The sequence below is a fragment of the Anaerolinea thermophila genome (assembly GCF_020723905.1).
Classification (GTDB): Bacteria; Chloroflexota; Anaerolineae; order Anaerolineales; family Anaerolineaceae; genus Anaerolinea; species Anaerolinea thermophila_A.
Genome location: NZ_DYHZ01000010.1, coordinates 1 through 54,516, shown reverse-complemented (window position 1 = coordinate 54,516; position 54,516 = coordinate 1). Strand labels below are relative to the sequence as shown.

Genomic DNA, 54,516 nt, shown 5'->3' with positions numbered 1-54,516 from the left:
CGCCCCGCCTGGCGGATTTTGGGTCTCATATGGTTGTCAGTGTTATTTGCTTCAATAGCCTGGCTTTGGTTCGGGTGGCTGTTGGGCTTACCTTTCCCCTCTGCTCCGTCCGAACACGACTTTATATTTTTGACTGCATCTGGAATCTGGTTCATTCTGTTTGGTTGTCTCAAAGGTATGCGCGCTGTCCACGAAGGACTGCATGCAATTGCCGCCCACTGGTTCGGGGCAAAAGGCATCTCGGCAAAAGGTACGAATGTATTCGTCCGCTGCTCTTCCAAAAGATCATGGATCGCCAATGCCTTGTTCCCGCTCATACTGCCTTTGTCCCCTCTTCCAGTCTCATAACCTCATTCCCAACCGCCGTGTAATCTCCTCCCACAGTGGATCGTCCGCCGGGAGCAGTTCCAGCCGGTACAGGATGGCAAACTTGCGCTCTTCCTGCTCGCGCCTCTCGGCTTCAAACGCCAGTACCTCGTCCAGTTCCTCCGGGTTCAGGTCGTGTTCCATTCCACCCTCCCAACAAAAAAGGCAGGGACTGCCTGCCTAAAACGGAATCTCTTCTTCAGCGGCGTGACCGCGTTCCTCGCCGCCGCCTTTCACACCCAGAAACTGCACCGTCTGCGCGGTGACTTTCAGCGCGGCGCCCGCTTCGCCGTTTTTGCGGGTGAAGGCTTCCAGGGTGGGAACGCCCCGCACGAACACCTGGCGTCCCTTCGCCAGAAACTGGTGGCAGCGTTCGCCCAGTTCCCGCCAGGCGCTCACTTCCACCCAGACGGTTTCGTCCTTGCGGGTGGAGACTGCCACCGGGAAGGTGCATACGAACACACCCTCCTGCGTGTAACGTCCTTCCGGGTCTTTGCCCAGGTTGCCAATCAGTTGGAGTTCTAACATGCTCAAGTCCTTTCTTCTCTTTTGGGATCGCATTTATTTGCGCCGTGGTTGCGTGTGTGCGTGGTTTCGAATTCGCACCCCTCGCTCAACCTGCTGACTACACCGGTTGCCCGTGCCGTCCTGCCGCCCGGTCCATCCCCGTACCACCACGGGATCGGATCGGCGCCTTCTCCCGCTTTCGCTGTCGGAGGGTGGTTAGCGCCGCTCGTCGCATTCACGGACAGGACAGTCGGCGGTTTATCCTCATACACCGCCAGGTCTTTGCCCCTGCCCGTCTCTCCGGGCCGTCACCCTGCCTGTTCCCGGCACTGGTTAGGGTGCGCCGGGCTGCACCTGCCTGCTGATGGGGTCAGCAGCCCCGACAGGTTCGGCAGACCAGCCGGGTGGGAGTTGCACCCACCACGGGGGCGGGACAGCGCCCCCGTCTCTGCGCGGCTGGCTGAAAGGAGGTGAGAAAGGAGGATTTACCATGTCGTCGAGTTGGTAAGGTGCTTTGCCGGTCTCTCCCGGCTGTCCATTCAGGCGGGCAGGAATCGAACCTGCCACTACGCGCCAACCGCCTGAACGAGCCAACACCGCTAAACAAACACCCTGCCGGGTTTGGCAGGGTGTCCGTTCTCTCGTGATACAATAATCAGCGAGGTGAGCAGATATGCCCTGCTTGCCTCACCGTGAGCGTGCCACCAACACGGCTCACGGAACGCCCCGGTCGGGCGCACAACGCCCTGTGCCGGGGCGTTGTGTTTGAGGCTGTTGAATGTCGGTTTGGGAAGGTGCTATGCTGAATATAACATACTTATCCATGTTTGTCAACAACAACATGGATAAGTTTTAAGACAAAAAAAACGGGAGAATCTCCCGCCAAATATTTGTTAACAATAATAATTCTCAAAACAACAACCATCTAATAGCCAAAGCTATGATAATCATTGTTAGCCCTCCTATAAGTGGCACTAAAATTCTTTCAAGTCTACCTTGTTTTTCTAATAACATCCAACAATCATCACAATAATTACCAATACTACTTTGTAAAGATCCAAATGCAAGTCTGGGATTTCCATATCTGAGATGTAATTCGCAAAACAATTTGCCGCACTTGGTGCATTTCTTCTTCGGTTTGTTTTTACATTGAGGATATTGGCACTTTAATTCTTCCATAACGATTTTGCTTTATACTAAAGACTTATATTGTTTTTGTAATGGTAACCCATTTGAAGTAAAAATTTTCTTGCCTCGATGTTTGTGAGGACGATAAAAAAATTCGCAAAAAGCTACTTCCTGCTCATTGATGAGAACTTTTTGTCCGTCTCTTCCTATTGTTGAAATGAAACCTCTTTTTAGCCATCTATATAAAGTTGTATATGGAATGTTATATTTTTTTGCAGCCTCGTTTATTCCAATTCCAACACCCGACAGTTGAGAAAATCTTTGATACTCCGGTAAATCTTCTTTTGTTACGCCGGAGATAAGATCTTGCTCTGCCCGCTTTTTTACTTCCTCTTCGCTCACCACCATCTCACCTGCGATCATTGCAGCCTTGATTTTACCTTTCTCAATCAGTTGGCGCAAACAGGCTTCTTCCAGCCCGTATTTGCGGGCGGCTTCGGAAAGTGGTATAAATACAGGTAAGGCAGTCATAATCAACAATCTCAAAACTTACACGGGTCGAATCATCCTGAACCTTGACAAATCTCCATGAGGTATTCCCGACACGGGGCGCAACGACCCTTCCTGCAGGCCAGGGTCACCGGTCGGCGGGTTAGCCACCGGTCTATCTGCGCGCTCGCTCGCCGGGTAGGCGAGCGTGGATCCTGGACAGGTCACGCCCCGTGTCAGGGGTACCTCTTTTTTTTTCTGGTAAAGTACACAAAACGCACCCAGGGATCCATCGGGTGCGCTGTGCGGTACAGGGATGGAATCCCTGTGGAAGTAGCGGGGAGTGGATTCGAACCACTGACCTCCGGGTTATGAGCCCGACGAGCTACCACTGCTCTACCCCGCAGCAACAGTGGTTATTATACCATGTCAAACCTTCTCGTCAAGACAAAATATGACTTTTTTCCCAGATTTCTCATTTTGATTTAACCTTGCACCTCTTCTTTAATCTGGCTATAATCTTATATATCCTGTCAAATTAGGAGGTGATGAGGAATTACATAATCCTTCAGCGTATCTACCCGTTTTTACCCACTTTTTGAAATTTTGTTTGAGGAGAATGCATCTATGAGTAAACAGACTATCAAGCTCCTTCTCGTCACTGGATTGCTTCTGGTTACCCTGGTTGCCCTGACGGCTTGTCAGGCCGCAACGCCTACTCCGGCGCCTACCCAGGCACCGGTTCCAACCTGTCCGGCGCCCGAACCCTGCCCTGTACAGCCTCCTGCCATGGAGGCACCGTTTGAGGCGGAATGGAAGGCATCCCCACATAACGATGCCAATGCACTAGCCTTTGTCTACTGGAACGAAACCGCAGACAAAAAGATCCCTGTAGCCTGCGCTGCCTGCCACAGCACGCCGGGTTATCTGGACTTCCTTGGCGCCGATGGCTCTGAAGCAGGCAAGGTGGATAAGCCAGCCGATATTGGCACTACAGTGACCTGCAATGCCTGCCATAACGATGCCGCGGCGGTGCTCACCAGCGTGAAATTCCCCTCTGGTGTCGAAGTCACCGGACTGGGAGCTGAAGCCCGTTGTATGGTCTGCCACCAAGGTCGCGCCAGTAAGGTTCAGGTGGATGCTCAAATCGAGAAGTTCCAGGCGACCGATCCCGATACGGTTGTCCAACCCATTAAAGAAGGTGACAAAGAGGTTCGCTTTGGCTTCATCAATATCCACTACTACGCTGCAGCGGCAACTTTATATGGCGACGAAGTCAAGGGTGGCTATGAGTATGATGGCAAAGCCTATGACTTCAAGAACGATCATGTAGAAGGCTTCAATACCTGCCTGGGTTGCCACAATCCGCATACCACTGAAGTTAAGGTGGAGCAATGCGCCCTCTGTCACGAAGGGGTCAAGACCGCCGAGGATTTGAAGAGCATCCGCATGATTTCTTCCGCACCCGATTACGACGGCGATGGTGACGTCAAAGAAGGTATGGCGGGAGAAATCGAAGGGCTGCAGGCGGCGCTGTACACTGCCATTCAAGCCTATGCTAAAGAAGTAGCCGGGCTGGCGATTGTGTACGATTCTGCGGCATACCCGTACTTCTTTGCCGATGCAGATGGCGATGGCAAAGGCGATACAAGCGATAAAGGTCCGGTGGCGTATTCCAACTGGACTCCTCGCCTGCTCAAAGCCGCCTACAACTATCAACTGTCTGTCAAAGACCCCGGAGCATATGCTCACGGCAACAAGTACATTGTCCAATTGCTCTACGATTCCATTGAGGATCTCAATACCAAACTGTCCACACCGGTGGATATGAGCAAGATGCACCGCGATGATGCCGGACACTTTGCTGGCAACACCGAGGCGTTCCGTCACTGGGATGCTGAAGAAGGTAATGTTCCAGGCGCATGCGCCAAATGCCATACCGCGACCGGTTTGCCGCAATTCCTCAAGGAAGGGACCAACATCACCAATCATGCCTCGAACGGCTTCCAGTGCTCCACCTGCCACAATGAAGCCAGCTGGCCTGCACGCTACGAGGTGAACTCGGTTACCTTCCCCAGCGGCGCCAAACTCACCTTTGGCGAAAAAGTGGATGCGAATCTGTGCTTGCTTTGCCACCAGGGACGCGAATCCACAGTCAGCGTGAACAATGCCCTCAAGGGACTCGATGAAGACACCCCCAGCGATAAGATTCGCTTCCGCAACATCCATTACTTCGCCGCAGGCGCTACGCTGTTCGGCAAGGATGCACAGGGCATCTATCAATACGAGGGTAAAGAGTATGCCGGTCAGTTCATGCACGAAGGCAACCTGAACAAGTGCACCGACTGCCACGACTCTCATACTCTGGAAGTCAAAGTAGCAGCCTGCACTGGGTGCCACGGCGTGGATGATCCTGAAAAGATTCGCCTCTCGCTCAAAGAAGATTACGATGGTGACGGCGATGCTACCGAAGGGCTGGCTGGCGAGATTGAAACTTACCAGGAGAAACTCTACGCTGCCATCCAGGCTTATGCCAGAGATGTGGCGGGAGTGGGTATTGTCTACAACCCGGTGGCTTACCCTTATTTCTTCGCCGATGCTGATGGCGATGGCAAAGCCGATACTTCCGACAAGGGACTTGTGGCTTACGCTTCCTGGACTCCACGCTTGCTCAAAGCCGCCTATAACTATCAATACGCTATGAAAGACCCAGGTGGTTACACCCACAATCCCCGCTATGTCTTGCAGGCGATGTACGATTCCATCCTGGACCTGAAAGCCAAAGTGCCGTCCATCGATACCACAGGACTGGTTCGGCCATAAATCTTTCAGCATAACCTGTTTGAAAACACCCCGACGAAAAATCGGGGTGTTTTTCTACTTTCTTTCTATACAGATTAAAGTAAAATGAGTTTTAATATCAGATTACACATGCCAGAACAAGGAGAATCGTCATGCCAAAACTGAAACAGGCTCTGAACCGGTTTTTCTTTCCACCTGCCACGGCATCATTATGGATTCGCCTTGTACCCTTTATCGTGGTTGCCTTTCTCGTAATAGTACTGATGGGATTTGCCAGTTTTGCATGGGAGGAAAGCAACTCGCCCTCCTTTTGTGGGCTGACCTGCCATACCATGCCCCCTGAGTACATCACCTATCAGGCATCGCCACATACAAATGTAACCTGCGAAGACTGCCACATGGGACGAGATCGCCTTCCGGTAATGATCGGAAGGAAAATTTCTTATTCCTGGCAAACCGGTACTGCCATGCTTACTGGAAGGTATGAATATCCGATTGTGGCTAAAAATATGCGCCCTGCAAGGGATGCCTGTGAGAATTGCCACAAACCTGAGAAATTCTCCACCGATACACTGGTAGAGATCAAACGCTTTGCTGAAGACGAAGCCAATACTCCAACCTCGATTTTCCTGGTTGTTAAAACGGGGGGCGGTTCACAACGAGAGGGATTGGGATATGGAATCCACTGGCACATCGAAAACCCGGTATATTTTTACGCCGTCGATCGGGAACGCCAGAATATCCCTTATGTGATGGTTCAAAACCCCGATGGAAGCAAGACCGAATACGTTGATATTGAGTCCGGATTTAATCCTTCTTCCATCCAGCCAGAGCAGTTGCAAAAGATGGACTGCATCACCTGTCATAACCGTACTGCCCATGCAATTCCCGAACCATCCAGAGTTATTGATCAATTACTCGCTCGTGGAATGATTTCCGCAGAAATTCCTGCCATCAAGAGAAATGCCACGGCGATTTTAAGCGCCAGTTACACCAGCCAGGAAGAAGCCCTTCAAGCCATTGAAGGTCTTAAAGCCCAATATCAAACTCAATATGCCGACTTTATGGCGCAGAACGCAAATCTTCTGGACCAGGCTGTTGAAGTTTTAAAAGCAACCTACCAGCAAACCAACTTTCCCGAGCAAAAAGTCAACTGGCAAACTCATCCGGACAACGCCGGACACGTCACCTCACCAGGATGTTTCCGATGCCACGATGGCAAGCATCTGACAGCCCAACAGGAAGCCATTCGCCTGGAATGCAATCTGTGCCATTCCATCCCTGTAGTCTCTTCATCCAATCAGATCACCGCCAATCTGCAACTCAACAAAGGATTTGAACCCGAATCGCACAAAAATCCGAACTGGATCACCCTTCACCGCAACGTCTTTGATCAGACCTGCGCCGGATGCCACACCGTAGAAGATGCCGGGGGCACAAGCGATACCTCGTTCTGTTCCAATAGCGCCTGTCATGGAGCCTCATGGACGTTTGCCGGTTTTGATGCCCCTAAATTGCGCGCTGTGCTGGAAGAACAGGTCAAACTGTTTGCCACTCCAACCCCCAAACCGGAAGAAGAACCAGCCAGTTACGGCACCGGTATAGAGACCAATATCACCCCAACCCCGGTACCGTCATCTGGGAAAACGCAGGACACCTACCAGACTTTACAGGACCTCTTCAAAGCCAAATGCAACGCCTGCCATGGGAGCAACGCCATGAAAGGACTCAATGTGCTGGATTACAACAACCTGATGAAGGGAAGCACGAGCGGCGCAGTGATTTTGCCAGGTGATCCTGATAACAGTCTCCTGGTGAAAGTGCAAAAGGGGCAACATCCCGGCAAATTTACCATGGATGAACTGACACGAATTGAACGCTGGATTTTGAACGGCGCGCCAGAAAAATAACCCAACCCTTTTCTGAGACCCGTTCACCGGATCAAACTGGATGTTAACCTGCGTTAACATCCAGTTATGTTATACTGTTAACCGTTGTTAAATTTTTTGGGGAGGCAAGCCCTTATGAAGACCTTACTCATCATGCGGCACGGGAAATCTTCCTGGAAAGATCCTGCTCTGCCAGACCGCGAAAGACCACTTGCCAAAAAAGGAATCAAAGCCTCACGCAGAATGGGATTGTTTATTCAGGAAAAGGAACTGATTCCTCAACGAATTCTCTGTTCTTCAGCCAGACGGTCTGTTCAAACTGCACAACTGTTTTGTGAAACCTGCGGATGTCCGGACACCGTTGAAGTCCTGGATGAACTGTACATGGCTGAAGCCGAGACCTATATTCGCGCCTTGCAAAATCTGCCCGACGAACTGGAACGGGTGATGATTATTGGACACAATCCCGGGCTGGAATTCCTGCTGCAAATGCTTAGCGGTGAACTGGTTTCTCTGCCCACCTCAGTCATTGCGCATCTGACCCTGCCAATCCAGCACTGGTCTGAATTGAATGAGCATACCGAAGGGTCCCTGATCGAGGTCTGGAAACCCAAAGAATTACCGGAAGATATTATCGAACAGGAAAAAGAACTGCGCAAAGAAACCAAAGTCGCAGACCAGGAAGAGAAGAAAGAGAAAGAAAAAAAGAAAGATAAAAAGAAGAAGGAAAAGAAAGAGTAAGATTGGATCTTTCCATGCATCATCCGGGGCTTTACCGGGTGATGTTTTTTCTCAAGGGAGGGTAAAATGGCAAAAATCAAACAGGCATTTGGGCTTTGGGAAAGCCCAATCACCCCACAGTTACTCAGCCGGCGGATTCGTTTTGAGGATGTGCAGTGGTCCCCTGATGGAAACGCTCTGGTATGGACCGAATCGCGATCCGGACAATCTGTTCCGGTGCTGTGTACACCTACCGGCGTTCGTCGTGATTTAAATTCCATCCATTCGTTGCGCGGAGGGGTCGGCTACGGTGGCGGAGAATTCAGTCTGGCAGATCATACCCTTGTATTCGTCGAAAAAGATGGACGCATTTACACCCAACCATTTCAGCACGGAATCCCCCGCCCTATCACCCCGCCTTTTGGAGCCTGTGCCTCTCCCGTTGTATCTCCTGATGGAAAATGGGTGGTTTTTGTCTGGAGCGATGGCAAAGACGATGTGCTGGGAATCGTTGACAGTGAGGGAGAGCAATGGCCCCAAAAACTGGTTCGAGGGGCTGATTTCTACATGCAACCGGCATGGCACCCCCATGGGCAATACCTTGCCTGGGTAGAATGGAATCACCCCAATATGCCCTGGGATGGTACGCGCCTCATGCTGGCAGAACTGGAAGGAACCCCACCCACAATCCGCAAAGTACAGACCATTGGAGGAGATGAACACACACCCTCTTTCCAGCCCGCCTTCTCCCCCGATGGGCAATGGCTTTGCTTTGTTGAAGGCGATGGGGATTGGGAACGGTTGATTCTCTTCCATATTACCAGCGGAGAAAGAAGGGTGCTTTACACCCCACAGCAGGCTCACCTGATGCTTCCAGCCTGGGTGCAGGGACTGCGCACCCTGGCATGGGCACCTGATAGCCAATCCATTTACGTTTTGCAAAATGCGGCAGGGGAAACCCATCTGTATCGAATCGGTTTGAATGGAGATCCGGAGGAGATTCCCATCTCCCCCTACACATGGCTCAGTCAGATCAGCATTTCTCCCATGGATGGAAGGCTGGCATTCATCGCCTCCTCTCCGCAAATCCCCTCTCAAATCGTCCTGCTGGATGGCAACAGGTTTCACGTCCTGGCATATAGCGAGACCGAAATGATCTCGCCGGAATTTTATTCAGTTCCCCAACCCATCCAGTGGAAAACGATGGACGGGACAATGGCTTACGGGTTGTATTATCCACCTACACACCCCAACTGCGAAAGCAAAGGATTACCACCTGCCATTCTCAACATTCATGGAGGTCCAACCAGTCAGGCAACGCTGGCGTACAACCCCGAAGCGGCTTACTTTACCAGCCGGGGATACGCCTACGTGGAAGTCAATTACCGCGGAAGCACAGGCTATGGACGCCGCTATCGGGACGCCCTGCGGGGGAACTGGGGAAAAGCAGATGTTGAGGATGCCGTGACCTGCGCTGAAGCGCTTGGTGAACGCCGCCTAGCCGATCCCGGGCGCCTTATTATCAAAGGCGGAAGCGCCGGCGGATACACCGTGCTCAACGCTCTGGCACATCATCCCGGCACCTTCAAGGCGGGAGTGTGTCTCTATGGAGTCAGCAACCTCTTCACCCTGGACATGGATACCCACAAATTCGAGGCACGCTACACGGCTTCGCTGGTGGGAGAGTTACCTGATGCGGCACAGAAATACCACGACTGGTCTCCTGTTTTCCATGCCCGCAATATTCGCGATCCATTAATCATCTTCCAGGGGAGCGAAGACAGGGTGGTACCACCGAACCAATCTGAATCCATTGTGAAAGCCTTGCAGCAAACCGGAACGCCGCATCGATACATCCTCTATGAAGGCGAGGGGCATGGTTTTCGAAAGTCAGAGAACTTGCTGAATTACTATCAGGAACTGGAGCGGTTTCTGGTGCAATACGTGCTGTTTGCTCCATAACCGCTTTCCTTATGGCTGTACCGGTAAGGATTGATTCAAAAAACGAATCAGGGTTTCTTCATAGGCTTGAGGATCTGCCTCTCTGTATTCTCCGTGATCTGCCCCGGGAACAATCCACAACATTTTAGGTTCTCCGGCGGCATGGTACTGATCCAGAGCGCGGGTTTCGCGGGCTTCTTTTTCTCCAAAGATCAGCAGAACAGGGCGGGGGGTGATTTTCTCCAAATCTTCAACTGGACGAACACGGCTCAAAGGCATTCCAAGGTACAACTCTAGCAAAAGGGCAACCCCCTGCTGGATTTGCCAGCGTAAAGAGAACGGCTCAGCGGCAGGGGTCTCTAAGACCTCTTCCTGCAAGGACGGATAATTTCCCGCGGTGATGACCGCGGCGACTTGAGGATTTCTGACCGCAAGCCTCAGCCCTGCTACACCGCCTGCCGAAAAGCCAAAGACGGCGATTTGCTTGACCCCTGGCTGGTTTTGCAACCAATCTAACGCTGCCTGAGCATCCTCGCTTTCCCGGACGCCCAATGTGGCTGGCATTCCCCGGCACACGCGGCTATCAATTAGAAGCGCGCCAAAGCCATGGCGAGCAAAGACATCGGCTTCCCACATCAGGTTATCTCGACTGGAGCCATGCCCGCCAATTAAAAGAACGGCTAACCCATTTTGAGGAGGATGCCACCATGCCCGCAAACTGTTTCCAGAAGGCAGGGGAATAGATTGATTCAGAAAACGATCCGGCTGGGTAGTGATTTGATCCAGACAGGGCGGGTGGAGCAGGCGTTGGACGTAGCGCTGGCTGAGAAACAAAATCCCCCCTGACCACACCAGCAACAGGGTGAGGGAGAGGAATAATATCCATCGGATTATGCGACGCAAAGGGATCAATCGTAATCTTCGGGTTCTATATGCACATAAGCACGGTCAACTTCCGGGAGCGCCTGGAGGCGTTCAATCACTTCATCCGCAATTTGATGTGCCTCGTTGAGGGTCATCTGCCCATTCACATTGACATGTAAATCCACTACCAGTTGAGGACCGGTATATTCGCTCATCAGGTGATGCACCCTCAACACGCCGGGAACACTTTCAGCAACCTCAACCAGTTTATGGCGCAGTTCTTCATCTGCACCAGCACCGGTCAAAAAGCCAAGGTTTTCCTTTGCTGCGCGGAAAACAGCGCGGAAAATCCATAAGGCAACCGCCATACCGGCAATCGGATCTGCCAGAGGATGAAGCACGGAGGACAATACCACCCCAACAAACGCAGCAACCGAGGTTAGAACATCGCTCAGATGATCAACTGCCGTTGTGGCAAGGGTAGGACTGGCTAAGCGCTTTGCCAGATTGCGAATCATGAAGAACATCCACACCTTCACCCCGGCGCTGAATAATAAAATCAGGGTGGGTAAATCGGGACTGACAGCCAGACCACCAGCCATGAAACGCGTGACAGAGGCTCTCGCCGCCTCAAAACCTGCATACGCCATTGAGGCGGTCACAAAGAGCCCCACCAGCGGCTCGAAGCGGCTATGTCCCTGAGGATGAGACAAATCAGGCGGACGCTGGGCAAACCACAACCCGAATACCATCATTAATGAGTACACCACATCAGAGATGGAATTCGCGGCATCGGAATAGATGGCGACGCTTCCGGTTAAATACGCCACCAGGGCTTTGGTGCTTGCAAGCAAAATATTCCCCGCCAGGGTAATGACCAGAGCCTGACGATACAGCCGTTGATGTTCAGGTTGCGGTTTGTAATCTCGTATCCAGCGCATAAACCACTAATTCCTCAAACACATAGTTTACCATAAGGGTATCACTAGGATAATCTTCCCAGCAGACATTCACCTGTTTTTATTTTTCTACCATTGCCGGTTCAGGATGCACGGTCACATCGGCACCCGGTAGACGCTTTTGAATGACGGCTTCAATTTCATCAGCAAGGTCATGAGTGCGCTGTAACGACCATGTCCCATCCACCATCACATGGCAATCTACAAACGTTTCGGCTCCCGAACTACGCACCCGAATTTGATGGCAATTTACAACTCCCGGAAGTTGTTCCACTGCTTCCCTGATGTCGTTGACCACTCCTTGAGGTGCGGCATCCATCAAGGCTTTAATCGTGCGCCGCCCCAGTTCAAGGCTGATGAAAATGACAATCAGCGCAACCCCCATTGCAGCCACTGCGTCCGCGTGCCGGAGAAAACCCAGTTGAGGGAATTTCTCGCTTAACCAAACCCCGATCAAGCCCAAAATCACCACGCTGGAAGACCAGATATCTGTGGAAAAGTGCAGAGCATCGGCTTCCAATGCCTGACTGTTATGCTTCCGCGCCGCAGCATACAGCATCTTCGAACGATTGATATCCACAACGATAGATACAAACATAACCACAAAAGCCCAGATGGAAACCTCGACCTCGACCGAGCGGAAGAATAAACGCTGAATGGCTTCATACACGATCCAGACGCAGGTTGCCAGCAAGAGCAGGGTTTCAAACAGAGCAGAGAGGTTTTCGATCTTTCCATGTCCGTAAAGATGCTCTTCATCTGCGGGTTTTCCCGAAATTCGCACCGCAAAGAAAGTCACCAGCGCGGCAACCAGATCCAGAGATGAATGGGCGGCTTCGGCTAAAATCCCAAGACTTCCGGTAAAAATTCCCACAACGATTTTGAAACTGGTCAATCCCACTGCCGCAAGCACAGAAGTCAGGGCGGCTTTTTTCTTTTCCTGGTGATGAGAAATGCTCAATTCAGCCATAGGGTATCTTTCAATGAAATCAGAATGGAATAATCCCCCATTTTATGCCAGAACCTTCCGGTGACAATTCATAGAGATCATGAAAGAAAGATTACTTTCTTCTTTGAAGCAAGACAAGCCATTCATCTGCCAGACGATTCAGTGCGCGGCGAACCAGCGGCGAGAGTGGATCGGCAAAATTTAACTGTTGCGGCTGGATGCCCAGCATCAAAACCTCACAATCCAGTTCCCGCATCAAAAATTGCGCCAGGACCGATGGAGGTTGCAAATGGGTAGATGCGCTAAATCCCGTCATTTCATGCCAGCGCAATCCGCAAATGGTGCCGGGCTTTCGATTCATCCAGGCTGCATCAACCAGAATCACCGTCTGTGGGGATATGCGCCTGAGCAAACCGGTAAAATTTTCGGGCGACTGATTTGCGGCGATGAGAATCAGCCTGTGATGGAAAAAAGAGGAGGCATCTCCGCTGATCACCTCCTCTTCAACCCCTGCCTGCCTGAGCGCCTGTGTCAATGTTTTTACGAACTCCGGTCCAACAGCATCGTCACCGTTCAGGGGATTCCCGATGCCCAGTAAAACCAGGCTTCCTCCCTCACTCCTCGCAGGATGCGTTCTCTCCAGCGTTATCGCGAGCCATTTTTTCCAGTAAAAAGGCGATATCCTCTTCTTTTCCATAATACACCGTGAAAGGTTCTTTCCCCGTGGATGCCAGTTCCCATTCTTCATCAGAAAGGTCCAGACACTTAAATCGGCAACTGACCACACACTGCGCGCAGTAAATACACCGATCCGCATGATATCGCATGACAAAGCGTTTATTGACCTTGTCCAGCACAATGAGTTCAATGGCATTTGCAGGACAGTCTTTCACGCAAAGCATACACCCGGCGCACTTTTCCGGTTCCCAGATAAGTTTTCCACGAAACGCAACCGGCGCAGGTTTGCGCTCAAACGGATATAACTGCGTGGCGGGTTTTTTGAAAACCGAGCGCAAAACATCGCTTACCATTGTTCCGAGGCGTTTCCGCATGACAGCCTCCTTAAACCAGATTTATAACAAATAAGATTAACAACTGTGCAATTGCCAGTAATGCGCCAATCCGCCACCATAACCCTACGGTTTGATCAATGCGGAGGCGGGCAAAAAGCGTTTGCAAAACAGCAAGGAACACCAGAAGCCCAAGCGTTTTTACCAGAAATTGCAATGGGTTTGCCAGCCCTCCCAGATAAAAGGTGGCTACCAGAGTGAGAGCAATCACCAGTTCCACATTCTTGCCCAGCCGAAACAAAGCATACCCTCGACCGCTATATTCCGTCAGCGCCCCAGCGACAATCTCGGTTTCGGCTTCCGGCGCATCAAAAGGAGGGAGTTCCAGTTTCCCCATCAACCCCACCAGCGCCACCAGGAAACCAATCGGCTGGGTCACCATGATCCACAGCGGTTGTTGCTGGGTGTAGAAGTTAATTTCAGAAATTCTCCACGAGCCAGCCACAATCGCAGGGCCTAACAACGCCAGCAAGAACGGGGCTTCGTAAGAGAATAACTGCGTGAGCGTTCGGGTTGCTCCAATGAGAGAGAACCGATTGGGCGTATTGGCTCCTGCCACACCCAAACCGATAGTCAGCATGGAGAGCAGGTAAAGAGCAACTATCAAATCCCCACGGAAACTGTATGCCGGCATGAACCCCGCCATTGGAAGATAAAGCGCCGAGGTCATGGCACAGGCAAGGGCAAGAACAGGTAGGAGATAAAACAGGGTGGGGTCACTTCCCTCAGGGACAATTTCTTCTTTGGCAAGCAGTTTCACCAGATCGGCAAGCGGCTGATACCAGCGTGGGCCCACCCGATTCTGCAATCGAGCCACCAGTTTCCGGTCCACCCACTCGTAGAACAACCCCCAGAGGAAGAGAAACAACCCACCCGGGAACAGGAACAGGGCAATCAAGGGAGGTACAGACCAGTTATTCATAGCACCTTTTTATAGTACTCGATTCCGTATTGGCGTAGATCTTCCCAACTCATCCATTGCTGGGAATCTTTTCTTTTGAGTTGAACCATGCGGTCGTTGCAGGAAAAACACGGGTCAATCCCTGCCAGAATCATGGGCATGTCTGCCAGTTTATGTCCTACAGCCACCTGCATGACCGAACCCCAGTTGCACAGACTGGGTGTGCGTACTTTCACCCGTTCAGGCTTTTCTCCACCGTTACTCTTGACAAAGTAAAACAACTCCCCACGAGGCGCTTCTACCCGGCTGATGGTCTCACCCGCAGGAATGCGGCGCGGCATGCGCGCGGTTAACTCTCCCTCAGGGAGATGATCCAAAATTTCACGGATGACCCGAATGGCTTCAAAGAGTTCATTAATGCGAACCACAAACCGCGCCAGCAAATCCCCGCGCTCATCGGTGATTAACCGAACCGGTACCGTTGAATAATAGGCGTAAGGTGCATCTACACGCACATCCCTGGGAACGCCGGAAGCCCGGGCAGTGGGTCCCACTGCTCCAAACAGGTCGGCTTGCTCCCGGGTCATCCTGCCCACACCTTCTGTGCGTGCCAGGAAGGTGCGATCGGTCGTCACCACATTGAGATAATGCTGGATGCGCTTTTCCAGTTGATCCATGCCTCGTAGAATCTGATCCCGCAGGGATTCATTCACGTCACACTTTACCCCGCCCAGCAGATTGACTGAGTAATTCACCCGGTTACCGGTGAAGGCTTCCAGCAAATCCATGACAATTTCCCGATCGCGCCACGAGTACATGAAGAGGGTATCAAATCCCCCTTCGTGCGCCGCCACACCAAGCCAGAGCATGTGACTGTGAATGCGTTCCATTTCTGCTACCAGCGAGCGGATTGCCTGAGCGCGCAGCGGTGCCTCGACCCCCGCAAGCCGCTCAACTCCCAGGGCAAATGCCGTAGCATGAACATGGGAGCAAATGCCACATATCCGCTCAAACAGGTACAAATCCTGGATATAGGAACGCTCTTCCGCCCCTTTCTCAATCCCGCGGTGCACATACCCAAGACGCACGGATGCATCCGTGACGATTTCGCCGTCCACAGTAAACTCAAAATGACCGGGTTCTTTCAATGCCGGATGCTGGGGGCCAATGGGTACAATGAATTTCCGTTCCGAGGTCATAACGACTCCTCCTGTACTTTTCCACTCTGGAAAGATTTTCGTAATGGGTACACCCCTTGGGGCCAGTCATCGGATAACAGAAGGCGGTCTGTGCTGGGGGTTCCTTTGAGGATGAAACCAAACATTTCCATCAATTCCCGTTCGTAAAGCGAAGCCGCCGGATACACCTGACAGACGCTTTCCAATTCTGGACGGGAATAGGGCACTTTCACCCGCACGGTCAACACCGCTCCATCCATCACCAGATGATAGAGGGCTTCCAGATGCCCTTCCTCTCCTTCCGAAGGGGGGTAATCCAGCCCGGTAATGGCAGAGAGATATCCCCAGTGGGCATCCTTGAGGGCTTGCAAAGCAGGGATTAAATTCTGCGGTGAAACAATTCCATCCAACCGTGAGGATTCCGGAGAGCGCATCTCTACGACAAAAGGTTCAATGATTTTTTGTGCCTGCTGAAGGGTTTCTTCGGCGGTCATTGTCTCTCCTCCTTTGCTGTTTTCTGAAGCATCTTTTTAACTTCGGGAGAAGGTTCGCGCCCCCTGAGTCCTTCCAGCAACTGTACCAGCCCATAAATGATGGCTTCAGGGCGCGGCGGGCAACCAGGAATAAACACATCCACCGGTAAAACCTCATCAATTCCTCCGGCAATGTTATATAGCCCGTGAAACACACCTCCCGAAAGCCCGCAAGACCCCACCGCAACAACAAATTTAGGCTCCGGCATTTGATGGTAAATGCGCAACAAGCGGTCTCTGGACTGACGAGTAACCGGACCGGTACAAATCAAAACATCAGCATGGCGAGGACTGCCTTCCAGTTTGACCCCAAACCGTTCCAGGTCATAACGCGGAGTGAGTGTAGCCACAATTTCAATATCACACCCGTTGCAAGAACCACTATTGTAATGGATTGCCCAGGGAGAATTGACCCGCGCCCATACCCGCACTTTTTCAAGAATTTCCTGCCACGGCGACCGCAAGGATTGTTCCATAATACATCCCTCCCATCCCTCATCCAAGTAATAACACCAGCAACGCTATCGCCAGACCGACTCCATAAATTACGGATGCGGTAGAGAACTCACTCAAACCCAGCACCAGCATCCCTAAATGCAACAGAGCAAAAAACAGAGCAACCAGGAAGAAAGGACGATAGCCGGGCGCTGCCAGGAAACTCGGCGCCTCTTCACCCGAAGCGTATAACTGGCTTTTTAATGGATCCCGGCGGTAAATGCCCGCCAGCTGGCGTCCAAACCAGACAATCAGCAAAACAACTCCAATATAAATCAAAAGCGCAACAGGTGGGGTTAAGATCATACCTCAATACCTCCTACCGAAATCCAAATGCCATCAACAAACTGGAAGCCGCTGAGGCGTTTAAGGGCACCATCCATCCCGGGAAAAATCCAATTGCCACAATGGCGAGGGTAAGGATGAGTAATGGCAGGGAGATTAAAACCGCAATAGGCTGTCCCGCCTGCACCACTTCAGATGGCTGATTGCGGTACATGCGATTAATCAGCGGAGCGTAATATCCCAGAGAGAGCACGCTGTTCAATCCCGCAAAAATGATCAGCCATAGCAACGGCGTACTGCGCACTTCAGCACCCGCCACAAAAATTTGCCATTTGGAGACAAAGCCTGCCAGCGGCGGCAAACCTCCCAGCGCCAGCAGGGCGATGCTGAGCGCAAATGCGGTCAGGGGGTACTTCTTGCTGGCGCCATCCAGATCGGAGACCATGAGCGGGGCATGACTGCCTTTTGTAATGTAGAGGGCATACAGAAAAGCCCCGACGGCTAAAAAGGCAAGCCCTTTCATGAGGGCATGGTTGAAGAGGTGATAAAAACCGCCTTCTGCGCCATCGGCAATTCCATAGGACATGGCTACACCAAAACCCAACAGCATGTATCCCACCTGTGCCACGCTGGAATACGCCAGCATACGTTTGACCTCCTCCTGCCGAAGCGCCATGAGGTTACCGATCAATATATTGATCGCGCCAAAGCCCAGAAGCAGCGCTCCCCATGCCGGAGAAGCCTGTGAAAGCGTCCCCAAAGCGCGTAATAATGCCACCAGACCACTTTCAATGACCACCCCGGAGAGCATTGCACTGATTCCGCTGGGAGCGCGGGAGTGAGCATCGGGCAGCCAGGTATGCAAAGGCGCCAGGGCAATCTTGACGCCAAACCCCACCACAAACAGCGCTCCCGCCGCCAGACCAAATAAACCGGAATCTGCCATCAGGGGTGGGATTTCCTGCAAATCGAGGGTCATGGTCCTGGCAAACACCAGCGAGATGCCATGAAGAATCATGATAGAGCCAACGGCAGACTGAACCAGATACTTGACTGTCGCCTCCAAAGCCCCTTTCTGGTGGTGGTAAAAGGCAACCAGCAAGTACGAGGTGATTGCCATGGCTTCAAACCAGACCCACAAATTGAACAAATCGCGAGTGCACCCCAGCCCGATCATCGTAGCGGAAAGGGCGGGTAAAAGCGCGTAGTACTTTTCCTCGTCTTCTTCTCCGCGAATGTAAGGAAAGGAAAAAATGGTCACCAGCGTTGAAAGAAGCCAGACGGTGACCGCAAGGAATAAACCAAGCCCGTCCATTTGAAGGACAATTCTGCCAATTTTCAAATCAACGGGACCCAGTTCCAGGACGTATCTGCCCAGAGTGTAAAGGGGTAAACCCATTCCCAGGTACACGATCAGGGTGAACCAGCGAGCCAACCACAGTCCTGTCCCCTGCCTCAACACACTCAATCTCCCGGTCAAATAAATGACAGGAGAAGCCGCAAAAGGGATTAGAAGGAGCAACAACAGAGCCCGTCCAGCATCCATGATTTACGCTCCCAATGCAAGAATGACCACCACAACCAGCAATGTCAAAGCAATTGCCAGAACATTCCAGTTCAAAACACCTGTATGCAGGTTTCTCAAATCCTCGGCTACCTGAATGGTGGTGCGCACAACAGCCTGGTTCAGCCATTCAAAGCCAAAAGACTGACGAGCCGTCTGTCCAATTCCAGCAAACACTTCCTGCCAAAGTCGCAAAGAGTCGCGGAAAACCCAGGTAAGCACACCCAGTGCCACAACACCCAGTGCAATCCAGGTAGCAGGAGCAAAGATGACTTCCTCAAGAATTTCAACCAGAGAGACTGCGTGGATATCGTGATACGGCAATGTCTTTTCCAGAAGATGAGAAAAACTTCCTGCCAGAAGCCATGAGAAAAGCGTACCAAAAGCCAGCGGCGCCAGAGCCGTTTTCATGGCAGGACCGGCATCATGCAGATGAGCAGGATGGTGAGGTTCGCCCCAGAAGACCATCCAGACACACCGGAAGGTGTAGAGTGCCGTTAACCCGGCTGTAAAGAGCATGACGCCAAACATCCAGGTGGCACCGCCTTGCAAGCCCGCCTCCAGGACCAGTTCTTTGCTCCAGAACCCGTTGAGCACTGGAATTCCCGCCAAAGCCAGAGCCCCAATGACAAAGACGGTGCGCACAAAGGGCATCTGCTTTCCCAGCCCTCCCATCTCACGCATATCCCGCGTTCCTGCCGAATGGATGACAGCCCCTGCCCCGAGGAACAACAGGGCTTTGAAAATGGCATGAGAAAAAAGATGAAACTGACTGGCAAACACTCCTCCGGCTCCCACCGCATAGACCATATAACCTAACTGGCTTACGGTTGAATACGCCAGCACCCGTTTCAGATCCGTAGCAACCAGCGCCATCAATCCAGCCAGTAAAGCAGAAAGCATGCCCACCACCATGACAGCCTCCTGCCAGCCGGGAACCCCGGCAAAGGCAGGGTAAAAACGCGCCAGCAGGTACACCCCTGCATTGACCATTGTGGCGGCATGAATGAGCGCGCTGACCGGCGTAGGCGCTTCCATTGCATCGGGTAACCAGGTCTGGAAGGGGAATTGCGCCGATTTCGCCGCCGCAGCAATCAGGAAGCCAAAAGCCATGATGCCCAACACATTGGACGGCAACAGTTCCGCCTTGTCTAAAAGCACATTGATCTCCACTGTGCCCAGATAACTGTACGAAAGGATCGCCCCAATCAATAACCCGATGCCGCCCAGTTGAGTCATCACCAGGGCTTTAATACCACCCGCTACGGCTTTGGGGTCATCGTTATAAAAGGAAATCAATGCGTAGGAGCAGAGCGCGGTCATTTCCCAGAAGGCAAACATGAGGAAGAGGTTACCCGTCAGCACCAGCCCTGACATGCTCCCGATGAAGAAAAGCACGAGCGCGTAATACCGTCCCAACTGGGCTTCATGACGCATGTAATCTACTGAGAAAATGACCGCCAGCGAGCCAATCACCGTGGCAATGGTCGCCAGGAAGACTCCCAAGCCATCGGGACGGAAGGAGAAGTTTCCAAACGCTCCACCAATCGAAAGGACGACCATCTCGTCTGGAGACCCCAGTGCTAACAAAGCCAGTCCTGCCACCCCGCCTGCCACTGAAAATCCCACTGCGAGACTGTGTTGAAGGCGCGGACGGTCATTGCCCACCAGCCAGACAAAAAGGGCACCAGCCCAGGGCAGGAAAATGGTGAGGAGAAGAATGCCTGCTGTCAACGCTCACCTCCGCAATGACATAAGTGCGTGAACATCCAGCGTGCCAAACTTGCGACGAATCTGCACTGCCAGAGCAAGCGCCACCACCGCCACAATGGTATCGGCGACAATCACCGTCAGCGCAATGCTTTGTCCCACGTCAATCTGGCTGGCAAGTTTTCCAGCCAGCACCAGCGCCAGAAAAGCCCCTTTGACGGCAATCTGCAGACCGACCACAATCTTGATGAGATTACGGCTGATCAGGATACAGTAAATCCCAATTCCCAGCAATGCAAGAACCACTACCAGAACGATATTGGGAAGGTAAAACATTATTCACGCTCCTCCCGAGACTTGTTTGGTTCGCCAATTAACCCCAGCACTGCCAGCGCACCCGCAAAAAAGAGCACCACCTGCATCAGGGTGTCCACCCGGCGATCATTCCACAACACGGAGCGGAACAACCCTGCCAGCACCCCGGTTTGCTCTAAAACGGCTCGCATGCGTTCGCTTTGCAGGGCAGGCATGATCATCCATACCAGCAAGCCCATAGAAAACACTACTGCAAACCACGCCAGAGGGCGAGGGACCAGAGATTGCCTGGTGAGAGACTCATCACCAGCAATGTTGATGGCAAAGACGAAGAGAACCGTAACCAAACCGGCGCCAACGCTGAGTTCTACTACGGCTACCTCTGCCGCTCCCACTCGATACATCATCCATGAGACCAGCGCGCTGGTCAACGCCAGCCAGAGAGCAGAAACCAGCAAGCGATTTTCCTGCATTGCTTTATAGGCACAGAACAGGATTCCTGCACCAATGAACAAATCTACCATGAGGCACGCCTCCGGGGAAAAATTACGCTTCTTCGCTTATACAGCAATCCAATGGGGATTGTCATGTGATAGGTTTCCACAAACAGAGGGTAATATATCACCAAATTACATATACATATCAAAATTAAGTAAAAAGGGCAGAGAAGCATTGCTCTGCCCCTTTTTACTATAGTAAAGTTCTAAATTCGTTCAAACCCTCTACGTACATGGAAATGAAGTCGTTCCGGTACGCTTCCCATATCGCAAAACAACGCTTCACAAGCCTCGGTTTTCTTTTCCTCAACGGCTTTCCTGAAGGCTTTTTCACTTCGCCAAAGAGTCACAATTTCCCACAGATTTGGCTGATCTTCACTCTGGAGCAGAAAAGTCTCCAGCACCTCCTCTGGTTTGGAGAGCAACAGTTTTTCATACTCGGTTTGTAAACGCCCCCAATTTTCACGACCAACCTGTCCCCTCAAAATCGTCGCGTACATACCATTCACCTCCTTTCCATGGAGGACTTCTTCTATAATTATTATAGCGATCTTTGATGGATTTTTCTCTGGTCATTTTGCAAAAACCAACCTGCTAAAAAGCCTATTTGCATGCAACAGAGGGAGTTGAAGTTATGGAAATCAGGACAGAGAAGAATCGTTTTGTGGATGCATATGGACGTACCCTCATGCTCCGCGGGGTCAATCTTGCAGGGAGCAGTAAAGTCCCTTATCCTCACGGCGCCACTTACGTAAAAGAAGGTTTCTTTGACCATCGCAACGTCTCGTTTATAGGACGTCCTTTTCCTTTAGAAGAAGCCCGCGAACACTTCCAGCGCCTCAAGACCTGGGGATTTACTTTTCTGCGTTTTCTCATCACCTGGGAAGCCGTAGAACACGCCGGACCGGGCATATACGACGAAGCCTATCTTGAATATCTTCACGAAGTCCTTCGGATTGCGGCTGAGTTCGATATCCAGGTTTTTATTGACCCGCATCAGGATGTGTGGTCACGGTTTACCGGTGGGGATGGCGCTCCCGGCTGGACTCTGGAAATGGTTGGCTTTGACCTCACCCGCCTGCACGAAACTGGCGCGGCTATTGTCCATGCCGTCCATGGAGATCCTTTCCCGCGCATGATCTGGCCCACCAATGCCCACAAACTGGCTGCAGCCACCATGTATGCCCTCTTTTTTGCGGGGAAGGATCTTGCCCCGCTTACGACCATCGAGGGAGAATCAGCCCAGGAATTTTTGCAACGCCATTACATTGCCGCCATACGTAAGGTGGCAAACACGCTCAAAGATTTGCCCAATGTTGTTGGCTTCGACACCATGAATGAACCTGCCAAAGGATACATCGGGGTCAAAGATTTAAATCACTGTTGTGGACGCCCTCGTCTGGGAGATTTTCCTACACCCCTTCAAGCCATGGTACTGGCTTCAGGCTTGCCTCAGGAAGTGCATATCTGGGATATTGACCTGCGCGGCAACCGTCCGGTAGGAAAACGCCTGCTGAATCCCCAGGGAGTACGCCTGTGGAAAGAAGGCTTTGAGGATATCTGGCGGCAGAACGGCGTCTGGGACATTGGCGCCGACGGAAAACCCCGAATTATTCGTCCTCACCATTTTTACGAAAAAGATGGGCACATTCTGGACTTCAATCAGGACTATTACCGTCCCTTTGCCAATCGCTTTGCACGAGAAATCCGGAAAGAAATGCCCGATGCCATCATTTTTATTGAAACCGAACCCTCCAGTCCTGCTCCGCGCTGGGAACCAGACGACGCTCAAAATATCGTCTATGCCCCACACTGGTATGACGGGTTTACCCTCATTTTGAAAGAATACAATCCCTGGATTTCAGTGGATTTCTTCAGCGGGAAGTTCGTATTTGGCAAGAAAGCCATCCAGCGGTCATTCCGTCAGCAACTTCATCGGTACGTAGAAGAAGCCCGCGAACGCCTGAACGGCTGTCCGGTTTTCATCGGTGAGGTGGGAATCCCCTTTGATCTCTCCAGGAAACGCGCTTACCGTACGGGAGATTACTCTGCCCAAATCCAGGCAATGGACCGCTCGTTAAGGGCACTGGAAGAGAACCTGCTTTCATATACTATCTGGAATTACAGTCCCGATAACGACCACGCCCATGGGGATCAATGGAATGACGAAGACCTTTCCATCTTCAGCCGCGATGACCAGAAGAATCCTGCCGATATCCATTCAGGCGGCAGAGCCCTGGAAGCCATCCTGCGCCCATACCCCATTGCCACCGCAGGCGAACCCATATCCCTCGCCTTTGACATCCGCACGAAAGTTCTGGAATTTATCTTTAAGCCCGATCCTTCCCTTGCCGCTCCCACTGAATTATACGTGCCGCAGTATCAATATCCCAGGGGATTTCTGGTAGAAGCCCCTCACGCAAGGATAGAAAGCATTCCCGAAGCGCAAAAAGTCAAGGTGTGGGTCACACAACCATTGGATACATTCCGCCTGCGAATATTGCCCATCCGTTGAAAGAAAAAAGGGCTGTCCGGAAAGAAGTACCGGGCAGCCCTTAAACCGTACTTCTGTCCGTTATTCAACTTTGCCGGTAATAATGGCTTTCTTCACTTCAGCAATCGCCTGGGTGATATGAATATCCCGTGGACAGGCTTCGGTGCAGTTGAATGCCGTACGACAGCGCCATACCCCGATTTGCTCATTGAGGATATTCAGGCGTTTTTCCGCTCCGCGATCACGGCTATCAAAGATGAAACGGTGGGCATTGACAATTGCCGCCGGTCCAACGTAGCGGTCATCCGCCCAGAAGGAAGGACAGGATGTAGTACACGCCGCACAGAGAATGCACTTTGTGGTTTCTTCAAAGCGCATTTGCTGTTCCGGGGTTTGCAGACGCTCTTTCCCGTCGGCAGGCAAAGGTTCATCGTTAATCAGATAAGGTAGAACCGAGCGATAATTCTCAAAGAACGGTCCCATATCTACAATCAGGTCCTTGATGACCCTCAACCCCAGAAGGGGTTCGACGGTGATGGTATCGGCGTTGAGGTTTTTCACCAGCACCTTACACGCCAGATAATTGCGTCCATTCACACGCATGGCATCTGAACCACATACGCCATGGGCGCAGGAACGGCGCAAAGCCAGCGAGGGATCAAAATCGGCTTTGACATATTCCAGTAAATCCAGGACCCGATCATTGGGATCCACATTCATAATGAAAGTATCATAGCGGGGTTTTTGATCCTTTTCCGGGTCGAAGCGGAAAACACGCAATTTGACCTGCATATGCTCCTCCTAGTAAGTCCGCTCCTTGGGCTGATACCTGGTAATCACGACAGGTTTGTAATCCAGTTTCACCGAATCACCCTCCAGCCAAGCCAGCGTGTGTTTCAGCCAGTTGACGTCATCACGTGCCGGGAAGTCATCCCTTGCGTGAGCGCCGCGGCTCTCGCGGCGTTCCAGCGCCGAACGGGTGGTCACCAGCGCCAGATCCAGCAAATTACCCAGTTCCCAGGTTTGCATCAATTCCATGTTAAACACTTTGCCCGAGTCTGCTACACGCACCTCCCGGAAACGGGCGCGCAGTTCCTGAATTTTCTCCATTGCCTGGGTAAGCCCTTCTTCGGTGCGGAATACGCCTACCAGATCGAACATCGTAGAGCGCAATTCCCGTCCAATCTGAGCAGCACGTTCTTTGCCGCTCCCTGTGCGCAGACGATCAATTTGTTCCCGAACGTAACCGGTGGGATCATCAGGCAGGGGGGTGAAGTCAGCGCCAAGCGCATACTCTGCCGCGCGCAAACCGGAATGTTTTCCAAACACAATCAAATCTACCAGCGAGTTTGTCCCCAGGCGATTTGCTCCATGGACGGAAACGCACGCCACCTCTCCGGCGGCATACAAGCCTGGCAGAACGGTATTTTGAGAGTCAATCACTACCTCGCCGAATTTATTGGTCGGGATACCTCCCATGGCGTAGTGAGCGGTAGGCTGAACCGGAATCGGTTCGCGGGTGGGGTCAATACCCAGATATGTGACACAGAAATCGGTGATATCCGGAATCTTACTGCGGATTTCTTCCGCGGTGACGCGGTAGGGAGTACCGTCCGGGCGGGTGCGACCGTCCAGTTCGGCGTATTTATTCACCGTTTCGGGAGTCACATCCAGATAGAAGAAACGCTGACCGTTGACATCATTGCCGGCACGGGTTTCCAGATACATGGCACGGCTGACCACATCACGCGATGCCAGATCCTTGATGCGGGGAGCGTACTTTTCCATGAAGCGTTCCCCTTTGCCGTTGAATAAAATCCCTCCTTCCCCACGCACAGCTTCGGTGATGAGGATTCCCAACTTATAGATGCCCGTGGGATGGAACTGGAAAAACTCCATATCTTCCAGAGGAATCCCGCGGCGGGCAACAATTGCCGCGCCATCGCCGGTATAAGCGTAGGCATTTGAGGTAATTTCCCACATGCGCCCATGCCCGCCTGTGGCAATGACCACGGCTTTTGCCTGAAACACGTGCAATTCCCCGGTCGCCAGTTCAACGGCAACCACCCCGGCTACCTTACCATCGCGAATCAAGACATCCATGGCTTGAAATTCGTCGTAGAACACAATCTGATTCTTGATGCATTGCTGATAGAGCGTTTGTAAAATCATGTGCCCGGTGCGGTCAGCGGCGTAGCAGGAACGGCGTACTGGTTTACCGGTCACATTATTGGTATGTCCCCCAAACGGGCGCTGAGCGATGCGCCCATCTGCCGTACGGGAAAAGGGCAAGCCCATATGTTCAAGGTCATAAACTGCCTGAACGGCTTCATTACACATGAATTCAATTGCATCCTGATCTCCCAGATAATCCGAGCCTTTGACGGTATCAAAGGTATGCCATTCAGGACGGTCTTCTTCCAGATTGCCCAGCGCGGCACCAATCCCACCCTGCGCCGCACCAGTATGGGAACGAACCGGATACAGTTTGCTGATCACTGCGGTTTTGGCGGTACGCGAAGCATACATCGCCGCCATCAATCCAGCACCACCACCACCAACGACGATCACATCGTACTGATGAAAGTTTTCCATAGGCTTTATTTTCTCCTCATCCTCCCAGGGGTTGGTTAATTGCCAGCAGAGCAATTGCCCCCATCATGGTAATGACGAACCATACCACCAGCAAAATAATGCTGACTACCTGAAACGTCTGCGGGTTGCGGATATAATCCCGGAGTACCTGCCGCACACCGTTCATGCCATGAGCAAAGGCAAATCCCAGCAGGAAAATATCGTAAATTTTCCACCCCAGGTTGGCAATCCGTTGAATGGCATAATCTGCGTTAATGTTGTGCACCCCCACCACCACATCCTGCAGAATCATGTGTCCCCATGCCAGCGGAATGAGGAGGAATGCGCTGTAACGCATCCATAACCAGGCAGTTTGCTCAAATGTCCGTTTAACTTTTACCGGTCGAGTTGTCGTCGTCATGGCATCCTCCTATCCCCCGAATAACCCATAATTGTGGTAAAGCAGTTTGTACAGCATGATGCCCGCAGAAGGCAACCACAATACCAGTGTCACAATGAGGGCGATGTAGGTGGAACGACGCGTCTTTTCAATCGTCCAGTTTTGAGGCGCAAACAGGTCCAGATAGGCTATGCGCAACCCGTTAACCCCGTGGAAGAAAAGGCAAAAAACCAGCGCTATCTCGCCCAAGCCAAAGAGGGTCGAACGATACACATTGAGGACTTCATCGTAGAGTTTGGGCGCAAAATAGACAAACGAGGTATCCACAATGTGAATTGCCAGAAAGAGAACCACCCCCAAACCCGTAATACGATGAAGCAGGAACGACCAATGACCTTCCCGACCCCGGTAACTGGCGTAGCCCTCCAGGGTGGTCTTCATGGATGACATAGGCACACCTCCACTCAAACAGGATGAATTTGGGCTAAATTCTTCACTTCTATTGTAGCAAGAAAAAAGAAAAGCGCCAGTTTGATTGTGGATGAAATTTCGGGTTAACCCGATAAGAGGATAGCGGGCGGAATCGCCGGTTGATAAGGGAGGGCAAAAAATCCGTAAAGGGGTATGGCACGTTCATTGCCGATCCGTTGAAAACAGCGCAGCCCTTCCTTACCCTGTCCAACGGAGACTTTGTGTGCTTCGATATACACATCATCCCGCCCCGGATGATTGGGATCGTACAGAAACAGGTGAATTTCTCCGGTTGTCGGACGGGTGTAATGCAGGGCTAAAACCTGATGATTCTGCCAGACCTGATGGGTATCCCGCCATTTGACATATTGAATTCCCAATGGAACAGGACTGAAGCGATTCAAACGTGTTCGGATTTTCTCAAATTCATCCAGTGTCCTTTTGAGCGTTCCTTTCTCACCCTCATCCGGCAATCCCATCCATTCAATAAAACGCCGAATCACGGCTCCCAACATACCAAAGGAATCTAACTGACGCTGATACAGGTATTGATGAAGGGGCGTTCCGGTAGGAGGCACTTGCGTCTGGGATGGAACGGGCAAATTCATCAAGAAAAAATCCAGCGCGGCAGAGGACATTCCTCCGCATAAGCCATACACGCTACTGCTCTGGGTTTCAGGGAAAAAAGGAATGCTGAAAGGAAGGAAAAAACCCGGGAATGAATTGATAAAACGAAATCCATGGATAGATGGGACAAAACGTTTTTCCTGAATTTCCTGAAGCGCATAAACATAATGTGGAGACTTTAAATCTGCGACCGCTTTGACTTCCCGTCCCTGAAATAAATACGTAAATAGCAGATAAGGTTGAAATGAATCATGCGGATCGGGTTCCAGAACTTCCCTCTCCACAGGTGTCCAGTCCCACGGGGGGTTGCGGGGCTCCACCCGCTGAACCCGATGAACATCACGAGCACGAGATGGATCGTAGCCTACCGTGAAAAAGCCCTGCGCGTCACTCATTCCAGGAGTAATCGTCAGGTCATCATCTTCTCCATCGGGAGCATCCCGATCATACAGGCGCACCTGAACCCCGGATGCAGCAATTCCATTGGCGTACGTCACTCGTGCGGAATAAAACGAGGAAGGCATTATTTTCCTCCAGCAATCGGGTTTTATCCATTATCGCACAAAATCAATCGGATTAAAACAAAATTCCCCCTTGCAGAAAATTTCGCCGCAAGGGGGAAAGAGATAAACCGCTATGGTGTTGGAGTCGGCGGCGTGGTCGGCGTTGGCGTTGGAGGCACATTCAAAATTCGCGGCATCAGCCAGAGAGCACGATCGCCATCAGCAGAGCCATTCGCCAGCACCGTCAGAATGAAACGAACGTCATTTCCTGCCAGTGCGTTCAAGTCCACATCTACGCTGGTGAAATTGCCATCATAACTTTCATTCCAGAATGCCAGCGTTTGAATCGCGCCATCGCCAATTTGATAATCCAGTTGGAAGCGCACATTACAATTACGTGCATTGTATTCGCAACCTATGATAGCCCGGAAACGGTCACCCGATTTGACCTTAATGACAGGGTATTTCCCCCGGATAACCCCATCGTTGATATTTTGCGGCGCGGTTAACAGGGCAGGTTCATTATCCACCTGACCGTTCTCCAGGCGGGGTTTATCCAGATAGATCACAAACCCTCTGGCATCGCCATCTTTGCCGCCGCAAGGCAAAAAGCCCGCACCACTGCTCCATTCGGCATTGCAGAAGTTGTAAACAAAGTTGTAGCCATCGCTGGTAGCAGGAGGAACGACTTTAATTTCCACATAAAAGGAAAACTGTCCATTCGCTCCTGTACCAAACACCATATTATTGGGATTGCGCAACTTGAAATTGCCGCGATACGTACCCGGTTGAGAAGGCGCGGTGAGCGGGATAGTAATATCTACGGTCTGTCCGGGTGCCACTGTGCCCGTTAAAGGTATCGCGGCAGACGCACCCATGGCATTCCCATCCACAAAGACGACAGCATAATCTTTCGTCCACGTACACGAGCCTGTATTCTTGATTCGCCAGGTCTTATTAAATTTCTGACCCGGTACCATTACCGTTCCATCGGGAATATTCACATCCCCAACAAACGCAGCGGCATCACATGGAACAGGAACAGGGGTAGCGGTAGGACTGGGCGTGGGGGTGTTCGTTGGAGCCGGGGTCGCCGTCGGAAGAACCTGTGTGGGCGGAGGCGTACCCTGCCCTCTGGTGGGCGTAACCGCAAGTTGTGTCATCATGGCTTCCAGGGTTTGCGCCGCCAGTGTGCTGGCAAGATTTTCCGGCACACTTGTCTGGGCAACTGGAAGATTGCACGCCGTAAACATTAAAACCAAAGCCAGTAGGACAGGCATTAACCAAAGTTTCTTTTTCATCCTGATTTCCTTTCCAGTTTTCCTTCAAAATTTAAGACGTTCGAAAAAATTGAAAAGTTCCTGAAAACTTTCTCTCTTTGATGATTATAATCATGAATATGACCCTGCATCGCATGATTGTCCCTTCCCTGGGCTGTCCCGCATCCTGTCAGTATTGTTTTGGTCCCCATCAGACAGGGGAGATCATGAGCAGACAGGCCCTGGAATCCACTGCCCGGTGGATAGCAGAGGAAAAAGCCAATGCACTGGAAATCACCTTTCACGGGGGTGAACCCCTAACCGCAGGAACAAAATTTTATCGCACTGCCCTGCCTCTTTTGCGCCAAAGCGCTCCCGATAAAAACATCCGTTTCAATTTGCAATCCAATCTGTGGTTACTCAATGAAACCTTACTGGAAATTTTCGCCGAGCATCAGGTATCTATTGGCACCAGTCTGGATGGACCGGAACTCATCAACGATGCCCAGAGGGGAAAAGGATATTTTCGCCGTACCATGCGGGGAATTGAAAAAGCCCGACAGAAAGGTCTGGCTGTAGGGTGTATTGTCACCTTTACCCGACAGAGCGCCAGACACTGGGAAGAAATCCTCGCTTTTTTCATCCGGGAAGGGTTAAATATTTCCATTCATCCCGCCCAGCCAATGTTGAACGGTACCCCATTCCAACAACCGGACTGGGCTTTACCCCCTCAAGCCTATGGAGATTTGCTTGTGCAAATTCTCCATTATTACCTGCAAAACTTGAGCAAACTGCGCATTGAAACCCTCGACGCCATTGCCCGCTCGATTGCACGGGGAAAGGGCGGTATTTGCACCTTTGGCGACTGTCTGGGAGGATACCTTGCGGTAGGACCGGATGGAAGTGTATATCCCTGTCAGCGATTTACCGGAAATCCCCGCTTTCGCCTTGGATCGATCCAGGAATCCCACGAAGCGATGGAACAATCCCCTGTTTGGCAAGCCTTCCTGCAACGTCAAAATACCATTCAGAATCGGTGCAGGGATTGCGCCTTCCTGGATATTTGCCGGGGGGGTTGCCCTTATAACGTGCTGGCGCAAAACCAGGCAGGCTTTTCCACCGAGATGCGCGATCCCTATTGCACAGCCTATCAACAAATCTTCACCGAAATCACCGAACTGGCAACCCGCCAGGCATTTTCTCCGGAGAATCTCCAGGAAGTGGTTGAATCTCCCGCGCCCAACCTGCTCCGCCGGGGCGCATTGCTGGATTTGATGAGCGGACGCCCTCATCCCACAGAAGCCATTGCCCACGCCCGACAAACCCTGGCGGTGGTGGCGCTGGGAGCCTCCCAAACCGTCGATGAAGCCTTCCAGCGGCTGACCTCGGCAGGGGTGATTGGCAATCCCCGGCAGGCAAGGCAAGCCCTGGAGAACCTGCATCAGCGCCTGACCACACCCAAAAGTATCCGCAATAACCTCTATCTTCATCTCACCTTTGAGTGTCCCCTCCACTGTAATCACTGTTACGCACGGGGAGGACGTTCATCCCCTTCGTTCCCTGCATCAGCAGTCATCCGGCTGGCAAAGCAAGCCTCACAGGCAGGTTTCCGCCATTTCATTCTGACCGGTGGGGAACCACTGGTTCATCCTGAAATTTTCCCCATTTTGGAGAGCCTCGCCCGCATCCGGTCGGAAATACTGCCTATGCGAATTGTTTTACGCACCAGTCTGGTCTCTCCCCTCTCGGATGAAGAACTGCAGGCAGTCGCAAACTATCCCCATGAAGTTGTGGTCAGCCTGGATGGCGACCCGCAAACCCATAACGCCCGCAGAGGAGATCAAGCCTATCAGCGGACGGTAGAAAATCTGCAGCACTTGCTCTCAATGCACGGCAATGCAGAAGTCTCCCTTGCAGCGGTTCTACCGCTCGAGCAGGCAAAAAGCGCCCCCGGCGAACACGTACGCGCGCTGGCACGCACAATGGGCATTCGGCGGGTACGCATTCGTCCTTTACTGCCGTTGGGAAGAGCCGCCCATACCTATCCCGATATCCCCGTTGAAGCGGTCTGGTTCAGTATGAGCCCTGAAGAGCGGATGGCATACGGTTTCACCCCGGCTTCTTCCTGCGGACTGGGGCAAAACCTCTACATTGAACCGGATGGAAGTGTCTATCCCTGCTACGCACTGAGTTTCCCCTCTCTTAAAGTGGGGAATGTCCTGGAAACTGGCGGATTAGAGGAAGTGAGAGCATCCCCTGTCTTTCAAAGCCTGTCCCACCACAGCGTTGATTCCCGCCAGACCTGTAAAGAATGTCCCTACCGTTATCTTTGCGGAGGGGCTTGCCGCGCATGGGATCGCAGAACTTTCCAGAGTTTCACCGAACTGGACCAGTCTCCGATGGATTGCAGCCCGCTCAAAAACCGCGCCGAAGCCCTGCTGTTGACTGCCTTAAAGATTACAGAAGTTTCGCCGGAGCGTTGGGAATCTGCTGGATTACCTCTCCCCCAATCCGTTGCCCTGAATAAACATTAATCCATTTAAATAAAACTTTTGGTCAAGGTCATTTCAGGTCATGATAAAATTATCCAAATTTTTGAAAAAAGTTTTTCCTCTGGGGGAATGACATGGATTCTCGACGAAACTTTCTGAAAGCCCTTCTGGGCATGATGGTCTGGGTATCGCTCCCACCGATCATCCGAAAGAAGGAAACACCCAGACAAAAAATTGTCCTTCTGGAAACCTGCGTTGCCGGTTTTCAGTATCACAGCGGGATGCGCAGAAAGGTCGCTCAAACGCTGAAACCCGGCATTGCATTGAAACTGGAACGCGAACCACAAAATCCTTATGACGAAAACGCCATCGCCGTTCATACGTTGCAGGGGTATCATGTAGGGTACATCCCCCGCACCCTGAACGAAGTCCCCGCCAGAATCGCTGACCAGGGAATTCCTCTTGAAGCCGAAGTGATGGAGTTTGACCCGGAAAAAGATCCCTGGGAACGGCTGGTGATTCGGGTGTATCAGGTCATTCCGGAAGAACAAAAGGAAAAGGTTTTGCCCTTGACCTCAAACGATTCCCTGATATGATAACGCCTTGACACTTCAAGAACGGAGAAACCATGAAGCAACCAGAACGCTATTCATACCTTTCCCCCAAAGTCGAAGCCCGGCATTGCCCGGATAAGGGTGGTTACGGTGTATTTGCCAGAGAAAAAATTCTTGCGGGAGAACTGATTACCGTATGGGGCGGAAGAGTGGTCACCGAGGAAGAACTGGATGAGATTCCCGTTGAACAGGCTACCCACGGCATTCAGGTGGATGAAGGGATTTACCTTATTCCTCTAGGAATTGACGAGCCCGCAGACATGTTTAATCATTCCTGCAATCCCAACGCCGGGTTATTTGGCCAAATTGCGCTGGTTGCCATGCGGGACATTGAACCTGATGAAGAAGTCTGCTTTGATTACGCCATGAGTGATAGCAGTCCATACGATGAGTTTGAATGTCACTGCGGCGAGCCGAATTGCCGCGGGAAAGTGACCGGCAACGACTGGCAATTGCCTGAACTGCAAGCCCGCTATGAGGGTTACTTCTCGCCTTATCTGCAACGGCGCATCCAGAAAATGCGCATTAAACAGTAAAGGCACTCTCCTGAGCGAAGAGCCTGTGAAATCAACACGGAGCCGATTTCTTATCAACGGCTCCGCGTTTTATTTTGATTAATAGTTACGCCGCAGATCCATACCCTCGTACAGAGAGGAGACTTCCTCGTAACCGTTAAATTTAAGCGTTGGACGCCTGCCGGATTCTCCAATTCGGCGCTCACTGGCTTGAGACCAGCGTGGATGCGGCACCTCAGGGTTGACATTGGCATAAAAGCCATATTCATCCGGCGAGGCTTCCGACCAGAAAGTAGGCGGCATTTCGGCTGTAAGTTCAATCTTTACAATGGATTTTATGCTCTTGAATCCGTACTTCCACGGAACAACCAGACGGACTGGCGCACCATTTTGCGGCAGCAGGTCTTTGCCATAAATCCCCGTGGCGAGGAGCGTGAGATCGTGCATGGCTTCGTCCATTCGTAAGCCTTCCACGTAGGGCCATTCAAACATCTTATTATTCTGACCCGGCATTTGCTGAGGATCGTACAGGGTGGTGAACTGAACGTAGCGGGCATCTGAGGTGGGCTCTACAGCCTTGAGCAGTTTGTGCAATGGGAAACCCACCCAGGGAATAACCATTGACCAGCCTTCCACACAGCGCAGACGGTAAATACGCTCTTCCTGATCAAACTGCTTGCGGATTTGATCCAAATCGTACACCCCAGGGTTGCGCACCAGACCTTCCACCCGCACTTCCCAGGGGGATGTTACCAGCCCGGCAGAAAGTCTGGCAACGGCTTCTTTGCTAAAACTGAATTCGTAGAAATTATTGTAGTTCGTTATTTCCTCATAAGTGTTGGGACGATCCGGAAGAAGCGTGGGGGTGGCATCAGCAGGAGAACCTGCCTGCAACGCTCGAGGAGCACATGCCGCAAGCAAAGCCGCGCCTGCCAGTAACATCCCTTCCCGAAGGAATCGCCGGCGCGAAAAATACACATGTTCAGGGGTTATTTCAGATGAGGGAATCTTTTTCATGGCACTACCTTTAAGAACAATTTATCTGAATTCATGACAAAGCAACTAGTACGGCACACCGGCAATGAAATGCAACAATGCCCGGGTGAGAAGCGTATCGGCAGTGGCACGATGAGCATTTGGAAGGGCAATGCCACACTGCTTTCCTGCCGCTTCCAGTGAGTGATACCGATAAGAACGGCGTTTGGGATCCCATTCCCCGTAATATTCGGCGTACAGTTTCATCAGATCAAAAGTGCGGAAACGATCACGCCACGGCAAACCCAATCGTGCATGAGTTTGTTGCATCATACGCAGATCAAACTCTTCGTTGTAAATCACCACCACGCCGGCATTAAGCAGAACCGGACGAACTTCCTGCCAGACAATATGCCAGGGGCGGGCTTTCTGTACCTCCTCATTGGTGATTCCATGTATCGCTATAGCATCCGGAGGAATCGGACGGGTTGGACGAACCAGGCTCTCATAGACCACCTGCCCCTGATCGTTGACAATGGAGATTTCAATAATTTCATCCTGAGCGCCTAAACCGGTGGTCTCTGTGTCCAGATAAATCGGGTTGTGTTTGAGCACTTCCCGCGCAATTTGAATGGCTCTCTGTCTTAATGTAGGGGTAACCGTTGTACTCATCTTTTTTATTCCAGTTTCCACATTGAAATTTGATCCAGGTCCACACGGAAATTCGCGGTCTGGTTTGCGGCAACAAAGGCACCAAAATACGGCGCGGTGTAGGTTGAATCTTCCAGTTCCTTGAGGAGAACGCCGTTGGCATACAGGCGAATCACATTCCCTTTTGCCATTACCCCCAGACGATTCGTCTGATTCGAGCCCGAACGAATCGCCGCATCTGCCGTAAGACTGACCAGTTCCGCATTCACGTTGTTATTAAAATCCCGCGCATACAGGTTGAAACGCCCATCACAGGTTACACCGAAGAAATAAGCGCTGTTTTCTTTGCTGGCACGAAAGACAATGCCGTATAAATCATTCCCTGCACAATCGCGGGTGCGGAAAACCTCTTCCACGTACAGATCCACAGCCGGAGAAGCATAGGTCAATGTCCAGCCATGCCAGCCATTGGCATTTCTTCCCGTCAGGGCAATACTGCCATCATCTTCGGCTTCAATTCTGGTATTGTCATTCTCGTAGAGATAAAAGTTTTTCGCCGTATCCAGATTATCCTGCCAGGAGGGAGTGCCCAGAGCGAGAGCCGGATCACCCGGCACAGGGGTTGGAGAAGGAGCAGGCAAGGTGGCAGAAGGCACCTGAGTTGGCGTTTCCACCTGCGGCACAATATCCGTCGGTGTTACCGTCGAAGTCGGTTGGCTGGTCATCAGAATACTGACCTGAGTGGCAATCAGATCCGCCGTGGGGACAGGCGTCTCTGCAGGGGAAACCGGCAGATTACAACCACTTAATGCAAGGTTGAAGACAATGAGCAAGACGGAAATTTTTTTCATGTTTTTGACCAATCTCCTCTAATTATAACCATTTCGTCCACTCTCCATTTAAAATATCATGAGAAAGGTGGTACAGGATGAAAACCAGAGAGGACCCACGCGCATCATTTCGATACCTCCTCTTTTACAAGCCTTACGGGGTGCTGACTGCATTTACCGACCCCGAAGGACGCCCAACCCTGAAAGACTGGATTCCTGTGCCAGATGTGTACCCCGCAGGACGGCTGGATATGGACAGCGAAGGGTTACTTTTCCTCAGCAACGATGGCGTTTTAATGCACCGTCTGACCGACCCGCGCTACCAGCATCCCAAAACGTATCTGGTGCAGGTGGAAGGAATTGTTTCCAGCGAAGCCCTGGCAAAACTGCGCCGAGGGGTAGAGGTAAAAGGGAGACAAACCCGGCGCTGCCAGGCTATGGTGATTCCGGAGCCGGACCTGCCGCCGCGTCCCAAGCCTGTTACCCCACACGGTCCGACCACCTGGCTGCGCATCGTTCTTTCAGAAGGAAAAAAACGACAGATTCGCCACATGACCGCCGCAGTGGGACATCCCACCCTGCGGCTGGTGCGTGTGGCAATCGGCCCACTCACCCTGGAAGGTCTCTCCCCCGGTGAATGGCGAGACCTCACTGCTCAGGAATTGACTTTACTGAAGCGCAGTTTGCGCCTTACGGACGGGCAAATTCCTGCAAAGTCTGAAGGTAATGCTCGGGAATCCCGATATCGAAGCGTCGCCCGTCAATCATCAAACCGTGAAACCCATCCATCTGACGCAGACGATCCAGCGCAGGAGTAAGTTGAAACTCTCCGCGTTCCCGTAAATTGTTGCGAATGCTGGTTTCCAGAATATCGTAAATTTCGGGTTTAATGATGTACTGCCCGAAAACGGTCAGGTATTCCCCATCAGGGATTCGGGGTGTACGGAGATTGACTCGGGCATAGTCCAGAGTAGGCTTTTCAGCAAACTCGGTGATGTTCAACACCCGATCTTCTTCCAACCAGACGCCATTCACCACGCCAAAACTGCTGATATCCTCTTCAGGAGTCCGCTTCAACCCCACAATACTGACTCCGTACTGGTTGTAGGCTTCAATCATCTGACGGGCGCAGGAAATTGAAGTGTTCGAGCGGTAAATATGATCTCCCAGCATCAACAGGAAAGGTTCATCGCCAATCACATCTCTGGTGATATAAACCGCATGTCCAAAACCTTCCTGGTTATCCTGCACCACAAAATGAACATGCTGCCCCATTTGAAGCAATCGCCGCGAATATTCCTGGAAATGCGGAGGCAGTTTGTTGAAGTTCTCAATCGAAATCTGTGAATTGAAGAAATGCCGGAAATCTTCCAAATCACCTCGCTGGACAATGATAAAGACCTCTTCAATTCCTGCGTCCAGGGCTTCTTCGACGATTAGCAAAATTGCAGGTTTGGCAATGCCGTCACGGTCAATGATGGGGAAGAGTTCTTTCTTGGTGGCTTTCGTGGCTGGGAAAAGACGCGTTCCAAATCCAGCGGCAGGAATGACCGCCTTTCTCACTTTTGGTCCTGCATGCAGGGTCAGTTTCATGGCAGGCAAACCCAAATCCCGTTCGAGGATCTGAACCACCTTTTCCTGATCCTCAGCACTTCGACATAAAAACTGAGCCGTGCCATCCCCTTGAGAGCCAACCCCTTTACACCCATAAATATGCGGTTTGAGTGGTTCGTAGTCCAGCACCCGGTGAAGCATGGGAGCGGTCAATTCCTCAGGACAGACGGGCATGGCGTAACGGTCAAAGTACATCTGGGCTTCAACCATGATCTTGCCCAGGGTTTCCGCGTCCGAACGCTGAAGCGCGTCGATAGCACGGTGGATAATCTCTTTGTTTATGGGTCCCAACAACTGCTGAACGTTGCGCTCCATTTCATTCTCGGCAAATGGATAGCAACGGTTAAGGCGATTCAGAATTTCCAGGGTGTCTTTTTGAGAGAGCAGGTCCACCAGAACAAAATACATGTCCTTGTCCACACGCAGTTCTCTGGTCTCAAGTCGGTCACCATCGAAAGTCATCAGGACAGGACGGTTTCCAAAAGCGCACCCCTGATCCATGCGCCCACAGCGCGAGGGGGTGGTAATTTCACCCTGATAGGCTAATTCCATCTCGCCGCGGACGGTTAATTTCAAATCATAAATGCGGTTAAATGCCCGCGCCGTAAGCACACAGATTGCCGCACTGGAAGATAGCCCTTTTTTAATGGGCAAGTCAGTTTTGTAGTTGTTGATGACCAATCCCCGCACGTGGTAATTAATCAATACCTGATAAGCCACTCCCGCCACATAACTCCAGAAACCACCCCGTTGCGCCTCTTCCAGCAAAGCCTGGGGGGTCATGTCAATCTCATAAGGTCCTACCACTTCCCCCTCAGGGGTTGTCGAAGTCAGGACAAGTTTATTCGGGTGGGGTTCCACCTCGGCATAAATGCCCTGATTGGTGCCACAGATAATGGCATATCCTTTTTCAATCTCGGCATTGATGCGGCGATACCCGCCTGCCCAATCTGAATGCTCTCCAAGCAAACAAATTCTTCCCGGTACAAACAATTTCATGAGAACAGTACTCCACTTAATAGAATTCAGGTAGATTGTACATGTGCGTTTGAATCCAGTCAAACACACATTTTTTCAAAATATATTGAACTTTCCTTTCTAACGGGATATGATAATAATAAACTATTTAAATCAACGTATCCAGATTGTGTTTTCTGGCTGGGATCAGGATGACCAAGATTTCAAAATGGTTTCTGTTCATCCTATGGTTTCTTCTGAGTGGTTGCAGTGGATTGTTCACAGAAATTCAACCGCTCCATACCTTAACTGTATTTCCGTCCCCAACTCCAACGGAGATCCTGAACGAGCCCCCCTCTCTTCCTTCTTTTACCCCATCTGTCGGGTATTTTTTCACCTTCGATTACAACTTTATCTCCACCGCCTCCGTTCGGGGGAGAGGAGAAACCTGTCTTGGACTGTCTGGACCCTGGAACTTAACCGTTGAGGTAACAGGTCATCCAGAGGCTGGAGTCACAGTCGAGACAAGTGGAAAGGTGCAATTCACCTTACCGGAAGGGAGTACACTGGTGGAAATAGAGATCCCTACTGCAGGCACAGGCACATTCCAGACTGCTACAACGACAGGTACCGGAGATATTCAAGATCCACTGCTTTTCCGTTTTGAATTGAACCCTGATTTTCAAGGAGCAAAACTAACTCTTATCAGTACGGGAAAAGGCACGATCACCTTTCATACTCCTGAGGGAGACCGGACAATCCCATATGCCACAGTGTTCACCACTCAACCGCAATTCGAGGTAAATTTCGATCCCAATCCCAATTGCCGATAAACTTTCCCTGAGGTAAAAAGAAAATGAAATGGCATTTGCTTGCAAAAATTCTGGGGGCAATTCTGTTGCTGTTTGCCTGTAATCCGACTTCCGTTCAAAGCACTCTCGCTTCAACGTCTGCTTCTTCCCCTTCTCAAAGCATGGCATTTACCCATCCCTGTTCAACGCCCTTCTTCTTTCCAAGAGAAGTAACCCATCTGGCGCATATGCCGTTTGCTTTACAGGAAATCGAAAACCAGCCTTCGCAGTTAATTCCTTTAGGAGAAGAGCAAGCCAAAGCCATCGCAGAACTTCTTAAGCCCGGAAATTCCCTGTGCCAGACACCCCATTCATCGGAAACCACCGGTACCCTTGAAAAAGCCCGGCAACTGCATCAGCAGGGGAAAGACAAGGAAGCCCAGATTCTGCTGATGACAGCCTCTCAAAAATCCAAAAGCAATGAGAACTGGCGAGTCACTGTGAAAGAGCGTCTGGATTTTGCCGAAGCCATGGCTGAAGTGGGAGGGAATCCTCAAGAAATTCTGAGCCTTGCCACTCAACTGGCACAAAACGGTATTGAAAAAGAATTGAATGCATTGTCCACGAGTTTATCTGAAGGCAATCAATCCTCTCCTATCAAACCTGATACTTCAGGAATCAGAGAAGTATTAAGTCTGGCTTATGACGCAAGGATTCTGGGATTGAATACCGTGGAGGCACAGGCAAACCGACTGGCTACTCAAATGGGTGAACAGATGCTTGCGGCAGAACTGGAGGACTTTGATCCCTGTCACTCAGATAAGAGCGCCGTCGTCCGCCTGCTCAATGCCGAAGGGCAGGCTTATCTTCTGGGAGTACAGGGGATGGAACTGGACGAACCTTTCTACAATCAAATTCGCGGACGGATTACCAAAGCCATGAACCATCAATTTAATGACCTGATTCGCAAACGAGGACTCTCGCCTTCGCTGATGGTCGCTGAAGAGCCGTGCAATGTCAGAGGTACTCTGGAGGTCAGAATTTTTTCTGTGTGTTCTCAGAAATGGACTACTATAGGGAAAATTGAGTTTGAAAGTGAAGCAAACTCAGTACCTGCCACGTTAAAAGGACAGGGACATATCTCTTTTTCCGAACATCTTCTTATAAAAGATGAACTGGATTGTAGCATTGAGATTGACTCTGAAGTCTCTCTGACAGGCACCTTTCGGAATGATCAAGGGGTGGAAAGAATTGAATTCTCACCATCTTTCTCCAGTGACGGGACATACACAATTATCAGCAAAACCACAGGCGTGCAATCGTCTGGGGTTTATCCTTTTAATGGATTTGGGCGTTTTGTGATGCCCTGGGTGGATGGCAGTGTCTTTCCACCATCGCAAAACAACATTCTCCAATATGCACTTTCCTATACTACAGGGGAATGAGTCGTTTTTATCTCTGCACAAAAGGGTTTAAGGCTCAGGTATAATTCATACAGGCAGACCCTGTATGAAAACCTACATTATCCAACTGGAAGCCCATGACGATGTCATCTCCGCCCGGGATAAACTGTCTTGGAACAAATCCCCGCGGGTTCTCGTGGTATTTCCTCAAAAAGGGTCGCCGCTGGAACGTCCTCTGGATTTGCTCCTGTTGCAAAGATATGCGCAATCTCTCGGCGCAACCCTGGGTATCGTCAGCCAGTCTCCCACAGTGATTCGTCATGCAAAAGAACTGGGCATTCCCTGTTTTGCCAATCCCATCCAGGCACAGCGAGGTTCATGGCGAAGATCACGGGCACGCAAACGTCTTTCTTTCCGCTGGAATAAAGAGCGCCCGAGAATTTCGCCCAACGAGTATCGCCTGATGCTGAAAGAATTTCACGCCAGACCTTCCCTCTCAGGCTGGCAGAGGATTGCGGTATTCCTTATTGCCTTGCTTTCTGTTCTGGCGCTTCTGGCGGTATTTGTGCCTTCTGCACAGGTGATTCTCCCGCTTCCACAACAGGAACAGGCTTTAGCCTTCGAAACCCGGGCAGTGCCCGATATCAGCCTGAAACCTTCGGCAGGCGTCCTTCCTGCCCAACAGGTGGAAACCATTGTGGAAGGCAGCATTGAGGTTCCGTCCTCCGGAAACACTCCACTCCCCCAGACTCCTGCAACCGGTGAGGTGGAGTTCACCAACCTGACCGATCAGCGTGTGGTGATTCCAGCCGGTGCGACCGTTCTCTCGAACGGGACTCCCCCTCTGGCTTTCCAGACTCTGGGAACTGTAACATTACCAGCCGGTATTGGACAAAAACGCACTGTTGGAATTCGTGCTGTCTTGCCCGGCAGTTCCGGGAATCTACCGGCGAATGCCATCGTCGCACTGGAGGGTTCCACCGGTTTACTGGTGACTGTGAACAACCCTCAGCCAACCATGGGTGGAAGCGATCAACCTGTGCCTGCACCGACACTTCGAGACTACCAGCAAGCCAGAGAAAAACTGATTGCTATTCTGACCGAGACAGCCGGGAAAGAAATTGCCTTTCAACTTACGGAAGGTCACCTCTTTGTAGATGGATCGCTCCAACCTGCTGAAATTCTGGAAGAATCCCGTGAACCCGAGGCGGGTATGCCGGGTGATGTTGCCCGTCTAACCCTGCGCATGCGGTTCACCGGACTGAGCGTCCATCAATCAGACTTGAGCGCAGTGTGCCAGACCATTCTGGATCTGAATCGCCCCGAAAACTTCCAGGTGGTCGAGAACACGCTTTCCTGTCAGCAGAACAGCCCTGCCACCCGGGGAACTGACGGTAGTGTCAAATTCACCCTCACTGCACGCAGGATACTGGAACCCATCTGGTCACCTCAAAGGATATCCCGGGAGATTGTCGGGCAACCTGTAGAGACGGCTCAGCAAAGGATTCGCAAAATGCTGGATCTGGAGAAAGATCCTGGAATCGTTGTGTTCCCCACATGGTGGAATCGTCTGCCGTTTTTCCCATTCCGCATTCAGGTGAGTCGACCATGAAGGGGCGCATTCTGGCTGTAGATCCGGGGGATGTCCGTATCGGGTTAGCCATCAGCGATCCAACGGGCACGATAGCCCGCGCTTTAGGGGTCATTCGACACGTTGCCCGCGCGATTGATGCCGCAACCATTGCCCAGATTGCCGCTGAGCAGGGGGCAGTTCGCATTATCGTGGGACAAGCCCTGGACGACATGGGGCATCCTACCCCTCAAGGCAGAAAATCCGCCCGACTGGCGGAAGCCATCCAGCAACAGACTTCCATTCCAGTGGAACTGTGGGATGAAAGCGGTAGTACCAGCAAAGCGCAAGACACACGCCGCATGATGGGCGTCCCGCGGAAACTCCGGCGAGGCCATCTGGATGACCTGGCAGCAGTAATCATTCTCCAGGATTATCTGGAAGCGCATCTTCCCCCGGCTTACCCAGAAACAACAGAAGAGGATTTCAAAGAATGAAACGATCGCGTCAAAAGCAATCTCGCGCTTGCTTTACCTTCCTGGTTACGGCCTTTCTCGGGACAGTCTGCCTTGCAGGGATTGTCTTACTGGTAGGATTCGGGCTGATTCCACAAATGGCAAGCGATGCTTTTGGCGAGCCCCGGCCTGGCCTTCCTCTCATCCAGCGCACGTATTTATCCCTGCAGTTGCTGATCCATCAGGATGCCTTGACCCTTCCTGCAAATCCTGAGGGACAGCCGATCCAATTCCTGATTAGAGAAGGCGAAACCGCCAATACCGTGGCTACCCGTCTGTATGACGCAGGGTTGATTCGCGATCGGGAGATGTTTCGAGCCTATCTGATTTACAGTGGGAGAGATACCCGTATTCGCTCTGGCAGTTATACCCTCTCCGCAGCCATGAACGCCCTGGAAATTGCCGGAAAACTACAAGACCCCTTATCCCAAGAAGTGGCTTTCAATATCCTGCCCGGATGGCGCGCTGAGGAAATTGCCGCCTCTTTAGCCACTTCCGGACTGAACGTGGATGCCCAATCGTTCCTGGAAGTTGTCCGACGGGGAAAAGATGGCGAAGAGCCGCTGGACTCATACGAAGGTTTTTTGTTTCCGGGGTCCTACCGCTTTTTACGAGATGTCACCGCCGAAGAGATGGTACAGGCGTTTTACCATGAGTTTGAACGCTCCGTGACGGACGATTTACGGAATGCCTATGCTCAGCGAGGGCTCTCTCTGGTAGAAGCAGTGACCCTGGCATCAATCGTTCAGCGAGAAGCAGTCGTAACCGAAGAACAGCCCTTAATTGCCTCCGTGTTTTATAACCGCTTACAACAAAACATGAAACTGGACAGCGATCCCACCGTGCAATATGCGCTTGGATATGGCGAAGCATGGGGAACCTGGTGGAAAGTTCCTCTCACGCTGGACGACCTGAAAATCGATTCGCCCTATAACACTTATCTTTATCCAGGCTTACCCCCCACCCCAATTTGTAATCCAGGGCTTTCCGCTCTTCAGGCAGTGGCTTATCCAGCAGAGACGCCGTATCTGTACTTCCGGGCAGCATGCGACGGTTCCGGACGCCACCAGTTTGCACGCACCTTTGATGAGCATTTACAAAACGCATGCCCGTGATCAATCGGCTCCAAAAACAAAACCCGACCTTCCGGCGATAAACCGCTCTACAGCCAGAACATCAAGGGGCTCTGAAATGTAAAACCCCTGCATGAATTCACACTGCAGGCGTTTAAGTTCACGATGCTGCTCAAAGGTTTCCACACCCTCAGCCACCACTTCGATGTTCAGTTCATGGGCTAACTGGATAATGGCTTGAACTACACCCTGACTGCTTTTGGCTTTTCCCAGATTGCTGACAAAGGAACGATCAATCTTAATGGCGTCCACAGGCAGACGATCCAGATACCCCAGAGAAGAATAACCGGTTCCAAAATCATCAATATACAGTTGCACCCCCAAAGTGCGTAGCGAATCCAGGGCTTCAATTAATGCACCACTTCGCTGGACAACAGTATGTTCGGTAATTTCCAGCCGCAAAGATGAGGGAGGAAGTCCCGTTTCCTCTAATATCTTTTTTACCTGTTCGCTGAAATCCGGCTCTTCCAACTGACGTGGGCTGATGTTCACACTGATCATCAATGGAGGATTGATGGGAAAACGTTCCTGCCACAGGTGCATCTGCCAGCAAGCCTGCCGTAATACCCATAAACCCAATGGCACAATTAAACCCGTTTTCTCCGAAATTTCGATAAATTCGGTGGGCCAGATCATTCCTCTCCGGGGGTGAATCCACCTCACCAGCGCCTCAAAGCCAATCAGCCTGCCGGATTTCAATTCAGTGATGGGCTGATAGTGAAGAATGAGACGGTTTTCTTCCAGAGAACGACGCAGGTCATTCTCCACTTCCATGCGGCGAATCAACTCCTCGCGCATGCTCTCATCAAAGACCAGCCACTTCCCACGCCCGGATTGTTTGGCTTCCAGCAAGGCGATGCCGGCTTCCTGTAATATCTCCTCAGGGGTACGCAGGTGCCCATTGCGCAAAGCAATACCAATACTGGCAGTCACGGCAACTTCATCGCCTTCAATCACAAAGGGTTCACGCACCCGCTCGAGAATGCGTGTGGCGACCATTTCAATTACAGAACGATCCTGGACATCCTGAATCAGAACCCCAAACTGATCTTCTCCCAACCTTGCCATGAGATCTTCTGCACGTAAGTTCAACCGAATTTTGTTCACCGCCGCCTGAACCAGCCGCTCTGCAATGGCTCTGCCAAAACGCTCATGGATGAGCTGGTAGTAGTCAATATCTATGACCAGAACCGCAAAAAGCAAACTGGAATTTCCTTCAAATGCCTGCTTGACCCGCTCAAGAAAGAGGGTACGGTTAGGTAATCCTGTCAGGTCATCATATTCCTGATGATGAGCAATCCGGGCACGATCCCGCCGCAATTCCCCTAAATCCCGCGCCAGACAGAGCATCCGCACAATCAATTGGGCGCAAATGTGTAAAAGTGAAATTTCAATTTCCTGCAGGGAAAGGTCCTCGCTCACATTTTCCAGCCGAATCATCCCAGCCAGGCGCTTTCCGTCATAGACGGGCAAAATCAGCAAATTATGAACGCCGTAATGCTGTAAGGCTTGACGATCGGCAGAGACTTCTTCCGGCAAACGGGTCAAGTCCTCAATTTTCAATAAATCCTGAGCGCGTAAATTCATCACCCACCAGGGATGATCCAGGCGAATTGCTGCCATTTCGGAACATTCCAGCAGTCCTTCTGGAGAGTCTGCCCAGAAAAATGCTTCTTTTTCAAATTTTCGCTCCTGCAGAAGAAAATGAAGATGAGCGCGTTTTGCGCCGGTCAGATTGGCAATTACCCTTAAACATTCCTGCACGAGAATTTCATTTTCCGTTTCGACGAACTGCTGGCTTTTTTCCATAGAACTTTTTCCTCATACGATGAAACCGGACAGATTTCACACCGGCAGGCACTATCCTTTTCTGTGCAAGGAGTATGCCAGTAAGGACACGAGCATAAAAAAACCGGCGTTGAAACGCCGGTTTTTCAAAAATTGGCAGGTGAATTATCCGAGTTGTTCTTTCTTCTTTGCATGAAGTTCCAGCACCGCCTGCTGGACTTTCTGAAGATACTCTCCACGCAGAGGGAAGAAGGCTAATAATCCCGCTCCAATCAGCAGGGCAACCCCGGGGATAAAACCACCCAGCAAGCGAATTCCCAGTAAAGCACTCTCCGGCTGGTTGAGAAAGATTTCACCCGCATTCTGTCCACGGCTGACAAAGTGCGTGGCTTCAAGAATGAGCGGGAACAGGTACAGCGCCACGGATTGAGCAGGTTTGGTGATCAGCGCATTGACCCCAAAGAAAGCGCCCTCCCGGCGCACTCCGGAACGCAGTTCGTCTTCATCCGCCACCTGAGCGAACAATACATTGGTCAGAGTTTGCGGTCCACTCAATCCAAAGCCGGCAACCGCAATACATATGGGAATCAAAAACCTGGGCGCAATGGTAATCAGCACCAGACCAACTCCCGCAATAATTAACAATAACTGCTGAGCACCTACCACGCCAAATCTCTGACGGATGGGACGAGTCAGCGGAACGCCAATGATCAGGGGAATAAAAATACAAGCCAGCAGAATGAGGGTATTCATCTGCAGGAGATAATCTGCCATGTAGTAAATGGCTCCCAGCAGAAGCGATTGCATCAGAATGGACATGAAATTTGCCGCTACCAGTACAAGAAACGAACGATTCACCAGGGTAAACCGGATGGCTTCGCCCAGGGGAATGGGACGGTCCACGCGGGTAAATTCCGGGCGTTCCTTCACCTTCAGGGTGGTGGCAATAATCAAAAGCATGGCAACCACCGCCACAGCCACCATGCTCATCTGCAGGGGAAGAAAATCCGTACCTCCACCCGCCTTGGGACGGAAGAAGTCCGGAATCATGAAACCCAGCAACGTGCCAAGCAAACCGAACAGGGAGGAAGACACCTGTAAATCGTTACGCTCCGCATCCGACTCGCTCACCTCGGGCAATAACGCCGAATACACCAGCCCTACGATGGTATAGCAGGTATCATATAAAAGCATGGTTACCAGCATCCACCAGAAGATCGCCGGTTCGCCGGCATGACTCGGGGGCAACCATACCAGCACAAAGGTCAATGCCAGGAAGGGCGCAGTAAAGCGCATGTAGGGAATACGCCTCCCCCAGCGGGAACGGGTATTATCGGTGATATATCCAAACAAAGGATCGTTGAGCGCATTCCAGACGGCGTAAATGAACGAAGCCAGCCCGATCCATCGGGAGGACAGCCCCAGGTAATCCTGATAGAAAATGGGCAGGAGAGCGCCATAAATTCCCGAAAGCAGAGAAGTTCCCAGCGCCGCCACTCCCCACACAAATTTATAGGAACGCGAAAGTTTTACCGGTTGCAAGGTCATTGGAATCACCTCATGAGGGATTGAATGGCACGGTAGCCGATGACGTGAATGCCTTCCTGTTGCAGAAACTGACGCAGTTGCGGGCTCTGGAATACCTGCCAGTCAGCCACCCGTGCCCGCCAATCGGGAGCGATGGCGCGTATCTCGGGCGAGTCTGCCGCCGGATGAATAATGAAGTGGGTCAGTCCCGGTTTTACCGTTTTGAACACTTCCTTTGCCAGTTCAAGGCGATCTTCCCATTGATCCAGCGGCATCATCACAATGTGATCAAGCAAAGGAAAGCCTTCCCGTTCCAGACGTTCAATCCAGCGTGCGGCAATCTTTGCCGTCAGGGGATTCAACCCCATTTGCCTCAGGGCAGTTTCATCCTGACGTAAAATCATCGCCGGGAGGTGGTATTTCCGCGCCGTGCCAATATAGGCATCCAGAAATCTGGGATGAATCACGGTGCCCATGTGCGTATCCACATGAGAGGGAGTGATACCCAAACCGCGGGCATGCGCCAGTTGCGCTTCCAGTTCACGCCTGACAGCCCGTGGATTGCCCTTTTCCTGCACAGGTTCAGTGCGGCGGGGGAAATATCCCTGTTCATCCAGCAGCCCCGAGCGCGGATCGCGGGTGGATAACGGTCCCCAGCGGTAATGCTCCCACTCGCTGGTGAGGGTCAGGTGCACTCCTAAATCGGCTTCCGGATGCTCTCGAGCATAAGCCCCTGCCAGAGGCGCCCAGGAACAGGGAACCATCACTGCCCCGCAGGAAACCAGCCCAAACGCGGTCAGGTCTGCAAAGGCTTGCACACTCGCCTGACACATACCGACATCGTCAGCGTGAATCAAAACCACCCGATCCGAATCGGAGAAGCCCAGTTTTTTCAAGAGAGGATTGGGATTCATTTGTATCCTGCCTGAGGAGAGGGTTAAAACCAGATTCAGTTTAGCATAGAATACCAGCAGGGGTTTTCAAAAAGGTTGGAGAAAATGACACTGAGGGTCTTGACGGAAAAAAAGAGTTCGGGTATAAATACGCACACAACAGACATGCGGGCGTGGTTCAGTTGGTAGAATGCTTCCTTGCCAAGGAAGAGGTCGTGGGTTCGAGTCCCATCGCCCGCTCTGAGCCGCCAGAAACAGGGCGGCTTTTTATCAGGCGACGTGGCCAAGTGGCAAGGCAAGGGTCTGCAAAACCCTGATCATGGGTTCAAATCCCATCGTCGCCTCTCTTTTTTTAAGCCAACTGGCACCCCGTCGAGGGACGCGAGGCAAGCCTGCCAGACCCTGATCATGGGTTCAAATCCCATCGTCGCCTCTTCTTTTTTAAGCCAACTGGCATCCCATCGAGGGACTCGAGGCAAGCCTGCCAGACCCTGATCATGGGTTCAAATCCCATCGTCGCCTCTCCTTTTTTAAGCCAACCGGCACCCCGTCGAGGGACGCGAGGCAAGCCTGCCAGACCCTGATCATGGGTTCAAATCCCATCGTCGCCTCTCCTTTTTTAAGCCAACCGGCACCCCGTCGAGGGACGCGAGGCAAGCCTGCCAGACCCTGATCATGGGTTCAAATCCCATCGTCGCCTCTCTTTTTTTAAGCCAACTGGCATCCCGTCGAGGGGCGCGAGGCAAGGGTTCTGGTGCAATGCCTTTTCACCAGCGGGCGTGATGCTCTTCGGCAAAGCCAATCAGGTCGTGGATGCGTACTTCCTCACCCTCATCGGTGATGGCTGTGCCCTGATAACGCCCGAACATCTGATGCACCTCGCTGAAAATGATGCCCAGATTGGTCTGCGCCACCCGCTCCTTGAAGGGAGTAAACACCAGATCCAGCCTGCCCTGCGCATCGCGGAAGCGCCAAGGCTTCATGTAATCGCCGGATGTGTATTCAAAGCGCACCCCCTCCAGTTTATGGATGCGGTTTTGCAGAATCAGGGCGTTTTCGTCCGCACGGGAAAGATCGCCAAAGCCGCACCCCAGATTCAATCCCAACGTGCGCCCATCAGGCAGGAATCCGGACGCCGATGCCCAGTTCCAGTAGGAGCGGTATTCCCACACCCCGCGCCCCCAGTCCAGCGATCCCAGGCAGGTGCGCGGATTGAGTTGCTCCACCTCATCCCCGTAACGGATAACCCCCTGCGCCGGAAGGCAGTTGATCTTGCGATTAAAGTAGAAGCGGCGTTTGCCAATGGGGATGACGATGTTCATGGATTCGTATTCGGGCAGGCACTGCAGGCGGATATCGGCGTGGATGCCGCGTCCCCCGTGGAAGTCCTGCCAGTCTACCCGCAGGTGACGTTCGGTGGGCAACACCTCAAAGGTCATCTGCAGGCGGCGATTCTCAAAACGGCTCCCCCCTTCCGTACTGTTGCGCGGCAGGGAAATGCCCCGCGCCAGCGGCACGACGATACCCTCCTCGTGCAGATCGCCGGTCTCGAAATCCAGCGTGTACACAAACAGATTGCCCGCGTACCCCAGATCAGCAATGGTGGCAGAGAAAAACCGCCGCGGGGTGAACACGGCGTAGTAATCCCAGCGTTTAAGGCGAAAACGCTGGAAAAAGCGCAGGGCGTAAAAGCGCGCCTGTTCCAGATTGCAATCCAGGAGCGGTTGACGCGACCAGCCCACCTGCGCCAGCGTACCATCGGGGTTCAGCAACACCCCGGGCTGCGTAATCTCGACCTGCATGGCAGTACCCTCCTTGCACAATCATGATGCTTAATGATTGTATCTGCAATTTTAAAGCGGGAGGGCGGATGCTGGCGGATTTGCGTTCAGCGGGACGGGCTGTCCAGTTCCAGTTCAATGAAGCAGGTGGAATCGCCCGATTGACGCGAACTCAGCCGTGCCACCAGCCCCATGAATTTCTTCTGCAGGCCGTACTTGCGGTCGAATGCCGCATCCACCGCCCGGCGCAGGGATTCGTCCTGCACCACACGGGCGCGCGCCTGCACAAATTCCCCCAGCGGCGTACCGCGCAAATCACTGGGTGCTACCTGCGCCCTTCCGTTGGCGCGGATGCGTTTGGCTTTGCCCGACTGCTCATCAGTAATGACATACAGGCGCCCATCATAGACCACAAACCACACCGGCGTAGGGACGGCCTGACCGTTGCGCCGAAAGGTAGTCAGGTTGATATAGCGGGCTTTCTGCGTCCATTCCGGTAACGTTACGGATGTCTGTTCCATCGTTTTCTCCATTTCTGCCTTCTTTATCTTACCCCCTTCCGGACAGAGCCGAAAGGCAGTGTGCAATCATTCCAGCGTTTTTTCTCCTCCTTTTCTTAAAACGATATTAATATTAAACCAATTCCCCATCCTGTGGAGGACAGACGATGCACGCCATCCTTACCCGCGGATTCTGGCACGAACGGCTGGAAGTCAACGCTCATCAAGCCATTCATCATCAGTGGGAGCAACTGGAAGCCTCCGGCTGTATTCACAACTTCCGCATTGCCGCCGGAGAAGCCCAGGGCTTGCGCGAGGGCTGGTTCTTCGCCGATTCGGACGCCTACAAATGGCTGGAAGCCGCCGCGCGCATCCTGCAGCACCACCCCGACCGTTTGCTGGAAGAACGCGTGGACGGCTTCATCGCCCTGCTGGGGCGGGCACAGATGCCAGACGGTTACCTCTTCACCTACAACCAGATTTTCTTCCCCGGAACGCGCTGGAAAAACCTGCAAATTGAGCATGAACTGTACTGCCACGGGCACCTCATTGAGGCGGGGGTATCGCACTTCCTCGCCACCGGCAAGACCACCCTGCTGGAGATCGCCCGCCGTGCCGCCGACCGCATCGTTGCCGATTTTCGGGATAAAGGTCCCCTGTACACCCCCGGACACGAGGAAATCGAGATTGCCCTGCTGCGCCTGTACGAGGTCACCGGCGAACGCGCCTATCTGGACATGGCGCAGGCATTTCTGGAACGCCGCGGACGGGCGCCCTTCTTCGGGCTGGCACTGCTCTGGCAGAACGCCAGCGTCAACCGGCGCGCCCGTTTTGTGCAGAAACAGCGGCAGGCTTACCTGAGCGCTCACCCGGATGCCCACCCCTACGTCCTGCCACCGGGCAACGCCTACAAAAAACCCTGGAACACCACCCTGCGCTGGTACGCGAACGCCCTTTCGGGCAAGTACTTTCAACAGCACGCCCCCATTGAGCGCCAGACCGTGCCGGTGGGGCATGCCGTGCGCTTTGGCTACCTGCACACCGCCGTCGCCCGCTGGATGCGCCTGACCGGCGACGAACGCTACCTTGAGACGCAGGAACGCCTGTGGGAGCACATGGTGCTGCGGCGCATGTACCTCACCGGTGGACTGGGCGCCGTCCCGGGCATCGAGGGCTTTGGCAGGGATGACGAACTCGACCCCGAAGCGGCTTACGCCGAAACCTGCGCGGCGCTGGCAGGCATGTTCTGGAACTGGGAACTGGCGCAGATCACCGGCAACGCCCGCTACAGCGACCTGTTCGAGTGGCAGTTGTACAACGCCGCCAGCGTGGGCATGGGGCTGGACGGCACCACCTACCTCTACAACAACCCGCTGACCTGCCGCGGCGGGGTGGAGCGCCGCCCCTGGTACGCCGTGCCCTGCTGTCCTTCCAACCTCTCGCGCACCTTTGCCTGGCTGGGAGAGTACCTCTACGCCGCCCGCCCGGGCAGGCTGTACGTGCATCAGTACATGACCGGCGACCTGCCCACACAGGAAGTGGCCTGCGCCAACGGCAACCGCGTACGCCTCTCCCTGCAGATGGACTCGCAACTGCCCTGGCACGGACATGTGGTCCTGCGCCTGCGCCGCTGGCAGCCGCTCGACCCCGACCAGCCCGCCCCGCTGGAGATTCTCCTGCGCATCCCCTCCTGGGCGGAGAACCCACGCTTCACCCTCAACGGACAGCCGCTCTTCCTCTCCATCCCTCAGCCCGTGCACGATGGCATTGCCCCCGCCAGCGGCTATGACCCGCGTGAAGCCGTCTTTGTTGCCCTCTCCCAGCCCTGGGCGGAGGGCGACACCCTCGAACTGCGCTTTGACCTGCCCATCCGCCTGCGCCGCGCCGCCCCACGCCTGAAGGACCACCGCGGCAGGGTGGCCGTCTCCCGCGGACCGCTGGTGTACTGCGCCGAGAGCCTGGATCACCCCGGGCTGGACCTCTTCCACCTGCGCCTGGATGCGGATTCGCTCGAACCGGTGTGGGATGACGGCATCCTCGGGCGCATCCTGCTGATTCAGGGCAGAGACGCCTCCGGCAACCGCCTGACCCTCATCCCCTACTTCCTGTGGGGCAACCGCGGTCCTTCGGCGATGACCGTGTGGCTGAAGGAAGCCCCGCCGCGCGGATAGCGGTTGCGTTGCAGTTTTCCACCGGGTAGTTGCAGGCGGAGAAAAAATTTCTATAATGAAAGAAACACCTTCCCGTAGGGGGAAATCATGACCCATTCGATCTCTCAAACCGCCACGCTGGCATGCCCTCAGTGTGGACACGCCTTTCCTGCCGAAATCTGGTTGATTGTGGACGGCGACGAACGCCCCGACCTGCTGGCGCGCGCCGCCAGCGGCGACCTGCACCGCCTGCCCTGCCCGCAGTGCGGAAACGCAGGAACGGTGGACACGCCCCTGTTGATTCTGCGCCCCGGCGCCCCCGCCCCGCTGTTATTCAGCCCGGCAGAACACACCACCCGCGAGCAGGATCAGGAACACCTGCAGGGCTTGCTGGGCGCCCTGCAGGGCTTGCTGGGCGCGGACTGGCAGGACGCCTGGCTGGAGACCCTGCAGATTGTCCCGCGCCCGATTCTGCCAGTGGCGCTGTCCAGCGCCAGTCCGGAAGACCTGCGCCAGCGCCTGCTGGAAGCCCTGCCCCCCTCCCTGCGCGAGGCAATTGCCCTGCTGGAGGAAAGCGGCGAAGAGATACGCTCCGAGGAAGACCTGCGCCGCCTGCTGGAGCGCCGCCCTGACCTGCGCCAGCGCCTGGAAAGCGCCCTGAACACCCCCCAGCCGGAGGACGCGCCCGCGGAACCGACCTCCGGAGACGCCCCACCGGCGCAAGAACCGCCGCCTGAAGAGGGAACTGAGGAAAGCAAAGAGATTAACCCCGCGATCCAGCGCCTGTTCGAGGAAGCCGGGGACCTGGGGCAGACACTGCTTGCCTGCCTGCAGGTGCGTTCGCCGGAGGAGCACCGGCAGTTGCTGGAAGCACACCCCGAACTGCTGGAGGATGCCGGACTGCACCTGCTGGAAGAACTGCTGGCACAGGAATCGCGCCCGCAGGCACAGCAACGATTACGCTTTTTCCTGAGCGTGCACCACCGCGCCCGCGAGGTGGGTACTGAAAAGGCTTTTGCGGAGATGCAGACCGAAGAGGAGGATTCCCTTCGCTCAACAATTTTGAAGATGATTACCGCAGAAACCTGGACCAAGACAGAAGAATTTATCAATGCCCATCCCGAACTGCTCAGCGATGAGGCAGAACAAATTCTGGAACAACTGGTGCAATCAGCCCAGGAAAGAAACGACGAAAATGCCCGAAACATTTTCGAAGAGCACCTCCAGATCCTGCACCGCGCCCGCGAGGTGGGTACCGAAAAGGCTTTTGCGGAGATGCAAACCGAAGAGGAGGATTCCCTTCGCTCAACAATTTTGAAGATGATTACCGCAGAAACCTGGACCAAGACAGAAGAATTTATCAATGCCCATCCCGAACTGCTCAGCGATGAGGCAGAACAAATTCTGGAACAACTGGTGCAATCAGCCCAGGAAAGAAACGACGAAAATGCCCGAAACATTTTCGAAGAGCACCTCCAGATCCTGCACCGCGCCCGCGAGGTGGGTACCGAAAAGGCTTTTGCGGAAATGCAGACCGAAGAGGAGGATTCCCTTCACTCAACAATTATGAAGATGATTACCGCAGAAACATGGAGCAAGACAGAAGAATTTATCAATGCCCATCCCGAACTGCTCAGCGATAAGGCGGAGCAAATTCTGGAGCAACTGGTGCAAACAGCCCAGGAAAAAAATGACGAAAAAGCCCGAAACATTTTCGAAGAGCATCTCCAGATCCTGCGCCGCGCCCGCGAGGTGGGTACTGAAAAGGCTTTTGCGGAGATGCGGGAGGAAGACGAACTGAATCAGCGTTTCCAGAGCCTGCTTACCCTGAAGGAAAAAGCCCAAAACCAGCCCGCCCTCTGGGGGGAGGCGCTGAGCGGCTGGCAGAACCTGATTGTGGAAGCCGAGCGGAAGGGAAACCACCGGCTGGCAGCCCTGGCGCGGGTGAACCTGGCAAACACATGCTCAATGCTGTACGAAGTGACAGGTAACACGCTATGGGCAGAGCAGGCGCAAAAAACCTTCACAGAGGTCAGCCTGATCTTTAACCGCGAGCAATATCCACAGGAATGGGCCATGACCCAGCACTCCCTGGGCAACCTATTTTTACGCCGCTATGAGCGCAGCGGCGAGGACGCCCACGCCCAAACCGCCCAGGCACACTATCAAAACGCCCTCCAGATCCGCACCCGCGACGACGCCCCCTCCCACTGGGCCATGACCCAGCACTCCCTGGGCAACCTGTTCCTGGACCGCTATGAGCGCAGCGGCCAGGACGCCCACGCCCAAACCGCCCAGGCACACTATCAAAACGCCCTCCAGATCCG

Annotated in this window: 51 protein-coding genes, 3 tRNA genes and 1 pseudogene; 18 read left to right on the top strand and 37 right to left on the bottom strand. The window is 52.7% G+C overall.

Annotated elements, in window-relative coordinates; translation table 11 throughout:
- The 7 genes from LHF31_RS14205 to LHF31_RS14175 form a co-directional block, all read right to left on the bottom strand.
- Window positions 1-317: hypothetical protein (locus LHF31_RS14205; protein ID WP_303774426.1), on the bottom strand; the 317-nt coding region annotated here is incomplete at its 3' end.
- A 25-nt stretch (window positions 318-342) separates the two neighbouring features.
- The gene (locus tag LHF31_RS14200; RefSeq protein ID WP_298007193.1) at window positions 343-510 is read right to left on the bottom strand and encodes a hypothetical protein; all 168 of its coding nucleotides are present in this window, start codon (window positions 508-510) and stop codon (window positions 343-345) included.
- 36 nt (window positions 511-546) lie between these two features.
- Complete coding sequence (locus LHF31_RS14195) at window positions 547-894, bottom strand: single-stranded DNA-binding protein (protein ID WP_303774424.1); 348 nt, start codon at window positions 892-894, stop codon at window positions 547-549.
- A 312-nt stretch (window positions 895-1,206) separates the two neighbouring features.
- Window positions 1,207-1,470, bottom strand: a complete 264-nt coding sequence (locus LHF31_RS14190; protein ID WP_298007553.1) for a hypothetical protein — start codon at window positions 1,468-1,470, stop codon at window positions 1,207-1,209.
- Window positions 1,471-1,782: 312 nt separating this feature from the next.
- On the bottom strand, window positions 1,783-2,052 hold the full coding sequence (locus tag LHF31_RS14185; protein ID WP_303774422.1) for a hypothetical protein: 270 nt from the start codon (window positions 2,050-2,052) through the stop codon (window positions 1,783-1,785).
- Between the two features lie 12 nt (window positions 2,053-2,064).
- Entirely contained in the window at window positions 2,065-2,532 is a 468-nt protein-coding gene (locus LHF31_RS14180; RefSeq protein WP_298007555.1) for a helix-turn-helix domain-containing protein, read from the bottom strand.
- Between the two features lie 292 nt (window positions 2,533-2,824).
- A tRNA-Met gene (locus tag LHF31_RS14175) sits at window positions 2,825-2,896 on the bottom strand.
- A 221-nt stretch (window positions 2,897-3,117) separates the two neighbouring features.
- On the opposite strand from LHF31_RS14175, the gene LHF31_RS14170 reads away from it, so the two are divergent.
- From LHF31_RS14170 to LHF31_RS14155, 4 genes are all read left to right on the top strand, one after another.
- Window positions 3,118-5,313 carry a cytochrome c3 family protein gene (locus LHF31_RS14170; RefSeq protein WP_303774419.1) on the top strand — a complete coding sequence of 732 codons (2,196 nt, stop codon included), beginning with the start codon at window positions 3,118-3,120 and terminating at the stop codon, window positions 5,311-5,313.
- Between the two features lie 131 nt (window positions 5,314-5,444).
- Complete coding sequence (locus LHF31_RS14165; RefSeq protein WP_298008898.1) at window positions 5,445-7,202, top strand: NapC/NirT family cytochrome c; 1,758 nt, start codon at window positions 5,445-5,447, stop codon at window positions 7,200-7,202.
- A gap of 114 nt (window positions 7,203-7,316) precedes the next feature.
- Window positions 7,317-7,922 (top strand): histidine phosphatase family protein, encoded by a 606-nt coding sequence (locus LHF31_RS14160; RefSeq protein WP_298008895.1) that lies wholly within the window; start codon window positions 7,317-7,319, stop codon window positions 7,920-7,922.
- A 66-nt stretch (window positions 7,923-7,988) separates the two neighbouring features.
- The gene (locus tag LHF31_RS14155) at window positions 7,989-9,863 is read left to right on the top strand and encodes a S9 family peptidase (RefSeq protein ID WP_298008893.1); all 1,875 of its coding nucleotides are present in this window, start codon (window positions 7,989-7,991) and stop codon (window positions 9,861-9,863) included.
- A 9-nt stretch (window positions 9,864-9,872) separates the two neighbouring features.
- Here the strand turns inward: LHF31_RS14155 and LHF31_RS14150 are convergent, their stop codons facing one another.
- The 15 genes from LHF31_RS14150 to LHF31_RS14080 all read right to left on the bottom strand — a co-directional run bounded on the left by LHF31_RS14150 (window position 9,873) and on the right by LHF31_RS14080 (window position 21,662).
- Window positions 9,873-10,745: an alpha/beta hydrolase gene (locus tag LHF31_RS14150; RefSeq protein WP_298008890.1), complete on the bottom strand. Its 873-nt coding sequence runs from the start codon at window positions 10,743-10,745 to the stop codon at window positions 9,873-9,875.
- 5 nt (window positions 10,746-10,750) lie between these two features.
- The gene (locus LHF31_RS14145) at window positions 10,751-11,647 is read right to left on the bottom strand and encodes a cation diffusion facilitator family transporter (RefSeq protein WP_303774416.1); all 897 of its coding nucleotides are present in this window, start codon (window positions 11,645-11,647) and stop codon (window positions 10,751-10,753) included.
- A 79-nt stretch (window positions 11,648-11,726) separates the two neighbouring features.
- Window positions 11,727-12,635 carry a cation diffusion facilitator family transporter gene (locus tag LHF31_RS14140; protein ID WP_298008884.1) on the bottom strand — a complete coding sequence of 303 codons (909 nt, stop codon included), beginning with the start codon at window positions 12,633-12,635 and terminating at the stop codon, window positions 11,727-11,729.
- Between the two features lie 91 nt (window positions 12,636-12,726).
- Window positions 12,727-13,311 carry a hydrogenase 3 maturation endopeptidase HyCI gene (locus LHF31_RS14135; protein ID WP_298008882.1) on the bottom strand — a complete coding sequence of 195 codons (585 nt, stop codon included), beginning with the start codon at window positions 13,309-13,311 and terminating at the stop codon, window positions 12,727-12,729.
- Window positions 13,229-13,666 carry a 4Fe-4S binding protein gene (locus LHF31_RS14130; protein ID WP_298008879.1) on the bottom strand — a complete coding sequence of 146 codons (438 nt, stop codon included), beginning with the start codon at window positions 13,664-13,666 and terminating at the stop codon, window positions 13,229-13,231. The genes LHF31_RS14135 and LHF31_RS14130 overlap by 83 nt, the downstream gene beginning before the upstream one ends.
- 10 nt (window positions 13,667-13,676) lie before the next feature.
- Window positions 13,677-14,606 carry a complex I subunit 1 family protein gene (locus LHF31_RS14125; RefSeq protein WP_298008877.1) on the bottom strand — a complete coding sequence of 310 codons (930 nt, stop codon included), beginning with the start codon at window positions 14,604-14,606 and terminating at the stop codon, window positions 13,677-13,679.
- Window positions 14,603-15,784, bottom strand: a complete 1,182-nt coding sequence (locus LHF31_RS14120; RefSeq protein WP_298008874.1) for a nickel-dependent hydrogenase large subunit — start codon at window positions 15,782-15,784, stop codon at window positions 14,603-14,605. Before LHF31_RS14120 ends, LHF31_RS14125 begins: the two co-directional genes overlap by 4 nt.
- On the bottom strand, window positions 15,781-16,257 hold the full coding sequence (locus tag LHF31_RS14115; protein ID WP_298008870.1) for an NADH-quinone oxidoreductase subunit C: 477 nt from the start codon (window positions 16,255-16,257) through the stop codon (window positions 15,781-15,783). The genes LHF31_RS14120 and LHF31_RS14115 overlap by 4 nt, the downstream gene beginning before the upstream one ends.
- Window positions 16,254-16,772 carry an NADH-quinone oxidoreductase subunit B family protein gene (locus tag LHF31_RS14110; RefSeq protein WP_298008868.1) on the bottom strand — a complete coding sequence of 173 codons (519 nt, stop codon included), beginning with the start codon at window positions 16,770-16,772 and terminating at the stop codon, window positions 16,254-16,256. The genes LHF31_RS14115 and LHF31_RS14110 overlap by 4 nt, the downstream gene beginning before the upstream one ends.
- Window positions 16,773-16,791: 19 nt before the next feature.
- A complete protein-coding gene (locus tag LHF31_RS14105) occupies window positions 16,792-17,097 on the bottom strand; it encodes a hypothetical protein (RefSeq protein ID WP_298008865.1) in 306 nt (101 codons plus the stop codon).
- A gap of 13 nt (window positions 17,098-17,110) precedes the next feature.
- Window positions 17,111-18,622: a complex I subunit 5 family protein gene (locus tag LHF31_RS14100; protein WP_298008862.1), complete on the bottom strand. Its 1,512-nt coding sequence runs from the start codon at window positions 18,620-18,622 to the stop codon at window positions 17,111-17,113.
- A gap of 3 nt (window positions 18,623-18,625) precedes the next feature.
- Window positions 18,626-20,374 (bottom strand): NADH-quinone oxidoreductase subunit L, encoded by a 1,749-nt coding sequence (locus LHF31_RS14095; protein WP_298008860.1) that lies wholly within the window; start codon window positions 20,372-20,374, stop codon window positions 18,626-18,628.
- Window positions 20,375-20,377: 3 nt separating this feature from the next.
- Window positions 20,378-20,686 carry an NADH-quinone oxidoreductase subunit K gene (locus LHF31_RS14090; RefSeq protein WP_298008858.1) on the bottom strand — a complete coding sequence of 103 codons (309 nt, stop codon included), beginning with the start codon at window positions 20,684-20,686 and terminating at the stop codon, window positions 20,378-20,380.
- Window positions 20,686-21,189: a hydrogenase subunit MbhD domain-containing protein gene (locus tag LHF31_RS14085; RefSeq protein WP_298008856.1), complete on the bottom strand. Its 504-nt coding sequence runs from the start codon at window positions 21,187-21,189 to the stop codon at window positions 20,686-20,688. The genes LHF31_RS14090 and LHF31_RS14085 overlap by 1 nt, the downstream gene beginning before the upstream one ends.
- A gap of 179 nt (window positions 21,190-21,368) precedes the next feature.
- Window positions 21,369-21,662 carry a hypothetical protein gene (locus tag LHF31_RS14080; protein WP_298008853.1) on the bottom strand — a complete coding sequence of 98 codons (294 nt, stop codon included), beginning with the start codon at window positions 21,660-21,662 and terminating at the stop codon, window positions 21,369-21,371.
- A 134-nt stretch (window positions 21,663-21,796) separates the two neighbouring features.
- Here LHF31_RS14080 and LHF31_RS14075 point away from each other — a divergent pair, with 134 nt between their 5' ends.
- Window positions 21,797-23,677 carry a cellulase family glycosylhydrolase gene (locus LHF31_RS14075; protein WP_303774410.1) on the top strand — a complete coding sequence of 627 codons (1,881 nt, stop codon included), beginning with the start codon at window positions 21,797-21,799 and terminating at the stop codon, window positions 23,675-23,677.
- Between the two features lie 60 nt (window positions 23,678-23,737).
- Here LHF31_RS14075 and LHF31_RS14070 read toward each other — a convergent pair whose 3' ends face one another.
- The 6 genes from LHF31_RS14070 to LHF31_RS14045 all read right to left on the bottom strand — a co-directional run bounded on the left by LHF31_RS14070 (window position 23,738) and on the right by LHF31_RS14045 (window position 29,532).
- Complete coding sequence (locus LHF31_RS14070) at window positions 23,738-24,448, bottom strand: succinate dehydrogenase iron-sulfur subunit (RefSeq protein WP_298008394.1); 711 nt, start codon at window positions 24,446-24,448, stop codon at window positions 23,738-23,740.
- Between the two features lie 9 nt (window positions 24,449-24,457).
- Window positions 24,458-26,251, bottom strand: coding sequence for an FAD-dependent oxidoreductase (locus LHF31_RS14065; RefSeq protein WP_298008396.1), 1,794 nt, complete (start codon window positions 26,249-26,251; stop codon window positions 24,458-24,460).
- A gap of 16 nt (window positions 26,252-26,267) precedes the next feature.
- Window positions 26,268-26,651 (bottom strand): succinate dehydrogenase, hydrophobic membrane anchor protein, encoded by a 384-nt coding sequence (locus LHF31_RS14060; protein ID WP_298008400.1) that lies wholly within the window; start codon window positions 26,649-26,651, stop codon window positions 26,268-26,270.
- A 9-nt stretch (window positions 26,652-26,660) separates the two neighbouring features.
- Window positions 26,661-27,080, bottom strand: a complete 420-nt coding sequence (gene sdhC / locus LHF31_RS14055; protein ID WP_298008403.1) for a succinate dehydrogenase, cytochrome b556 subunit — start codon at window positions 27,078-27,080, stop codon at window positions 26,661-26,663.
- A 104-nt stretch (window positions 27,081-27,184) separates the two neighbouring features.
- Window positions 27,185-28,252 carry a hypothetical protein gene (locus LHF31_RS14050; RefSeq protein WP_303774406.1) on the bottom strand — a complete coding sequence of 356 codons (1,068 nt, stop codon included), beginning with the start codon at window positions 28,250-28,252 and terminating at the stop codon, window positions 27,185-27,187.
- A 110-nt stretch (window positions 28,253-28,362) separates the two neighbouring features.
- On the bottom strand, window positions 28,363-29,532 hold the full coding sequence (locus LHF31_RS14045; protein ID WP_298003966.1) for an NBR1-Ig-like domain-containing protein: 1,170 nt from the start codon (window positions 29,530-29,532) through the stop codon (window positions 28,363-28,365).
- Between the two features lie 80 nt (window positions 29,533-29,612).
- Here LHF31_RS14045 and LHF31_RS14040 point away from each other — a divergent pair, with 80 nt between their 5' ends.
- The 3 genes from LHF31_RS14040 to LHF31_RS14030 all read left to right on the top strand — a co-directional run bounded on the left by LHF31_RS14040 (window position 29,613) and on the right by LHF31_RS14030 (window position 33,132).
- On the top strand, window positions 29,613-32,024 hold the full coding sequence (locus LHF31_RS14040) for a TIGR04083 family peptide-modifying radical SAM enzyme (RefSeq protein ID WP_369685050.1): 2,412 nt from the start codon (window positions 29,613-29,615) through the stop codon (window positions 32,022-32,024).
- Between the two features lie 92 nt (window positions 32,025-32,116).
- On the top strand, window positions 32,117-32,578 hold the full coding sequence (locus tag LHF31_RS14035) for an HIRAN domain-containing protein (protein WP_298003969.1): 462 nt from the start codon (window positions 32,117-32,119) through the stop codon (window positions 32,576-32,578).
- A gap of 32 nt (window positions 32,579-32,610) precedes the next feature.
- Window positions 32,611-33,132, top strand: coding sequence for an SET domain-containing protein (locus LHF31_RS14030; RefSeq protein ID WP_298003971.1), 522 nt, complete (start codon window positions 32,611-32,613; stop codon window positions 33,130-33,132).
- 78 nt (window positions 33,133-33,210) lie between these two features.
- Here LHF31_RS14030 and msrP read toward each other — a convergent pair whose 3' ends face one another.
- From msrP to LHF31_RS14015, 3 genes are read right to left on the bottom strand one after another with little or no spacing between them, the layout of a single operon-like run.
- A complete protein-coding gene (gene msrP, locus LHF31_RS14025; RefSeq protein WP_298003974.1) occupies window positions 33,211-34,128 on the bottom strand; it encodes a protein-methionine-sulfoxide reductase catalytic subunit MsrP in 918 nt (305 codons plus the stop codon).
- A 45-nt stretch (window positions 34,129-34,173) separates the two neighbouring features.
- Window positions 34,174-34,758 (bottom strand): 3'-5' exonuclease, encoded by a 585-nt coding sequence (locus LHF31_RS14020; RefSeq protein WP_298003976.1) that lies wholly within the window; start codon window positions 34,756-34,758, stop codon window positions 34,174-34,176.
- Window positions 34,759-34,763: 5 nt separating this feature from the next.
- Window positions 34,764-35,588, bottom strand: coding sequence for a hypothetical protein (locus LHF31_RS14015; RefSeq protein WP_298003979.1), 825 nt, complete (start codon window positions 35,586-35,588; stop codon window positions 34,764-34,766).
- A gap of 77 nt (window positions 35,589-35,665) precedes the next feature.
- On the opposite strand from LHF31_RS14015, the gene LHF31_RS14010 reads away from it, so the two are divergent.
- Entirely contained in the window at window positions 35,666-36,385 is a 720-nt protein-coding gene (locus LHF31_RS14010) for a pseudouridine synthase (protein WP_363324752.1), read from the top strand.
- A 28-nt stretch (window positions 36,386-36,413) separates the two neighbouring features.
- On the opposite strand, the pseudogene LHF31_RS14005 reads toward LHF31_RS14010, so the two are convergent.
- Window positions 36,414-37,964 (bottom strand): annotated as a pseudogene (locus tag LHF31_RS14005) (sugar phosphate nucleotidyltransferase); the annotation flags it as partial.
- Window positions 37,965-38,707: 743 nt separating this feature from the next.
- Here LHF31_RS14005 and LHF31_RS14000 point away from each other — a divergent pair.
- The 5 genes from LHF31_RS14000 to mltG all read left to right on the top strand — a co-directional run bounded on the left by LHF31_RS14000 (window position 38,708) and on the right by mltG (window position 43,532).
- Entirely contained in the window at window positions 38,708-38,971 is a 264-nt protein-coding gene (locus tag LHF31_RS14000) for a hypothetical protein (RefSeq protein ID WP_298003985.1), read from the top strand.
- Between the two features lie 23 nt (window positions 38,972-38,994).
- Window positions 38,995-40,374 (top strand): hypothetical protein, encoded by a 1,380-nt coding sequence (locus LHF31_RS13995; RefSeq protein ID WP_298003987.1) that lies wholly within the window; start codon window positions 38,995-38,997, stop codon window positions 40,372-40,374.
- 64 nt (window positions 40,375-40,438) lie between these two features.
- On the top strand, window positions 40,439-41,944 hold the full coding sequence (locus LHF31_RS13990; protein WP_298003990.1) for a baseplate J/gp47 family protein: 1,506 nt from the start codon (window positions 40,439-40,441) through the stop codon (window positions 41,942-41,944).
- Window positions 41,941-42,399 carry a Holliday junction resolvase RuvX gene (gene ruvX, locus LHF31_RS13985; RefSeq protein WP_298003993.1) on the top strand — a complete coding sequence of 153 codons (459 nt, stop codon included), beginning with the start codon at window positions 41,941-41,943 and terminating at the stop codon, window positions 42,397-42,399. Before LHF31_RS13990 ends, ruvX begins: the two co-directional genes overlap by 4 nt.
- The gene (gene mltG, locus LHF31_RS13980) at window positions 42,396-43,532 is read left to right on the top strand and encodes an endolytic transglycosylase MltG (protein WP_298003996.1); all 1,137 of its coding nucleotides are present in this window, start codon (window positions 42,396-42,398) and stop codon (window positions 43,530-43,532) included. Before ruvX ends, mltG begins: the two co-directional genes overlap by 4 nt.
- Here mltG and LHF31_RS13975 read toward each other — a convergent pair whose 3' ends face one another.
- The 3 genes from LHF31_RS13975 to LHF31_RS13965 all read right to left on the bottom strand — a co-directional run bounded on the left by LHF31_RS13975 (window position 43,533) and on the right by LHF31_RS13965 (window position 47,779).
- Complete coding sequence (locus tag LHF31_RS13975) at window positions 43,533-45,359, bottom strand: bifunctional diguanylate cyclase/phosphodiesterase (RefSeq protein ID WP_298003999.1); 1,827 nt, start codon at window positions 45,357-45,359, stop codon at window positions 43,533-43,535.
- Between the two features lie 144 nt (window positions 45,360-45,503).
- On the bottom strand, window positions 45,504-46,886 hold the full coding sequence (locus LHF31_RS13970; protein ID WP_298004001.1) for an MFS transporter: 1,383 nt from the start codon (window positions 46,884-46,886) through the stop codon (window positions 45,504-45,506).
- Window positions 46,887-46,891: 5 nt separating this feature from the next.
- A complete protein-coding gene (locus LHF31_RS13965) occupies window positions 46,892-47,779 on the bottom strand; it encodes a polysaccharide deacetylase family protein (protein WP_298004004.1) in 888 nt (295 codons plus the stop codon).
- Between the two features lie 146 nt (window positions 47,780-47,925).
- Between LHF31_RS13965 and LHF31_RS13960 the strand changes: the two genes are divergently transcribed.
- Window positions 47,926-47,998 (top strand) — tRNA-Gly (locus tag LHF31_RS13960).
- 33 nt (window positions 47,999-48,031) lie between these two features.
- A tRNA-Cys gene (locus tag LHF31_RS13955) sits at window positions 48,032-48,102 on the top strand.
- 423 nt (window positions 48,103-48,525) lie between these two features.
- Here the strand turns inward: LHF31_RS13955 and LHF31_RS13950 are convergent.
- The gene (locus LHF31_RS13950) at window positions 48,526-49,560 is read right to left on the bottom strand and encodes a DUF2804 domain-containing protein (protein WP_298010514.1); all 1,035 of its coding nucleotides are present in this window, start codon (window positions 49,558-49,560) and stop codon (window positions 48,526-48,528) included.
- Window positions 49,561-49,646: 86 nt separating this feature from the next.
- Window positions 49,647-50,060: a PPOX class F420-dependent oxidoreductase gene (locus LHF31_RS13945; protein ID WP_298010517.1), complete on the bottom strand. Its 414-nt coding sequence runs from the start codon at window positions 50,058-50,060 to the stop codon at window positions 49,647-49,649.
- A gap of 146 nt (window positions 50,061-50,206) precedes the next feature.
- Between LHF31_RS13945 and LHF31_RS13940 the strand changes: the two genes are divergently transcribed.
- Window positions 50,207-52,210, top strand: coding sequence for a glycoside hydrolase family 127 protein (locus tag LHF31_RS13940; protein ID WP_298010519.1), 2,004 nt, complete (start codon window positions 50,207-50,209; stop codon window positions 52,208-52,210).
- An 87-nt stretch (window positions 52,211-52,297) separates the two neighbouring features.
- Window positions 52,298-54,516 (top strand): CpXC domain-containing protein (locus tag LHF31_RS13935; protein ID WP_303774397.1); only part of this gene is annotated, 2,219 nt, incomplete at its 3' end.

Bases quoted from the DNA above. Each gene is read 5' to 3' on its own strand.
- LHF31_RS14200 (WP_298007193.1), bottom strand. From the start codon at position 510: ATGGAACACGACCTGAACCCGGAGGAACTGGACGAGGTACTGGCGTTT.
- LHF31_RS14195 (WP_303774424.1), bottom strand. From the start codon at position 894: ATGTTAGAACTCCAACTGATTGGCAACCTGGGCAAAGACCCGGAAGGA.
- LHF31_RS14185 (WP_303774422.1), bottom strand. From the start codon at position 2,052: ATGGAAGAATTAAAGTGCCAATATCCTCAATGTAAAAACAAACCGAAG.
- LHF31_RS14180 (WP_298007555.1), bottom strand. From the start codon at position 2,532: ATGACTGCCTTACCTGTATTTATACCACTTTCCGAAGCCGCCCGCAAA.
- LHF31_RS14170 (WP_303774419.1), top strand. From the start codon at position 3,118: ATGAGTAAACAGACTATCAAGCTCCTTCTCGTCACTGGATTGCTTCTG.
- LHF31_RS14165 (WP_298008898.1), top strand. From the start codon at position 5,445: ATGCCAAAACTGAAACAGGCTCTGAACCGGTTTTTCTTTCCACCTGCC.
- LHF31_RS14160 (WP_298008895.1), top strand. From the start codon at position 7,317: ATGAAGACCTTACTCATCATGCGGCACGGGAAATCTTCCTGGAAAGAT.
- LHF31_RS14155 (WP_298008893.1), top strand. From the start codon at position 7,989: ATGGCAAAAATCAAACAGGCATTTGGGCTTTGGGAAAGCCCAATCACC.
- LHF31_RS14145 (WP_303774416.1), bottom strand. From the start codon at position 11,647: ATGCGCTGGATACGAGATTACAAACCGCAACCTGAACATCAACGGCTG.
- LHF31_RS14140 (WP_298008884.1), bottom strand. From the start codon at position 12,635: ATGGCTGAATTGAGCATTTCTCATCACCAGGAAAAGAAAAAAGCCGCC.
- LHF31_RS14135 (WP_298008882.1), bottom strand. From the start codon at position 13,311: ATGGAAAAGAAGAGGATATCGCCTTTTTACTGGAAAAAATGGCTCGCG.
- LHF31_RS14130 (WP_298008879.1), bottom strand. From the start codon at position 13,666: ATGCGGAAACGCCTCGGAACAATGGTAAGCGATGTTTTGCGCTCGGTT.
- LHF31_RS14125 (WP_298008877.1), bottom strand. From the start codon at position 14,606: ATGAATAACTGGTCTGTACCTCCCTTGATTGCCCTGTTCCTGTTCCCG.
- LHF31_RS14120 (WP_298008874.1), bottom strand. From the start codon at position 15,784: ATGACCTCGGAACGGAAATTCATTGTACCCATTGGCCCCCAGCATCCG.
- LHF31_RS14115 (WP_298008870.1), bottom strand. From the start codon at position 16,257: ATGACCGCCGAAGAAACCCTTCAGCAGGCACAAAAAATCATTGAACCT.
- LHF31_RS14110 (WP_298008868.1), bottom strand. From the start codon at position 16,772: ATGGAACAATCCTTGCGGTCGCCGTGGCAGGAAATTCTTGAAAAAGTG.
- LHF31_RS14105 (WP_298008865.1), bottom strand. From the start codon at position 17,097: ATGATCTTAACCCCACCTGTTGCGCTTTTGATTTATATTGGAGTTGTT.
- LHF31_RS14100 (WP_298008862.1), bottom strand. From the start codon at position 18,622: ATGGATGCTGGACGGGCTCTGTTGTTGCTCCTTCTAATCCCTTTTGCG.
- LHF31_RS14090 (WP_298008858.1), bottom strand. From the start codon at position 20,686: ATGTTTTACCTTCCCAATATCGTTCTGGTAGTGGTTCTTGCATTGCTG.
- LHF31_RS14085 (WP_298008856.1), bottom strand. From the start codon at position 21,189: ATGGTAGATTTGTTCATTGGTGCAGGAATCCTGTTCTGTGCCTATAAA.
- LHF31_RS14080 (WP_298008853.1), bottom strand. From the start codon at position 21,662: ATGTACGCGACGATTTTGAGGGGACAGGTTGGTCGTGAAAATTGGGGG.
- LHF31_RS14075 (WP_303774410.1), top strand. From the start codon at position 21,797: ATGGAAATCAGGACAGAGAAGAATCGTTTTGTGGATGCATATGGACGT.
- LHF31_RS14070 (WP_298008394.1), bottom strand. From the start codon at position 24,448: ATGCAGGTCAAATTGCGTGTTTTCCGCTTCGACCCGGAAAAGGATCAA.
- LHF31_RS14065 (WP_298008396.1), bottom strand. From the start codon at position 26,251: ATGGAAAACTTTCATCAGTACGATGTGATCGTCGTTGGTGGTGGTGGT.
- LHF31_RS14060 (WP_298008400.1), bottom strand. From the start codon at position 26,651: ATGACGACGACAACTCGACCGGTAAAAGTTAAACGGACATTTGAGCAA.
- sdhC (WP_298008403.1), bottom strand. From the start codon at position 27,080: ATGTCATCCATGAAGACCACCCTGGAGGGCTACGCCAGTTACCGGGGT.
- LHF31_RS14050 (WP_303774406.1), bottom strand. From the start codon at position 28,252: ATGCCTTCCTCGTTTTATTCCGCACGAGTGACGTACGCCAATGGAATT.
- LHF31_RS14045 (WP_298003966.1), bottom strand. From the start codon at position 29,532: ATGAAAAAGAAACTTTGGTTAATGCCTGTCCTACTGGCTTTGGTTTTA.
- LHF31_RS14040 (WP_369685050.1), top strand. From the start codon at position 29,613: ATGATTATAATCATGAATATGACCCTGCATCGCATGATTGTCCCTTCC.
- LHF31_RS14035 (WP_298003969.1), top strand. From the start codon at position 32,117: ATGGATTCTCGACGAAACTTTCTGAAAGCCCTTCTGGGCATGATGGTC.
- LHF31_RS14030 (WP_298003971.1), top strand. From the start codon at position 32,611: ATGAAGCAACCAGAACGCTATTCATACCTTTCCCCCAAAGTCGAAGCC.
- msrP (WP_298003974.1), bottom strand. From the start codon at position 34,128: ATGAAAAAGATTCCCTCATCTGAAATAACCCCTGAACATGTGTATTTT.
- LHF31_RS14020 (WP_298003976.1), bottom strand. From the start codon at position 34,758: ATGAGTACAACGGTTACCCCTACATTAAGACAGAGAGCCATTCAAATT.
- LHF31_RS14015 (WP_298003979.1), bottom strand. From the start codon at position 35,588: ATGAAAAAAATTTCCGTCTTGCTCATTGTCTTCAACCTTGCATTAAGT.
- LHF31_RS14010 (WP_363324752.1), top strand. From the start codon at position 35,666: ATGAAAACCAGAGAGGACCCACGCGCATCATTTCGATACCTCCTCTTT.
- LHF31_RS13995 (WP_298003987.1), top strand. From the start codon at position 38,995: ATGAAATGGCATTTGCTTGCAAAAATTCTGGGGGCAATTCTGTTGCTG.
- LHF31_RS13990 (WP_298003990.1), top strand. From the start codon at position 40,439: ATGAAAACCTACATTATCCAACTGGAAGCCCATGACGATGTCATCTCC.
- ruvX (WP_298003993.1), top strand. From the start codon at position 41,941: ATGAAGGGGCGCATTCTGGCTGTAGATCCGGGGGATGTCCGTATCGGG.
- mltG (WP_298003996.1), top strand. From the start codon at position 42,396: ATGAAACGATCGCGTCAAAAGCAATCTCGCGCTTGCTTTACCTTCCTG.
- LHF31_RS13975 (WP_298003999.1), bottom strand. From the start codon at position 45,359: ATGGAAAAAAGCCAGCAGTTCGTCGAAACGGAAAATGAAATTCTCGTG.
- LHF31_RS13970 (WP_298004001.1), bottom strand. From the start codon at position 46,886: ATGACCTTGCAACCGGTAAAACTTTCGCGTTCCTATAAATTTGTGTGG.
- LHF31_RS13965 (WP_298004004.1), bottom strand. From the start codon at position 47,779: ATGAATCCCAATCCTCTCTTGAAAAAACTGGGCTTCTCCGATTCGGAT.
- LHF31_RS13950 (WP_298010514.1), bottom strand. From the start codon at position 49,560: ATGCAGGTCGAGATTACGCAGCCCGGGGTGTTGCTGAACCCCGATGGT.
- LHF31_RS13945 (WP_298010517.1), bottom strand. From the start codon at position 50,060: ATGGAACAGACATCCGTAACGTTACCGGAATGGACGCAGAAAGCCCGC.
- LHF31_RS13940 (WP_298010519.1), top strand. From the start codon at position 50,207: ATGCACGCCATCCTTACCCGCGGATTCTGGCACGAACGGCTGGAAGTC.